This window comes from Vibrio sp. OPT46, assembly GCF_015163535.1.
In the GTDB taxonomy this organism is placed as follows: Bacteria; Pseudomonadota; Gammaproteobacteria; order Enterobacterales; family Vibrionaceae; genus Vibrio; species Vibrio alginolyticus.
In genome coordinates this window covers 38,515-88,851 of the sequence record NZ_JADDYG010000254.1, presented here as the reverse complement: position 1 = coordinate 88,851, position 50,337 = coordinate 38,515, and the positions used below count along the sequence as shown (strand labels likewise).

General features: G+C 42.1%; 61 protein-coding genes and 3 pseudogenes. 34 read left to right on the top strand and 30 right to left on the bottom strand.

Annotated features, from left to right (window positions below):
- Positions 1–1,462: 1,462 nt before the first annotated feature.
- Positions 1,463–1,708: a hypothetical protein gene (locus IQR33_RS12010; RefSeq protein WP_193837879.1), complete on the bottom strand. Its 246-nt coding sequence runs from the start codon at positions 1,706–1,708 to the stop codon at positions 1,463–1,465.
- Between the two features lie 127 nt (positions 1,709–1,835).
- On the opposite strand from IQR33_RS12010, the gene IQR33_RS12005 reads away from it, so the two are divergent.
- From IQR33_RS12005 to IQR33_RS11940, 14 genes are all read left to right on the top strand, one after another.
- A complete protein-coding gene (locus IQR33_RS12005) occupies positions 1,836–2,267 on the top strand; it encodes a hypothetical protein (RefSeq protein ID WP_017634071.1) in 432 nt (143 codons plus the stop codon).
- Entirely contained in the window at positions 2,242–2,544 is a 303-nt protein-coding gene (locus IQR33_RS12000; protein WP_017634072.1) for a helix-turn-helix domain-containing protein, read from the top strand. Before IQR33_RS12005 ends, IQR33_RS12000 begins: the two co-directional genes overlap by 26 nt.
- A 3-nt stretch (positions 2,545–2,547) precedes the next feature.
- Positions 2,548–3,039, top strand: coding sequence for a single-stranded DNA-binding protein (locus tag IQR33_RS11995; RefSeq protein ID WP_193837878.1), 492 nt, complete (start codon positions 2,548–2,550; stop codon positions 3,037–3,039).
- 3 nt (positions 3,040–3,042) lie between these two features.
- Positions 3,043–3,342: a hypothetical protein gene (locus IQR33_RS11990; protein ID WP_193837877.1), complete on the top strand. Its 300-nt coding sequence runs from the start codon at positions 3,043–3,045 to the stop codon at positions 3,340–3,342.
- An 89-nt stretch (positions 3,343–3,431) separates the two neighbouring features.
- Positions 3,432–3,812 (top strand): hypothetical protein, encoded by a 381-nt coding sequence (locus IQR33_RS11985; protein ID WP_017634075.1) that lies wholly within the window; start codon positions 3,432–3,434, stop codon positions 3,810–3,812.
- A gap of 2 nt (positions 3,813–3,814) precedes the next feature.
- Positions 3,815–4,543, top strand: coding sequence for a VRR-NUC domain-containing protein (locus IQR33_RS11980; protein ID WP_054579109.1), 729 nt, complete (start codon positions 3,815–3,817; stop codon positions 4,541–4,543).
- Positions 4,544–4,569: 26 nt separating this feature from the next.
- Positions 4,570–5,268: a hypothetical protein gene (locus tag IQR33_RS11975; RefSeq protein ID WP_017634077.1), complete on the top strand. Its 699-nt coding sequence runs from the start codon at positions 4,570–4,572 to the stop codon at positions 5,266–5,268.
- A gap of 119 nt (positions 5,269–5,387) precedes the next feature.
- Complete coding sequence (locus tag IQR33_RS11970) at positions 5,388–5,657, top strand: hypothetical protein (RefSeq protein WP_017634078.1); 270 nt, start codon at positions 5,388–5,390, stop codon at positions 5,655–5,657.
- Positions 5,636–5,959, top strand: a complete 324-nt coding sequence (locus IQR33_RS11965; protein ID WP_017634079.1) for an HU family DNA-binding protein — start codon at positions 5,636–5,638, stop codon at positions 5,957–5,959. The genes IQR33_RS11970 and IQR33_RS11965 overlap by 22 nt, the downstream gene beginning before the upstream one ends.
- Complete coding sequence (locus IQR33_RS11960; RefSeq protein WP_017634080.1) at positions 5,959–6,255, top strand: HU family DNA-binding protein; 297 nt, start codon at positions 5,959–5,961, stop codon at positions 6,253–6,255. Before IQR33_RS11965 ends, IQR33_RS11960 begins: the two co-directional genes overlap by 1 nt.
- Positions 6,248–6,490, top strand: coding sequence for a hypothetical protein (locus IQR33_RS11955; RefSeq protein WP_017634081.1), 243 nt, complete (start codon positions 6,248–6,250; stop codon positions 6,488–6,490). Before IQR33_RS11960 ends, IQR33_RS11955 begins: the two co-directional genes overlap by 8 nt.
- Positions 6,468–6,701, top strand: coding sequence for a hypothetical protein (locus IQR33_RS11950; protein WP_017634082.1), 234 nt, complete (start codon positions 6,468–6,470; stop codon positions 6,699–6,701). The genes IQR33_RS11955 and IQR33_RS11950 overlap by 23 nt, the downstream gene beginning before the upstream one ends.
- Positions 6,702–7,238: 537 nt before the next feature.
- A complete protein-coding gene (locus tag IQR33_RS11945) occupies positions 7,239–7,400 on the top strand; it encodes a hypothetical protein (protein WP_017634083.1) in 162 nt (53 codons plus the stop codon).
- Between the two features lie 57 nt (positions 7,401–7,457).
- A complete protein-coding gene (locus IQR33_RS11940; protein WP_170894064.1) occupies positions 7,458–7,622 on the top strand; it encodes a hypothetical protein in 165 nt (54 codons plus the stop codon).
- Between the two features lie 483 nt (positions 7,623–8,105).
- Here the strand turns inward: IQR33_RS11940 and IQR33_RS11935 are convergent, their stop codons facing one another.
- Both IQR33_RS11935 and IQR33_RS11930 read right to left on the bottom strand, forming a co-directional pair.
- Positions 8,106–8,582, bottom strand: coding sequence for a hypothetical protein (locus tag IQR33_RS11935; RefSeq protein ID WP_193837876.1), 477 nt, complete (start codon positions 8,580–8,582; stop codon positions 8,106–8,108).
- On the bottom strand, positions 8,579–8,974 hold the full coding sequence (locus tag IQR33_RS11930; protein ID WP_054579108.1) for a hypothetical protein: 396 nt from the start codon (positions 8,972–8,974) through the stop codon (positions 8,579–8,581). The genes IQR33_RS11935 and IQR33_RS11930 overlap by 4 nt, the downstream gene beginning before the upstream one ends.
- 307 nt (positions 8,975–9,281) lie before the next feature.
- On the opposite strand from IQR33_RS11930, the gene IQR33_RS11925 reads away from it, so the two are divergent.
- Positions 9,282–10,676, top strand: a complete 1,395-nt coding sequence (locus IQR33_RS11925) for a hypothetical protein (protein WP_017634086.1) — start codon at positions 9,282–9,284, stop codon at positions 10,674–10,676.
- Complete coding sequence (locus tag IQR33_RS11920) at positions 10,669–12,165, top strand: hypothetical protein (protein WP_017634087.1); 1,497 nt, start codon at positions 10,669–10,671, stop codon at positions 12,163–12,165. Before IQR33_RS11925 ends, IQR33_RS11920 begins: the two co-directional genes overlap by 8 nt.
- Positions 12,166–12,273: 108 nt before the next feature.
- Here IQR33_RS11920 and IQR33_RS11915 read toward each other — a convergent pair whose 3' ends face one another.
- On the bottom strand, positions 12,274–13,161 hold the full coding sequence (locus IQR33_RS11915; RefSeq protein ID WP_017634088.1) for a hypothetical protein: 888 nt from the start codon (positions 13,159–13,161) through the stop codon (positions 12,274–12,276).
- Between the two features lie 1,045 nt (positions 13,162–14,206).
- Here IQR33_RS11915 and IQR33_RS11910 point away from each other — a divergent pair.
- The 3 genes from IQR33_RS11910 (at position 14,207) to IQR33_RS11900 (ending at position 16,126) form a co-directional block, all read left to right on the top strand.
- Positions 14,207–14,665 carry a hypothetical protein gene (locus tag IQR33_RS11910; protein ID WP_193837875.1) on the top strand — a complete coding sequence of 153 codons (459 nt, stop codon included), beginning with the start codon at positions 14,207–14,209 and terminating at the stop codon, positions 14,663–14,665.
- The gene (locus IQR33_RS11905; protein ID WP_053307330.1) at positions 14,665–15,294 is read left to right on the top strand and encodes a tyrosine-type recombinase/integrase; all 630 of its coding nucleotides are present in this window, start codon (positions 14,665–14,667) and stop codon (positions 15,292–15,294) included. The genes IQR33_RS11910 and IQR33_RS11905 overlap by 1 nt, the downstream gene beginning before the upstream one ends.
- Positions 15,295–15,604: 310 nt before the next feature.
- The gene (locus IQR33_RS11900; protein ID WP_017634092.1) at positions 15,605–16,126 is read left to right on the top strand and encodes a hypothetical protein; all 522 of its coding nucleotides are present in this window, start codon (positions 15,605–15,607) and stop codon (positions 16,124–16,126) included.
- 234 nt (positions 16,127–16,360) lie between these two features.
- Here the strand turns inward: IQR33_RS11900 and IQR33_RS11895 are convergent, their stop codons facing one another.
- A complete protein-coding gene (locus IQR33_RS11895) occupies positions 16,361–17,743 on the bottom strand; it encodes an HlyD family type I secretion periplasmic adaptor subunit (protein ID WP_193837874.1) in 1,383 nt (460 codons plus the stop codon).
- Positions 17,744–18,207: 464 nt separating this feature from the next.
- On the opposite strand from IQR33_RS11895, the gene IQR33_RS11890 reads away from it, so the two are divergent.
- Positions 18,208–18,417, top strand: coding sequence for a cold-shock protein (locus tag IQR33_RS11890; RefSeq protein WP_017634094.1), 210 nt, complete (start codon positions 18,208–18,210; stop codon positions 18,415–18,417).
- 206 nt (positions 18,418–18,623) lie between these two features.
- Entirely contained in the window at positions 18,624–18,773 is a 150-nt protein-coding gene (locus IQR33_RS11885) for a hypothetical protein (RefSeq protein ID WP_165615990.1), read from the top strand.
- Positions 18,774–19,377: 604 nt separating this feature from the next.
- On the opposite strand, the gene IQR33_RS11880 is transcribed toward IQR33_RS11885, so the two are convergent.
- From IQR33_RS11880 to IQR33_RS11870, 3 genes and pseudogenes are all read right to left on the bottom strand, one after another.
- Positions 19,378–19,695, bottom strand: a complete 318-nt coding sequence (locus IQR33_RS11880; protein ID WP_053307329.1) for a DNA-binding protein — start codon at positions 19,693–19,695, stop codon at positions 19,378–19,380.
- A gap of 75 nt (positions 19,696–19,770) precedes the next feature.
- Positions 19,771–20,340 carry a helix-turn-helix transcriptional regulator gene (locus IQR33_RS11875; protein ID WP_017634097.1) on the bottom strand — a complete coding sequence of 190 codons (570 nt, stop codon included), beginning with the start codon at positions 20,338–20,340 and terminating at the stop codon, positions 19,771–19,773.
- 412 nt (positions 20,341–20,752) lie between these two features.
- Positions 20,753–20,967: pseudogene (locus IQR33_RS11870) on the bottom strand (Txe/YoeB family addiction module toxin).
- A 520-nt stretch (positions 20,968–21,487) separates the two neighbouring features.
- Between IQR33_RS11870 and IQR33_RS11865 the strand changes: the two are divergent.
- The gene (locus IQR33_RS11865) at positions 21,488–23,176 is read left to right on the top strand and encodes a hypothetical protein (RefSeq protein ID WP_193843712.1); all 1,689 of its coding nucleotides are present in this window, start codon (positions 21,488–21,490) and stop codon (positions 23,174–23,176) included.
- A 12-nt stretch (positions 23,177–23,188) separates the two neighbouring features.
- A complete protein-coding gene (locus IQR33_RS11860) occupies positions 23,189–24,754 on the top strand; it encodes a hypothetical protein (RefSeq protein WP_228010116.1) in 1,566 nt (521 codons plus the stop codon).
- 540 nt (positions 24,755–25,294) lie between these two features.
- Here the strand turns inward: IQR33_RS11860 and IQR33_RS11855 are convergent.
- Positions 25,295–25,552: a hypothetical protein gene (locus tag IQR33_RS11855; protein WP_193837872.1), complete on the bottom strand. Its 258-nt coding sequence runs from the start codon at positions 25,550–25,552 to the stop codon at positions 25,295–25,297.
- 482 nt (positions 25,553–26,034) lie between these two features.
- Between IQR33_RS11855 and IQR33_RS11850 the strand changes: the two genes are divergently transcribed.
- The 6 genes from IQR33_RS11850 to IQR33_RS11825 all read left to right on the top strand — a co-directional run bounded on the left by IQR33_RS11850 (position 26,035) and on the right by IQR33_RS11825 (position 30,325).
- Positions 26,035–26,400 carry a hypothetical protein gene (locus IQR33_RS11850; RefSeq protein WP_017634103.1) on the top strand — a complete coding sequence of 122 codons (366 nt, stop codon included), beginning with the start codon at positions 26,035–26,037 and terminating at the stop codon, positions 26,398–26,400.
- A 231-nt stretch (positions 26,401–26,631) separates the two neighbouring features.
- Positions 26,632–27,165, top strand: a complete 534-nt coding sequence (locus tag IQR33_RS11845; protein ID WP_017634104.1) for a PadR family transcriptional regulator — start codon at positions 26,632–26,634, stop codon at positions 27,163–27,165.
- 547 nt (positions 27,166–27,712) lie between these two features.
- The gene (locus IQR33_RS11840; RefSeq protein ID WP_193837871.1) at positions 27,713–28,345 is read left to right on the top strand and encodes a hypothetical protein; all 633 of its coding nucleotides are present in this window, start codon (positions 27,713–27,715) and stop codon (positions 28,343–28,345) included.
- Positions 28,338–28,661: a baseplate protein gene (locus tag IQR33_RS11835; protein ID WP_193837870.1), complete on the top strand. Its 324-nt coding sequence runs from the start codon at positions 28,338–28,340 to the stop codon at positions 28,659–28,661. Before IQR33_RS11840 ends, IQR33_RS11835 begins: the two co-directional genes overlap by 8 nt.
- A 3-nt stretch (positions 28,662–28,664) precedes the next feature.
- On the top strand, positions 28,665–29,816 hold the full coding sequence (locus IQR33_RS11830; RefSeq protein ID WP_193837869.1) for a phage tail protein: 1,152 nt from the start codon (positions 28,665–28,667) through the stop codon (positions 29,814–29,816).
- Positions 29,813–30,325: a hypothetical protein gene (locus IQR33_RS11825; protein WP_017634110.1), complete on the top strand. Its 513-nt coding sequence runs from the start codon at positions 29,813–29,815 to the stop codon at positions 30,323–30,325. Before IQR33_RS11830 ends, IQR33_RS11825 begins: the two co-directional genes overlap by 4 nt.
- 80 nt (positions 30,326–30,405) lie before the next feature.
- On the opposite strand, the gene IQR33_RS11820 is transcribed toward IQR33_RS11825, so the two are convergent.
- The gene (locus IQR33_RS11820) at positions 30,406–31,905 is read right to left on the bottom strand and encodes a putative bifunctional diguanylate cyclase/phosphodiesterase (RefSeq protein WP_193837868.1); all 1,500 of its coding nucleotides are present in this window, start codon (positions 31,903–31,905) and stop codon (positions 30,406–30,408) included.
- Positions 31,906–32,288: 383 nt separating this feature from the next.
- On the opposite strand from IQR33_RS11820, the gene IQR33_RS11815 reads away from it, so the two are divergent.
- Positions 32,289–33,878: a sensor domain-containing diguanylate cyclase gene (locus IQR33_RS11815; RefSeq protein WP_228010115.1), complete on the top strand. Its 1,590-nt coding sequence runs from the start codon at positions 32,289–32,291 to the stop codon at positions 33,876–33,878.
- Positions 33,879–34,338: 460 nt separating this feature from the next.
- On the opposite strand, the gene IQR33_RS11810 is transcribed toward IQR33_RS11815, so the two are convergent.
- The 5 genes from IQR33_RS11810 to IQR33_RS11790 all read right to left on the bottom strand — a co-directional run bounded on the left by IQR33_RS11810 (position 34,339) and on the right by IQR33_RS11790 (position 36,629).
- Positions 34,339–34,635 carry a YkgJ family cysteine cluster protein gene (locus IQR33_RS11810; protein ID WP_053307322.1) on the bottom strand — a complete coding sequence of 99 codons (297 nt, stop codon included), beginning with the start codon at positions 34,633–34,635 and terminating at the stop codon, positions 34,339–34,341.
- Between the two features lie 225 nt (positions 34,636–34,860).
- Entirely contained in the window at positions 34,861–35,313 is a 453-nt protein-coding gene (locus IQR33_RS11805) for a GIY-YIG nuclease family protein (protein WP_054579183.1), read from the bottom strand.
- Between the two features lie 114 nt (positions 35,314–35,427).
- On the bottom strand, positions 35,428–35,862 hold the full coding sequence (locus IQR33_RS11800; RefSeq protein WP_017634115.1) for a hypothetical protein: 435 nt from the start codon (positions 35,860–35,862) through the stop codon (positions 35,428–35,430).
- Positions 35,863–36,081: 219 nt separating this feature from the next.
- Complete coding sequence (locus IQR33_RS11795; protein ID WP_193837867.1) at positions 36,082–36,384, bottom strand: type II toxin-antitoxin system RelE/ParE family toxin; 303 nt, start codon at positions 36,382–36,384, stop codon at positions 36,082–36,084.
- Positions 36,372–36,629 carry a type II toxin-antitoxin system Phd/YefM family antitoxin gene (locus IQR33_RS11790; RefSeq protein ID WP_017634117.1) on the bottom strand — a complete coding sequence of 86 codons (258 nt, stop codon included), beginning with the start codon at positions 36,627–36,629 and terminating at the stop codon, positions 36,372–36,374. The genes IQR33_RS11795 and IQR33_RS11790 overlap by 13 nt, the downstream gene beginning before the upstream one ends.
- Before the next feature lie 245 nt (positions 36,630–36,874).
- On the opposite strand from IQR33_RS11790, the gene IQR33_RS11780 reads away from it, so the two are divergent.
- The gene (locus IQR33_RS11780) at positions 36,875–37,159 is read left to right on the top strand and encodes a type II toxin-antitoxin system RelB/DinJ family antitoxin (protein ID WP_193837866.1); all 285 of its coding nucleotides are present in this window, start codon (positions 36,875–36,877) and stop codon (positions 37,157–37,159) included.
- Positions 37,156–37,433, top strand: a pseudogene (locus IQR33_RS11775) (type II toxin-antitoxin system RelE/ParE family toxin). The gene IQR33_RS11780 and the pseudogene IQR33_RS11775 overlap by 4 nt, the downstream one beginning before the upstream one ends.
- A gap of 158 nt (positions 37,434–37,591) precedes the next feature.
- On the opposite strand, the gene IQR33_RS11770 reads toward IQR33_RS11775, so the two are convergent.
- The 5 genes from IQR33_RS11770 to IQR33_RS11745 form a co-directional block, all read right to left on the bottom strand.
- A complete protein-coding gene (locus IQR33_RS11770; protein WP_193837864.1) occupies positions 37,592–37,861 on the bottom strand; it encodes a Txe/YoeB family addiction module toxin in 270 nt (89 codons plus the stop codon).
- Positions 37,854–38,108 carry a type II toxin-antitoxin system Phd/YefM family antitoxin gene (locus IQR33_RS11765; RefSeq protein WP_053397282.1) on the bottom strand — a complete coding sequence of 85 codons (255 nt, stop codon included), beginning with the start codon at positions 38,106–38,108 and terminating at the stop codon, positions 37,854–37,856. Before IQR33_RS11765 ends, IQR33_RS11770 begins: the two co-directional genes overlap by 8 nt.
- Before the next feature lie 189 nt (positions 38,109–38,297).
- Positions 38,298–38,600, bottom strand: a complete 303-nt coding sequence (locus tag IQR33_RS11760; RefSeq protein WP_193837863.1) for a type II toxin-antitoxin system RelE/ParE family toxin — start codon at positions 38,598–38,600, stop codon at positions 38,298–38,300.
- Positions 38,588–38,845 carry a type II toxin-antitoxin system Phd/YefM family antitoxin gene (locus tag IQR33_RS11755; protein WP_193837862.1) on the bottom strand — a complete coding sequence of 86 codons (258 nt, stop codon included), beginning with the start codon at positions 38,843–38,845 and terminating at the stop codon, positions 38,588–38,590. The genes IQR33_RS11760 and IQR33_RS11755 overlap by 13 nt, the downstream gene beginning before the upstream one ends.
- 241 nt (positions 38,846–39,086) lie before the next feature.
- On the bottom strand, positions 39,087–39,773 hold the full coding sequence (locus IQR33_RS11745; protein ID WP_193837860.1) for a hypothetical protein: 687 nt from the start codon (positions 39,771–39,773) through the stop codon (positions 39,087–39,089).
- Positions 39,774–39,940: 167 nt separating this feature from the next.
- Between IQR33_RS11745 and IQR33_RS11740 the strand changes: the two are divergent.
- Positions 39,941–41,140: pseudogene (locus IQR33_RS11740) on the top strand (IS4 family transposase).
- A gap of 127 nt (positions 41,141–41,267) precedes the next feature.
- Here IQR33_RS11740 and IQR33_RS32870 read toward each other — a convergent pair.
- The 6 genes from IQR33_RS32870 to IQR33_RS11700 all read right to left on the bottom strand — a co-directional run bounded on the left by IQR33_RS32870 (position 41,268) and on the right by IQR33_RS11700 (position 46,190).
- Positions 41,268–42,128, bottom strand: coding sequence for a hypothetical protein (locus IQR33_RS32870; RefSeq protein ID WP_228010113.1), 861 nt, complete (start codon positions 42,126–42,128; stop codon positions 41,268–41,270).
- Between the two features lie 156 nt (positions 42,129–42,284).
- Positions 42,285–43,148, bottom strand: a complete 864-nt coding sequence (locus tag IQR33_RS11725; RefSeq protein ID WP_193837859.1) for a hypothetical protein — start codon at positions 43,146–43,148, stop codon at positions 42,285–42,287.
- Entirely contained in the window at positions 43,149–43,967 is an 819-nt protein-coding gene (locus IQR33_RS11720; protein ID WP_152815992.1) for a HipA family kinase, read from the bottom strand. It lies immediately after the preceding gene.
- A 242-nt stretch (positions 43,968–44,209) separates the two neighbouring features.
- Complete coding sequence (locus tag IQR33_RS11715) at positions 44,210–44,764, bottom strand: hypothetical protein (RefSeq protein WP_025769045.1); 555 nt, start codon at positions 44,762–44,764, stop codon at positions 44,210–44,212.
- Between the two features lie 133 nt (positions 44,765–44,897).
- A complete protein-coding gene (locus IQR33_RS11710) occupies positions 44,898–45,587 on the bottom strand; it encodes a hypothetical protein (protein ID WP_193837858.1) in 690 nt (229 codons plus the stop codon).
- A 195-nt stretch (positions 45,588–45,782) separates the two neighbouring features.
- A complete protein-coding gene (locus IQR33_RS11700; protein ID WP_193837857.1) occupies positions 45,783–46,190 on the bottom strand; it encodes a hypothetical protein in 408 nt (135 codons plus the stop codon).
- 338 nt (positions 46,191–46,528) lie between these two features.
- On the opposite strand from IQR33_RS11700, the gene IQR33_RS11690 reads away from it, so the two are divergent.
- The gene (locus IQR33_RS11690; RefSeq protein WP_193843711.1) at positions 46,529–47,485 is read left to right on the top strand and encodes an IS110 family transposase; all 957 of its coding nucleotides are present in this window, start codon (positions 46,529–46,531) and stop codon (positions 47,483–47,485) included.
- 22 nt (positions 47,486–47,507) lie between these two features.
- On the opposite strand, the gene IQR33_RS11685 is transcribed toward IQR33_RS11690, so the two are convergent.
- The 4 genes from IQR33_RS11685 to IQR33_RS11660 all read right to left on the bottom strand — a co-directional run.
- Positions 47,508–47,810: a hypothetical protein gene (locus IQR33_RS11685; RefSeq protein ID WP_193837999.1), complete on the bottom strand. Its 303-nt coding sequence runs from the start codon at positions 47,808–47,810 to the stop codon at positions 47,508–47,510.
- A gap of 154 nt (positions 47,811–47,964) precedes the next feature.
- The gene (locus IQR33_RS11675) at positions 47,965–48,954 is read right to left on the bottom strand and encodes a ParA family protein (protein WP_105068981.1); all 990 of its coding nucleotides are present in this window, start codon (positions 48,952–48,954) and stop codon (positions 47,965–47,967) included.
- A gap of 145 nt (positions 48,955–49,099) precedes the next feature.
- Positions 49,100–49,795 carry a DUF5677 domain-containing protein gene (locus IQR33_RS11665; protein ID WP_193838000.1) on the bottom strand — a complete coding sequence of 232 codons (696 nt, stop codon included), beginning with the start codon at positions 49,793–49,795 and terminating at the stop codon, positions 49,100–49,102.
- Positions 49,796–50,125: 330 nt separating this feature from the next.
- On the bottom strand, positions 50,126–50,337 hold a 212-nt coding region (locus tag IQR33_RS11660; RefSeq protein ID WP_193843710.1), incomplete at its 5' end, for a hypothetical protein.

Sequence of the window (50,337 nt, the reverse complement as noted above, 5' to 3'; positions counted from 1 at the left end):
TCTTTAAGCGAGTTAAACCGCATTAAAATCAATACGTTACGGTTCCTATAGATCTTATAGTTCTATAGTTTCCATAGATTGATATAGTTAAATATAGATCTTTATAGCGTATGTGGATAACTGGAAAATCAAAGATTTACACAGTTTCCCACATACACAACAAGTTTTTGTTGTTTAGATGACTTAATGATCCTAGCTATAGACAACGGCATGCTACAACGAATAGCGACCGCATTTGTGTGAGTTCTTGACAAAAACACGAATTGACAGGAAATATTAATTATTGGATAGTTGTAAGTGTGCTCTAGAAGCAACAATGTACTTCTAGAGCAGCAGCGTTGGTTAACCGAATAGTGCTTGCACTATAACGGCGACGAGATTGATTATCGCTATAATCAGTTCAATTAAATTTACCATTTGTTCCCCTGATAAGGCTCATGGTGAAAGACAACGCACAAGGGTTTTTGATGGTGGCCGCCATCGTTTACCCGCATACACGAAGTGAAGCTTTCTAGCTGCTTCGAGCTTGGTTGGTGATTACATAATTACCTCCTAATTAATTAAAGGTTGGGTTCTTCGAATCCAGCCTTTTTTTATATTCTTCACACAATCAAGGTTATTAGGGAACGTTTTGTTCCAAGTCTTGCAGTGCCGAGTATTCCAGACTTTTTGCTAATTTTGCAAACGCCCAAACGAGTTGGTTATCTCTTTCAGGTTAAGGCGTATGAAAACTCCCAAGTCCTTATGTCCCATTGTGATCAGATAATTCCCCTTTCATAAAGAAACGCTTTGAAAAATATTCATTTCTCTACATGAATCGGGATATGAGCAAGATTTTTATCCAATAATTCATGTTCATTTTCCCTTTCTGCTTGATGCTAACCTCAAAAGAAAGTTGCCGCTTCCAGCAGATGGGTTAGCGCATTCAATATATTGCTGTTAACTCATCTTATCCTGTTAAAAACAAAAATGCTTCCCCGTACAACTTAAGTGGTTAAGCTTCCTATCATTTTGGCTAGTTTTTGCCCACTAATTTCTAATTAGCCTAAGTGTTGGCAGTATTAAACTCAACTATTTGACGTCGATAAGATGCTAAACGATCTGGAGTCATGGTCACGTAAGGCATCTGTTTTTTACTATACCGTTATTTAATGATTACGGAACCTAACGGACGAGGTTTCTTGATGAACCAATTCAAACTAGCTTTCGCGATTGATGCTTTTTCAATCCTTCATCTATATTTGTAACGCGACAGTATTATTGTTTTGTTTGGTTAGTATTGTTTATTTTTGTTGCTATTTTGTGTTTTCTGTTATTCCGAATGGGAAATTATTTATCTATGATTTGTAACTTTATATATACATTAAATTTTTGAGTATTCGGATTAGATATTGGATAAAAAAAGCTTCTAGTTTCCCCGAAGCTTTCCATTACTCTTATCCCGATAGCTAAACGTATCCGTCTATGCGAGGTGGACTTCATCATCATCCACTTTGAAAAGAGAAGTGTTTAACTTGCTAAGTAGCTTGTCTACTGGGATTTCCCACATTTTACACAATTCATTTAGGTTGTTCTGACCGCTCTTAATTGCATTGGCCAAAGCGAAGCCTAAGACGCTGTTAGAGGTGTTGGTCATGTACTCCTTAACGTCTTCTTGGATTTGGTTGTGAACTTTTTTTCTGCTGTTCTCTGATACTTTCTGATTCATTATATTATTCCGTTTTCCTGTTTTCTGATATAAAAATACATCATTTCGGTTTTTGTGTTGGTGATTTTTGAATTGTTTTTTAATCGGGTTTATACTGAATTAAAAATTTACTTGTTCGGAATTGTTGATGGGTGAAATAATTTCTGAAATTAAGCGATCTCAACTGGAACAACGGCAAAGAGAGCGAGACAAAAGCTCACCATCAATCCTGGATACATTCGAGGGCATAGAGCCTACGGACGAACGCGAAGCTCTGGCGAACCGGTTACAAGATGCCGATGTGACATTGGACGACAAACCGGATCGCTGCCCGACTTGCAATGGCACAGGTTACACCAAGTCGTTATTTAGCAAGTGGGAGTGCTGTAGCTGTTTTGGGACTGGTTACGACCTTTCCGATCCGGTTGCCGTTATCAAGTGGCAAAAGCTCTGCCTCGATTGGTCAAAGAATCGGTTATATGAATATCGCGTTGCATTGATTAAGGGGACTACAACCGAGGAAGAACGACTAGCAAGTGAAGTGGAGAGCTTCTATGAAAATGCGAGACGCAAAGACTAAACAGGCCGCTCGAATCCAATCGCTTGAGTATAGACAGCAACGTGCAGCGCGAATCAAGCGAGCGAGACGGCATGCAGATTTAACCATACTCGAAATGAGCAGGTTAATCGGGTTATCACCAGACACTTATCGAAAAATCGAGAATGGCGAAGTGAACCCAAGGGTGCAAAACCTAGAACTGATAGCTGTCTACACAAGTACAGACGTGGGTTATTTGTTCTTTGGTGATGCGATTTCTAACAGAGACGAAGCGGTAAAGAGAGATACCGGAGAATAACGAATGGCTTCAAGAGGCATTAACAAGGTCATTCTGGTTGGTAACTTGGGGTCAGATCCCGAAATCCGATACCTGCCAAATGGCGGCGCAGTAGCGAATATCACGATCGCTACATCCGAAACTTGGCGCGATAAAGCGACAGGGGAGAACCGAGAAAAAAACGAGTGGCATCGAGTGGTGTTGTTCGGCAAGTTGGCCGAAGTAGCGGGGGAGTTCCTACGCAAAGGGTCACAAGTTTACATCGAGGGTCAATTGCAGACTCGCAAATGGAAAGACAAGCAAGGCCAAGACCGTTACAGCACAGAGGTAGTAGTTCAAGGCTTTAATGGCGTGATGCAAATGCTTGGCAATAACCGAGCTGGTGGCCAGCAACAACAAGGCGGTTGGGATCAATCTCAACAGCAATACAGCGAGCCACCAATGGATTTTGACGATGAAATACCGTTCCAGAACGAGTTTCGTCATTACAAGATGCTGAGTTACGTGGCGGCTTGAACGGTGAGTAAGCAAAATTTAGCGTTAGCAACTCAAGACGACTTACTGATTGCATTGCGTCGAATGACCACTAAAGCGCTTATGGAAATGCGCGAGGCGGCAGGCGAAACGGATTTTACGGACACACCAAGTGCTTTTTATTTCAGTAACCGTGCAATCGCGGCAGAAGTAAACGGGTGTTCGGGTCATGTGGCCGAACTAATCCAAGACAGCTACCTCGACTACGTTCACAAAGGTAGCGAAATACTGGTTTGGCTGGATGACTTAGAAGAACGCCTAGAGCGCTTTGCTAACCAAGAATAAAACACTTTAACCCTATTCCCTTATCCCAATTTTTGAGTAGTGGAGAAATTGCCCGATGAGCGATGTTTTTACTGTAGAGCTTCCTTGGTGTGCCAGCTATCCAAGATGACTCAACCTATTGGGACGTGCTTGGAACGTTATGGAAAGCGCAAGGCTCGCACCAACATCAAGGTGTGTGGTCGTCCCTGTTTACGTGCCCGAGACGCAACAAGCACAAGGTTATGAAGTCGTCAGAGCGCAAGGCGTTCGCCAAGCTACCCAAGGTGATCACTGCCTACCGCGCTATCAATGACGAATCCGAAATCGAAACTGCACTTTGTTGGACGCTATCTGAGGACATTGCTAAGCGTGTTTTCTCTCAAGGAGGCCGCCGCAAGGTGGTATCTAAGCAATTCACCAAGGACGAGGTGTTTGCCTACTTCAACCGCCGTAAGGAGCAAGAGATTTTAGTTGTACAAGGGCTTATCTAGTTATGGCCAGAGCACCACGATTCGATCACTCTTTTCTCGCAAACCAAGTTGCTAAGCGCAAGAAGTGGAAAAGCAAAGGCGTGAAAGCTGGCCACGGCGGCGACTTCAATATCGATGCAGCACTTAACGAGATTAACCGTTCTGTTAATCACATCATCAATCCGGTATCGATAAACGTCCCAAATACTGCGCTGGTGGACAAGTCAGAGCTACCAGCCTGGCTTATCCGTATTCTTGAGAAAGACATTGACGTTGCGCGCGCTGCGACACAGAAGAAAGTGGAACTGGATTCACCACACAAAACGCGCCTTGCACAAGGGATTAAGCGCCCGAAAGAGTTTAACGACACGAAGCTGGCCGAACACTGGTTACAGGTGCGTTTGTTCTACACGTTAGAGACGCAGTACAAGGACATTTACCCGCTGGTTTTCTCAATCCCTAATGGTGGCTACCGAACACCTAAAGCGGCTTCGATGATGAGCTATGAGGGACAAAAGAAAGGTGTGCCAGATATATTTTTTCCTATCCCGAGAGGGGTGTATCACGGGTTCTTTTTGGAGGTGAAAACGGAAGAAGGTCGCCCAAGTAAGGAACAGCAGGAAAAGATAAAAATGTTCCAAAATCTAGGGTATTACGTGGTTGTGGCCAAGGGGTTTGATGAGTGCATTTGTCAAATTAATAGCTATCTCCAATTGCCAACATTTGATAACAAAACTAGACTAGCCGCATAAGTATATAAAAAGGGCTTAGTTATCTCATGTTAGCGAGTGAATACCACAGCATTGGCCAAAAGCCAGTTGATTTAGACGTGTTAGAAGCAACAAAGGTAGTCCGTAACTTCCTATGCGATTACCTTTACTATGACAAGTTGTTGCTAAGCTATGCTCCCGCAGGGGAATTTGGTAGCGCTCAAGCGTATCGTTGGCTTACTGGTGGTCATATTTGTGACTACGATGCTACTGGCGACACAATTGCACCAAGAGAGAAGATCAACTATCGAGTCATTAGAATGCTATTCGATGCTGGTCTAATCAAAGTAAAAACCAACATCCGAACGCCACATACTCGCTGCGTTATCTTTGAATGGGTTCGAGACATTAAGAAATATCGTCGTGAAATCCTCCGTACTAAAATCTTTGGCGAGAATGTTTACCTCACTAGCGCAATGATTGATGCTACAGCGGCGCAATATGGTCTGACCGTGACGTTTGTCGGTGCGAGAGGTGTCTTTGAGATATTGGATGGTAATGGCAACTCAATCCCGAACGGCCAAGCCAAGAACACCTACATATTCATGAATAGTGTTGGTGAGCCAGTAGGCCGACTACGTGATATGTCCTATTGGGAATGGGAACAATACTTATACGACACAGCGACACGCGCCAAGCTGCGCAAAACGCCTCTCAAAGTTCGTGATGGCATGCGCAGCCACTTTTCGGAGTTCAAACGAGCTTAACGCCAATCCTTGATCATCTTTCCACAAATGCCGCCTATATGGGCGGTATTTTTTTGTATTAAAAACAGAAATTGTGTTCGGAATGTTTACGGTGTGTTCGGAATGGTTATAATCGTCTAATGGCAGGACGTAAACCCAAGAAAAACGCCTTAACCCCTCAGCAGCGCTGGAATCGTCATCTTGCCAAGATGGCTAGGTTTGACATTAAACGTCAATACTACCGCGCCAGCGCGACACAACGAGAGCAAATTAGGCGACTCCAAATAGAACTTGGCTGTAGCAGTCGAGAAGAACTGGTTCTTTACGCCATCAATCTTCTAGGCCAACAGCACGGAATTTATCTGAAAGATATTCAAGAGGACTTAGCGTGTCTAAACAAAAAGCCGTAGGTAAGCACGAACTGATCTCAGCAATGAAAAAAGAAACGGGCGCATTACGTGAAGAATGCGAGCTGGTTTTTGATGCCTTTATCGAAGAAATCTCAACTCAAACCATGATTGAGGGCAATGCTGTATTGCTTAGTGGTTTCGGTACGTTCGCACCTCGCCTTAAGAAAGCGCGAGCTGGCCGTAATCCAAAAACGGGAGCACCAGCGATTGTAGCTGCGCGAGACAAGCTGACTTTTAGTGCATCGGATGTATTCCGCGATGAGCTGGCAAGCAAGGTAAACGAGATCAAGGGGGCACATTAATGAGTACACGCTTAAACCGAACTGACATTGAAAGAAACATTTCTAAACGCCTTGGCTTAAAGCTTACTGGTGATGATGCAGAGCTGGTGGGCGATTGTCTGGATGCAATGATCAATCACATTCTGGTTGAGATTGCGAAAGGCCGTGAGGTGCAAATTCGAGGCTTTGGCCGTTTCCGTCACATAGAGCGTGAACGCACAACCATTAATCCGGCGACGAAAGAGCGCTTAGGTGTCAAAACCGAGCACAGCGTATTGTTCTCTGCTTACAAGGACATGGTACGCGTCCATGAATGATAGTAAGGCAATTGGGCTACGTGTCTTTATCGGCTCCGTTCGGCTACTGGCTATAACCATTGTGTTAGCGCTGGTGGCTGTTGTCGGTATTGGCACATACAGCTTTTATGGATTGGTGGTCTATCCAAAGATAGAGCGAGTGAAGATTGATTTGGACGCAGAGCGCATAGAGCGCATTACTGTAGCGGCCAAGAGTGGGGAGAAGTCAGAGAATGGCGCACCTAGTCAAAAGTAAGACCGTCGAGGGCGCAAAGAACAAATGGGCGACTCGTTGGGACTATTTCTTTGATGCTCAATTCCTCTTTCGACGTGATACCGGAAAACAGTTTGTTTTAGACGTGGCCGCCGAGCCACAAACCGCCAAGGCGAACCGCTTCTACGTGGCTCCTGACTGGATTAACGAACAGCCGAGCTTAAGCCAAAACACAAGGCAGCTCAGCTCCTAAACCCTGTTTGTGTTGGGTTCGATGGCCTACAAGGTGAATGGGAAGATGGCTGGTGGTGCAATCCTCCGTTCGACCTTAAGTTTGAGTTTCTGGAAAAGGCGCTAGAACAAGCCAGAAAAGGCCGTGACGGCATGATGTTGTTACCACATGAAGAACTCACAACGTGGTGGCTGGACTTGGTTGAGGGCTACGCCTCTTAACGCGCTGTGGTACTTCTTTCTGATAAAGATTGGCTACTATAAAACACTCAAGAAAGCCACCAGAAAAAAGCGACAGAAACAATCTTTAAATGGGTAAAAATCACAAAATGAAATGCAAACTAATATTGTGATATGTTCGGAATAAGTTTAGTATTATTCCCGTAGGACAGTGACGGATACGACTTCCTATACGGTGCGCTTGTCTAATAAGGTTGTGCAAGCGTTGTAGGGTAAAACCTACAGGCTCCCAAAGAGGGCAAAGGGTTGATCTTCGAAAGAGGGTTAGCCCTTTGTTCTATCTATCCCCTACCAAAGAGCGCCTATATGAGCAGGCACTATGAGAAAAGTCCACGAACTATTCTGGCATCGCAAACACGACCGCATCCTTAAGCGAGAGCTGGCCAAGGATAAGCTGTACACCAAAGAGCTGGATAACTCCTTACGCAAGATGATTCACGAAATAAACAATCACCTTAAGCAAACTGAAAGCGTCAGCTAGATTGAGTGGAGTAAAGAGCATAGTATTAACAAAGCGATGCACTACAAAAGGTGAAGCATGCGTACTCAAGCACAAAAGAAAGGTAAAACAGTTCCCAAGGCGACTAAGAACAAAAAGAAACGCTCATTGTTTACAGAGGCAGAGCTATTGAATGGTTTAAATGCCCACACGGCACATAGTGATGAGCTAGCCAGTGTTTCTAGTAAAGAGCTAGGCGAGTAGCTAGGTAAAAAATACTTGAAACTAGCATTCCGAACGGATAAATTTATGTATACGCGAGTTAAATAGTTGCCATTGTGACGACCGTGTTTTCCTTTAAAAATCTTAGACAACTGTGCTCAAGCGCCTTTGGTTATTCCATTGGCGCTTTTTTCTTGATTTTTCGAGGTAAGTATCAATATAATTGCCTTGTTTTCGTGTGAAGCGTACAGCTTCGGCGAGTGATTCAAAGAAGGTTTGCAAAAGAGCTGGTAGAAATACTGGCTCTTTTTATGTGTCGTGTTTCAACCTATTGAAGAGGCATTTTTAGTGTTCTATATTTACCTCGCTCGCAAGAAAATGGACGTGGATACTCCAAAATATAGATGGCCAATTGATTGGTTATTGAATTACCTGTTATTGACAACTCCTCAAAATCAAAAGGCCACGGTAAAATGTGGCCTTTTCTTATGTTAAAAACATCATTTTTAAAAAGTCTATTCGGAATTATAAAGGCCGTAAAAAACCAACTAAAATACACGCTACCGAGAAAATGAATACGCATGTGATTCGCTGGTGGCTCCCCGAAGCGAATAGATTCAAACAGTACCTATCAAATGGGGTAAAAATCGGCACTGGTTGGCGGTTTAACACATCCCCAAGCCAATGCGACACACAACCGCATCCAAATCCACACAGAATCGCACCTAGAATCGTGCTGGTGGCTTCTAACGCCTCAATGGGTATTAATGTGCCCCCTATCGCTAAATGATAGCCATAAACCGTTGCAGCGAGCCATATCGAAAGGATGTGGGTGTAAGTTCGGTGCGGGATTCTGTCAAATTCAAGCCAGTCCGGTGCGCTCGAACCGCTTAAGCAACCAAGAAATGCCAGGATTGAATGCAGTGGTGTTGTGTCTGCCATTAAGGCGAGAGGAACGGGCGCAAAGCACAGTGCGCCCCAAGCGTGTCCAGTTCGGCTCATTCAGCTTCGCATCGAGCGCAATACGCATAGACGATGGCACTCATCGCTATGGTTCGATTGCGGTAGTTGGTGGCCAATTTCTCAAACGTCTCTGCAACTTCGGGGTCAATCCAAGGACTGATTTGGCGTGCCCCTACTAGGTCGCCCTCGATTACTTCGGGGTGCTTTTCTGGTAGTTGGTTTGGATCAGTGTTGTTGATGGCCAACTGATACAGCTCGGTCAGGGTAATTCCGTTCTGTTCGCATTGTTCGCATGCTTTTGCGTGAGCAAGGCGTGAAATTCGCACTTGAAGTAGCGTTAATCCCTTTTCCCGTTGGCGGGTTCTAAACATGGCTTGTCGTGCTTTGGTTTTGGCTTTGTGTCTGAATTTGATGCGCTCGGGTGCTTTCAAGGGGGTATTCCTTTCGTCACGTAGCGCGTTGTCTTGGGTATGGGGGAAGGTGGCTAGTGAGATAACGCAGCCAATTACTATATCGTGCCGCAGAATCAATTGTACATGAGTAGCGTTACTCACTAGCTGGCCATGATTATATGCAGAAAATCGTTACTGTAAATACTATTTAGTGTCGCGTTATCAAATTTTGTCTTTAAAACATTATTGACAATTAAATTATTTTTTAACTGGCCTAGTTCGTGTTGTTGTCACCTGTTTGAACTCTGTATTATTCCGAACGTAACAAAATGAATGGGGTTTAACCGTGTCCGGCAAGATTGACTATCAGGCTCACCAACAGCAGTTTTGGGAGCAGTTAGAGAAGCAGCCGACTTTGACGCTGGCCGAGTATTGCGAAGCCAACGGATTGAAGTACGGCACCGCTAAGCGATATATAAAACGGCCAGCCAAAACGGGCGGCAAGTTCCAACCGTCCGTTATGCCAAAAATCAAAGCGAAAAAGACCAGTCAGGGCAATGACTGGCATTCCCTTTTGAAAGAATTTCTCGTGCGTGGCGCTCAAAACCCAACGCTCACGATGGCCGCTTTTGCGAAAGATAAAGGGGTGAATGGTGCGACATTGCGCCGCCAGTTTAATTCCATGCGATCGCTGCCCGAGTTTGATCGATTATTTGATCTTTACGATGAGCAATTAGCGAAATTTCAAGAAGCGAAAAACGACAAGAAGAAAAAAAGAGCTGATAAATCAAAGTCCAAAGAAGCGGGGGCAACTGCGCAAGCGCAAAGTGCGCAAGGCGATCGCGCGAAAACAGGGGGTATTGGATCACTGCGCAAGCCGCGATCAGTTGAGGGACTTTCGCAGTATTCCAGTGCTCAAGTGGGTCGCCCTGTTGTGCATGGTGGTTATGCCCGTAGTGCGGGTATTACTGGCGAAATCATGGATATTCTCATGGATACCGATCCGCTTTCGGTTTGCAACGAACTGATTATTGCCCGTTCGCAGTATTACCGAATGAATGAGACGTTAGCTAAACGCCTTAAAGAGATCGATGAAATGGAAGAAAGCGGAGACATTCCGCTCGATGACGAAAACCAGCCAGTAGACATAAACGCCATGCGTGACCGTCTCATCTTTGGCTATGGCACCAGATTGCGTGAACTGGAATTGAGTATTTCCACGATGGCCAAACAAGAGGCCAAGCGCTACATCGATTTGCGTAAACAGGAATACGCTGAATTGATGATGCCACACTTACTGCCAGCGGAAGAAACCAGCCTAGTAATAGAAATGCTTTCTCTGCGCACTAAGAACAACTGGACAGCCTTAGAGACGTGTCAGCAAATCGAGAAGTTAGGCGCACGTCCACCAGCAACGCTATTGCATGAAGCTAAGGTAGAACTAGCGAACCTAGAGCCAGAAGTAGACGACACTGGTATCAGTGAGCAAGAGCTGGATGAGCTGTTTGATGACTACACGTTAGAGCAGATTGAGCAGCAAGATAACTGGCTACCTGCGCGCAAAGAAGAAGTAAACCGACGAATCAAAGAAGCCGAAGACCTAGAGAACGGCGTAGAACCTACCCTATCCCCATCCCAAATACAAAACGAAGCCGCTAAAGAGCAAGCCTATGATGACCTCGATAACGAGGGAGTGTCGGGGTTTGACGATGTAGACAGCTTCGAGGTACTTGGTGGCTAGAAGAATAAAGAGCGTAACACAAGATCCCCGTTACCCTGCCCTAGTTAAGCGGTATCGCTATGACTGGAAACGCCTCGCTGTTGAGCTAGTCGGTAAGAAGCCGAGCTGGCAGCAGCGCAAAATCATTGATAGTGCTCAGCGTATTGGTGCGCGAACGACTGTCAGCTCTGGCCACGGTACAGGCAAGTCAGACATGACCAGTATCATGATCATTGCTTTCATGCTCTGCTTCCCCAATGCGCGTGTTGTGCTAGTGGCGAACAACGCGAGACAGGTACAAATCGGTGTATGGAAGTACCTAAAATCCAACTGGAACACGCTCTTACAAAAGCATGGTTGGTTGCAGCAATACTTCACCATTACCGAGACAGCCTTTTTTGAAAACTCAGCAAAAGGTATCTGGCAAACCAGTGCTAAATCGTGCCGTATTGGTAACGAGGAAGCGCTAGCGGGTGAACACGCTAAACACTTGTTTGTTATTGTCGATGAGGCGTCAGGCGTCTCTGACAAGGCTTTTGGTGTGTTAGCGGGGGCATTGACCGAGAAAGATAACCGAATGCTGTTATTGAGCCAGCCAACGCGCCCTAGCGGCTATTTCTACGATACGCATCACCGATTAGCCGAGCCTAGTGGTCGATGGCGAGCCATCAGGCTTAACTCCGAGGAATCTCCGTTCGTAACCGTGGAATTTATCCTCGATAAGCGATTGGAGTATGGCGGTCGAGAGGCACCGGAATACCTGATTAAAGTACGTGGGGAGTTCCCAAGTTCCATTGCTGGCATGCTGCTTAGTCGGGATGCGCTGGACAAAAGCGCAAGGCTCAACCTCGATATGCCCGATGGTTGGGGTTGGGCTGCGCTGGTGGACGTTGGTAATGGTCGTGACCGCTCGATACTCAATATCTGCAAGGTTTGGGGTCAACGCATGGAGCGCATCGTTAAGAGCGTGAAATTGCTTGAACAACCAAGCACGGTCGATCCGGTTCGGTTCGCTGACATTATCCATGCAGAGTGTAGTGAGGACTTGTACCCAAACATCACGATAGCAGTGGATAGTGACGGTGTAGGTTATGACACGGCGACTTGCTTAGAGCGCTACGGACGGCGCGTACAGCGCATTCGTTGGGGTAAGAAGATGCACTCCACCAGCGATAAGCAGCGTTTCTTTAACCAGCGTGCTTATGCCAATGTTATGGCTCGGGATGCGATAAACCAAGGCCGCATGCAGATAGATAAGAACGTCAAGACGGCAGAACAAGGCAGTAAAATACCTTGTGCAATCAACGAGTCAGGCCAATGGGTAATGATGCCAAAACCGATGATGAAAGAGAAAATGAACATCCCATCACCTGACCGTTGGGATACATACTGTTTTTCTCAATTGGTAGATTATGTGCCGCACGAAATGGAAGTAACAGAGAGCATGCTAGAGTCTCGCAGTTCAGTAGAACAATGGGTACTGGAAGCGCTTGAATCGGACGATGCTTAATTCCGTTGGTGCCAACATATAAAAGTAATATGAAAAGGTGGCGATACCGTTAAATATCGCCACCAAATCACCAATCAAAGCGGAACAACAATAATTTAGCTTAAAACCTTAGTTCACTAATCCATCGAACTGCGAACGTGCTTTGCTTTCGTTCTTGCTTCTAAGCTCTTTTCTGGCTTCACGAATAGCGTCAACTTCGCTTTCTATATACATATTAGCGTTAGGGTACAGTACCGACTTAAAAGCATTCGCTTCATCGAATATCGAACGTCCCTCAGTGGTGTTGTTCGTGATTAGCACATCGTGATCTTTACAAGAGCGATGCCTAATTAGAACAAGGCCACCAGCGTTAACGTGAACCTTTTTAGCTACGCGAGAAATGCCACCATTGTTGCCATCATAGGTATGGATGATAGCTACAATGTCATTGTGTTCTTGACCGCGCTTTCTAAACTCAACGTCTGCATTGTCTTTGAAGTATTTCAATTCATTCAATGCAGTGTTTTTATTGTTAGTGAGCTGTTCTTTCTCATCTTCTGGAAGATCGTAGGAGAGTTTACGGTCGAGGTCGCGTAGGTATGCTTCAAGTCTTTTGGCTAGACGTGCGCCAGTGACTTTCTGGCTGCTAGCTGCTTTATTAATTGTGATGTTAACGCGACGGACGTTCTCAATTACGGTCGTCTCTTTAAATGAGTTAGATGAGCTGTTGAAGTATTGAGGTGCGCGCTCTAAAAGCTCTTTATTGGCTGATTTCGCGGCCTCAATATACTCAAGTAAACGAGTGGTTGGATTACCACGTTTTACTACAGCTACGATGCGATCATTGAATAGTCCACTATCTTCCTTGCCATCTATTTGTTCGGAAAAAGTCGCGCGGTGCTTCAAGGCACGTTTTAGGCGCGCATCTGCCGTTTGTTTATTTGCAAGTAATTGATTAAGTGTTTCTATATCAATAGCTTTTAAATCTTTAATTTCAGTATTTTTTTTATTAATCATGGTGAACGGTTGCTCCAAATTACATTGGAGGATAAAGGTTACACTCCATCCATGAGCGTATGCGAGTAACGAAAAACCCTACCTTTATCCTTGATGCGTAGCATACCGTTTTTGTGTTCGGAATTAAATAAAAAACGAACAGAAGAACGTTATAAGTGTTGCTTTTTAAGCGGAGAAGTGATCTCGAACGAAGTTTAATACGTCATCACGATTAATGGATGAATTGCATAGTGCGTTCGGATGCGATTGGATAAGATGCATCATGCAAATGTCGGTCGCGTCATCAAGGAACGAGCTGCTAAATACATCTAGGGACAGGTCACATTTATCTAGTATTTCGAGTGGAATTAATTGATTCAACGTGCAGTGCATATCTATATCTCTTAAGCCAATTGACTGGATAGCCAATACGTATATAGCTCTGATTTGGAAAGAGTTTAGGGGATTCTCGCCAACCGAGCTGATGTTCGCGGAGTATTATGAGACTGTGATCTTTGATTGTCTAGATATGCAAAATAATGCAAACATATCGTTACTAGCAGTTAGGTTTTGAGAACGTGACCTATACCGCATAATAATTGAGGATATGCATATTTGTTCGTGTTGCGTGACGGTGTAACACCGTCATTATATTACCACAGGCGGGTAATTGTCGTGGCGAGTTTCAAAAAAACCTATTTTAGTTTCAGTTCTAGACAGAACTGAAACTAACTTATCCAATGTTTTGTCGCTGGTCATCGACGCAAAAAGACATAAAATCCAATAAAAACAACAACTTATTAAATGTCTAAGATTGCTTTCTAATCCTGGCATTTTGTGTGAATGAACCTAAATATTCCATAGGAATATTGATAAAAAATGACTTCTTGCTGGTGGTGTTTTGAGCACTATTGCGTTATTTGTCAAAAGTTGATTAGTCGGTCACTTCTGGAACCCTTCGTGCTTTTAATGTAAGTATTCCGAACATAGTTGAAAAAGATATTCCTTTGGAATATATTGTATTCCAAGCAAACACTGGCATTTTGCCAAAAAAGGATCAGCAAAAATGTTTAAAAAAAATGAATTGGTGTCGCTTTCGGATGAGTGGGCGAGTAAACGCAGTGCCATCCAAGAGCGCCACCACGACCTTATTCTTATCTCTTTGGATGAGCTAATTAATGAATGTGGAGGCCAAGAACAAGCCGCCGCCGTCATTCGCAATTTCTACGGTTTCCCTTGTGTGCAAGGCACGATCAGCAAGGCTCGAAAAGGTAATAATGCGCTAAAGATTCGCTCTCAACTTCGCTTTGCCATAAACACAATTAAAGAAGCTCAAAGCATCCAAGCACAAACCAAGATGATCAACCACTTTGGCCGCTTACCTATTCACCACGACTTCGTGCGTGTCGATGGCGAACTAGGCTTATTCTTGGGATTTAGCTTGTTATCTCGAACCCTACAAATTCAAGTGTTCGTTGGTGGCGAGTTTAAAACGGTTAATGCTAATCACGTGGAGTTGATCTAATGGCTGCTTTCCCTGCGCGTGACTTAGACGAGTTGGAAAAAATAATCCGTTTAATGGATGACATTAACCCACTTATCTCTATGATGATTGAAATGGAGGTTCGTACAGGTTTACGTTATTGCGACATTTCGAAGCTAAAATTCAGCGATGTGATGATAAATGGCGTGATCCGGTCTTCATTTAACATTGTTCAATCAAAAGGTTTTAAAGGCCGTATGGCCCGAGGTAAGAGCGAAAAAGCCGCTAAAGAGGCCGCTCGAATCACCATTCACGTTAATGCCGAACTGGAAGAACTAATTAAACGTATCTACTTACACAATGGCCATAATGAGTTGATGTTTCAATCTAATCACCACTTGGCCAAAAAGGGCAATGCGATCAGCATCCAGTATATCAACCGAGCGTATAAGCGCATAGCAATGGAGTTGAGATTGCCATATCAGCTATCAACACACTCGATGCGAAAAATGTACGCCATGCTCCTGCTTGAAAAGAAAGCCTCTTTGAAAGTGATTAAGGACGCGCTTGGTCACTCTAGTGTTGCCGTGACTGACCACTACTTAAGAACGTTCCACGACGAAGCGAAAGAGTACACAACAGGCATTTCATTAAAACCAAAGGCAGAATAGAGGGAGGGGAAATTATGTGTAAGGCTCTAATGAACGCGAACTTACGAGTAAACGAATTTAAGCTTCGACAACAGGAACTTTCCCGAACCTCAATTCCGAATGACCTTAAACCAAAGGTAAGAGAATTAATGAAAAAAGGGTTCAGCAAAAAGGCAATCAAGCTGGTGCTTGGTTGCAGTTATGACGACCTAAAGACTATCAATCTGTCGCATTAATTAGGAATATAAGAAAACATAGTTACACTGTAACGTTATCCATTTGGCCAAGAAAGGGCAACAATGGCCAGCCAAATCCAACCGAAAGGAATTACATGTTTTGTTTATTTGAGGGTTATAGAGTGTCAGAGTGTCGTAACGCTTATGCTTATTTCGTATCTAACACAGGCTATCGATTCATCACCAAGAAAAAGACCTGTTATGCCGTTAGTGTGCCTAAGCCGGAAGGGGGCTATATTCGTCGCTCTGTCGGGTTTGTTCGCATTGGTGAAAAGAAAGGTCTACGCAAGGCAACCAAAATACGCAACCAAATCGGCAAGGAACTATGGGGGCGTTGTTGGGATCGCGTTCGTAAGCAATTCAACTTGCTGGCGCGCTTGCCGAAAAGTCTTGAACCACGGTTAACTACCATCGATGGTAAGCAATACTACGTAGCGCGGTACACCAAGTACGATGAGAACAACCAGAAGCATGAGCATTCCATTAAGGTAAGTGTGAACGCTTATGGGAAATTGGCGGCATGGACGATTGCTAAGAGAAAGTTACTCAAGGCTCACAGCGATGTAATGGACGTATTATTACACATTGAAAAAGTTAGTAGTGTACGGTTAAAGTAATATTCTATTCATTTAGAATAATTCCGAACACTAGTTCCTAATATACTAATATTCATTAGTTAGTGACAATGCGATGAGGGGGCCCATAGAGACATATATGAAAGTACGTATTCTCGGTCAAATGTTTGCGGCTACTGTAATTGTGCAACTTAGGCTTTATAGGTCCAATTTCATAAGAAGTTAAACATCTTCAATGGTAACGGGTATCACGATTTGTGAAAACAGTGTAAGTTATTAATCTGTTGTGTTTTTTGTATTTAGAATTGGCCCCATTAAGTATTCTAAAATGGTCCTCTTTCCGGTTATTATGTCAACTGATGTTGTCATTCCTGGAATGATTGGTAGATCTTTATCACCGAGATTAGTTTTATCAGTACGTATACGTACTACATAAAAGTCGTTACCTTCTTCATCCTGGATTGTGTCTGCACTAATGTGTTCTAACTCCCCTTTTAAACCACCGTACTTACTAAAATCATAAGCGGTAAGCTTGACAATAACAGGTAGCTCAGGACGTAAAAATGCAATATCTTTTGGTGCTATTTTTGCCTCTATCAGTAGAGCGTCTTCGGTTGGCACAATTTCAACGATATCCATACCTGGTTGAATAACTCCACCAACTGTATTTATGCTCAACGTTTTAATTTTTCCCGTTACTGGTGAGTAAACCACGGTTCTATTGACTTTATCTTCTAAGTTAACTGTAGACTTTACCAAAGAAGATAGTTGATCTTGGGTGCTATTAAGTTTTTCTTGTTGTTCAGATCGGAATTGTAGCGCGACCTCTATTCGTTTAAGCATGAACTCTTGAATTAATGACTCTAATACGGGAATTTTAAGCTTGCTAGATGTCATTTCACGCCTGCTATCATTGGCTTGTCGTTGTAATTTAAGTAATTCAATGCGTGGAACTATACCTTCGTCAGCTAGAGGTTTGGTAATATCCAATTCCTTTTTTGCATATTGATAACTCCTACGTAAGTTTTCTACTCGTGCTTTTATTTCAATCAAATCCTGTTGTTTCTGTATGACTTGCTGATCAATCACTGATATCTGGTTGCGTATATTATTTAAGTTTTCGAGATACTCTGCTTTTTGACGTAGGATTAGTTCAGGTTGAGTTTCTTCTAAAAATGATGGGAACATTAGCTGGTCATAGTTTAGTGTGACATTTTGTCGCCAATCTTTAATGTCAAAGTCATTGTTAACTTGAACGCTATTTATCGAGGCTGTCAATTGTAATACAGATGCACTCAAGTTAGCGACTTGTTGTTCATGCTCACGAAAATCTGAACGAAAGAGCGTGTCATCGATGAGAATTAATGGTTGACCTTTTTCGACTAATTGACCTTCTTTTACTAAAATTTCTTTAATTAACCCGCCTTCCAAGTTTTGTATAACTTGAACCTGTGAGGAAGGAATGACTTTCCCTAAACCGACAATGACTTTATCTATCTCAGAAAAAGATGCCCAACCAACCATCACAATTGAAAGACTCACCATTATCCAGAGCAACAAACGAGCACTCCTAGGACTTGTCAGGAGTAAGGCTGCGACCTTGTCATTAACAAACTCTAACTCATCATCGTTAAGTTTGTTGTAGTTCTTTTGTTTCATGTTTGCGCTCATTTATAATAATTTAGTTTTAGTATACCAACTTTAACACCTTGAAGACTGAAACGACCTAATATGAAAAAATCAGTACGATAGACCGAGTACAGAAAACGGCCTTTTAACTCATATAGGTTGCTCTATGATTATAGTAGGATGATAAGGAACAATGCTCCTCTTGGGTGTCAAAATGTTGCTTAAAGCATTCTATAGCGGCTCATATGGCGCGCTTTCGGGGTCTGTAACGTGCATTATTAGTATAAAAATAGAAAATAAAGCTATCTTTAATTTTTGAAACGTGTATAGTTGATTTTGCTCTGACGAAGAGTTGTTTGAAGATAAAAAATATAAAGTAAGTTTTCCAGTGTCATCCCTAGCAAGTTTTTCTCTGTATCTCCCTTAATTCTATATCCTTAAAATAATACTTATGTTCAGTGCACCTTAATTTTAATTTATATAAGGGGCATAATATGTCTAATCAAGTAATTGGTACAGTAAAGTGGTTTAATGAAGCTAAAGGCTTCGGTTTCATTTCTCAAAATAACGGCGACGACCTATTCGTTCACTTCCGCAACATCGTTGGGGATGGATTTAAAAAACTTATTGAAGGCGACAAGGTTTCTTTTACCGTAGGTAAAGGTCCTAAAGGGCTTCAAGCAGAAAATGTAACGACGTTGTAATAGTCTTACAAAACTTAGCTTCCTTATCGCTTGTAATCCAGTGGTAAGGAAGTAGTAGCTCTGATCAATAGTTGTTTCAGATAAAAAAGTATAAAGTCAGTTTTCCCAGCGTCATCCTTAATAAGTTTCTCTGTAAGCTCCCTTCATTCTATATCATAAAATAACGCATGTTCAGTACACCCTAATCATTAAGTAAGGGGCATTGTATGTCTAATAAAATCATTGATTTAATAAATGTATCTAATAATAAAAAAATCAGTAAAAAGAAAAAATCAAATAGTCAAAAATCAAAACTTGACCTACTTCAAAGAATAACAAGTGGCCAAAGTGGTGTGGTTTTGGAGGTTTTATTTTGAAGAATAATGGTAGAAAGAAAATTTGGTTTAAATTAAGAAATAAAAATAAAATTTTTGAAAGCCAAACTCATAATTAATTTTTCTTAACGTATTTTATCTTATCAATAGTAACTATTGACTCTGGAGTGGTACGTTAACGAACATCGCCAGTTTTTGAGCCATTTGCTCATCAACAAGACCATTCTAATAGCTCAATCCAAACACCATTGAAAGGCGAAATAGCTCGGTGAAGTAGTCTGCTACCTCACTACATTAACCAAATGTCAGGTAACGGATTAAGCTTTACCCGTAGTGCCTTGTGGACACCGGTAAAGAACACAGTAAAACGTTGATAACTGACTCATTATCCGACTAATCCTAATCTTCTTGAGCAGTTTGTTCCATTTCTTGGACGAGACTGAACTTGTCCATTACTTTCTCTAAACGCTCTGTCGAAAACCTTGCTCAGATCATCAATCTTGTCGCGCCGTTTTTTCTTGTAGGCGATGTCGCAGCCGGTAATTGGCGGGTTAGTTTCTGTTCTGTAAGAAGTGAAACTAAATTGACTAGATTCCTGACGGGGCACTATTTCAGTAATTCGGCCCAACCGAACTACTGGAATAAGTTATTTAATGTTGATACCTAATCGAACTGATATGCCTAGAACGTTGGCCAGCCCGATAAGTGACGATAAAGAAGGGTTGTCGCGCGGGTGTAAGGTGTTGTCCATACCCTTAACTTGTGAAACAACTGCTAAGGCATCGGCGATTATCGCTGGTTCACCAGTGCTTGCTGCTTCATCAATATAGGCTTGGATAGTCTGTTGATCGGTTAAGTAATCGGATGGGTTAAACTCTTTGATCGCATTAGATGGCTTGCAAAGCGAGTCTGCATTCATGTTGTCTTGAAACTTAGCCACTATTGAAAAATCATAGTCTTTCAATTATTGATCCTCCTTTTAAGCAATTACGATACGCATAAAGAAGCTACCAGCTATACGCTGATGGCAGCTGAGACTTTATGACTTTATGGGAATTATTAGGTTAGTTTGGATATTGATGAATAGGTTTGCGTACTTATCGCTATTCTTCATCAATCTGGTCTCTAGATGATGGTTAATTACATCCATCAGACGAGCGCGTTCTACTAGCTCCATTGCTACCTTGTTTTTTTTGTATAGCCAATCTGCTATGTCGCTAAGTCTCCAAAGAGGATCTTTCTTTGAAGCCTTTCGTACTGGCACAGGGAAGCCACCGCCGCCAAATGTACCCTTTTTGTATTTTGCTAGTGTGCTCTTCTTAACCCCGGTGAACTCCGCAGCTTCGCCCAAACTCACAAGGTCGCCCTCAATCGAGATAACTTGTAAATCGTAGCCCTCGACCGATTCTACGTCCTTAATTGCTTGTGTAACCGCTTGAACGAACGTTCCTGCCTCTCGTTCAAATTCGATATACAGCATTTCATCAACAGACATTACCACAGCGTCAGAACAAGCGCCCTCGTATAGTTTGCGTGACACATCAAGTAGATCGTTGTCGTTCGTGATATTGATGTTGCCGATGTTTAAGGTGAACTCATAAATGCTCATTGAACTCTCTCTGCACTCCATTTATGTGTACAATTGTGCCTATACTATACTATCAATTTGGCACAAAAAAGCCACTGTGCTGGTGGCTTAATGGTTAACTGTTCTCTCTCTTCTCAACGCAGCGATAAACGGCCATAGTAATTTCCCAACCGTTTGTAATCGTACTTTCATTGACGTAATCCTTGTCTTACTTGGCGCAATGCGTGGTAAATTCGCTTAGCATGGCCTTGTAATTGGTCATTGACGAATCATAGTTAACCTGTACATAGTCCTCATTTGCAATATCGATGTTATAAGATTGTCCCTAAACAGCGACACAACCAAACAGTAACGACGGTAGTAGACAAGCAATTTTCCGCATTTCTTTTGGTACCTATTATTTTGATGTTTCTATTTTTGATGTTTAGATTGCCTAATAATGATAGCGGCATGAAATAATGGTTATCGCCTGATTATCCACGGCATAGACCAACCTGTTCGTATCATCAATACGGCGCGACCAAAATCCTGACAGGTTCTCCTTTAGTGACTCAGGCTTCCCTATCCCCTCAAAAGGGAACGTTTAACGTCATTAATCAACCTATTGATGCGCTTTAGGGTGTTTTTGTCTTGCTTTTGCCAGTGCAAACCACATCAGTCCAAGTAAAGCGCTTAGGTCACTTCGTAAGATCAACATTAGGTGGCGAACGTCATGAATGTCTCGAGCCAATTTTCAGTATTTTTCGTATTCTTGGACCTGGCCAGAAGCAACACCATCATCGCTTCCAAATGTGATTTTAAACGTCACGTAATACTGTGAGAGAGTAATAAAGATTCATACTACACAGTGGCAGCGATCACATAGGTATGCTGCTATTTCTAAAATGTTTATGCCCAAGGTGTGCTGACGGGATGTGTAACACAGAAATGCCTCGAAATGAGCTAGAGTAGGGTTGAACTTTGTTGTAATCATCGTAATTTTGATTACCTTTCCTTATCTAACTATGTGGGCAAATCCACTATACATTGCTCATATTACGCGCCACGTGGGATCGTGATGCGCTTAACATGTTTTATAGAAAAGTTCTTGTTTAACAGACTGTTAACCATATTTCTAGGCCTATTCTGATATGTTGGTACTTTCTCAGTCTTCTAGGAATAATAGAAAATGTCAGTCGATGTAAATGGATTTATTAAGTCTCAGCTCAAACAAGCTGTTCTTCATAAGCGCCTTGCTATCGCCCCTTTCACCGATGAAAAGCTTGAAAAGAAGTTGGATAATGCCATTGCTAGCTACAAGCTAGATCTCGATCCTAATCTGGTCGTAGCGTTGTTCGACATGACTGTGTTCAACAATGGGAAAGATGGCTTTCTTGTTACGGGTGAATCTTTGTATGTGAAAGGGCCATTTGAAGCGGCTCAGTGTATCAAGTTCGAGTCAATGCACTCTGCCGAATATGTACAGAAAACCGTAACGAAAAAAGATAAAACCAAAGAAATCGGGTACTTACTCATCACTTATGGGGATGATGAGGAGCTCATGATCGACTGGAGTGATCTAAAAGGGCACTACCAGGGACTTGCTGATTTTCTTACGCAGTTAATCTCGGAGTTTGAGGACTTTGAAGAGCAAGAGCAGGTCGTGCTGTTATCAGATATGAGGGAAACGGTTAAGGCCGCATACTGTAAAGTCGCTATCAATCTCGCCTTTGCTAATGACAATGAGATTGATGCGAAGGAAACCGCAGAGATTTTGTCCTTGATTACTCGTGTTGAGCTCAACCCTGAGAAGCGCTTAGATGTTCGTTCGTACATGTTGGATCATCAAAACACCATCAGCGCTGATGAGCTATTGAGCACTATCAAAGCAGAGATCTCCGACACGCAATATGAAGCGCTTTGCCTGACGTTGATGAAAGACCTCATTGGTATATTTGCCTTCGGAGGACAAGGAACTGTTGACGAAGCAAAAAACAGCCCTCACCTTCAAGAGCTAAAAACGAAGCTCGGGATATCTGACGAAAAACTCGATGTTATGGTCGAAGCCGTCAAAAATGACCAGCTAATTTTAGGTGATCACATCGACGACAGTATGCTTGAGCAGAAAACGAAGCAGTTAGCTCAAAGCGTTGCCGCTGTTGGTGCTCCGATTGCTGCTGTATATATGTCGGGGTCGGTTATGGGTTTGTCGGCTGCAGGTTTAACCTCCGGCTTGTCAGCTCTTGGCGTTGGTGGTGTTCTCGGTTTTTCAAGCATGGTAACGGGCATTGGTGCTGCGGTTTTGATTGGCGTGGGTGCCTATCACGGCATGAAGAAACTTACGGGTGCAGACAAACTGGACAAGCACAAACATCGCGCTTTTTTGCTTACCAAAGCCGTTCAACACACTCAAAAGACCATTTCAGTTTTAATGGAAGACATCAATTTTGTTACTGAGAAAATGAATGAGCTAATCAGTAAGTCACTGAATCAGAATGAGGTAATCCACAAGTTAGCAGCGAAGCAGCAGCAGCTAACCATGCTTATCAAGTCGGGTAAGCACCTTGAGAACAAGAGCAATGAATATCAAGCCAGTGAACTTCGGTCAAAATGTCCCATCGAGCTAGATAAAGCTAGTTTTCTCGAGCTTACATCAGAGCCATCAAAGAAAAAGCTTCAAGAGCCCGTGCTGTCTCATTACGAGTGTGAAGAGGGAGCTGAAGAGGGTGTTCTGACGCTTAAGCAAGGAATTTCAGTGAAGGCACTAGAGCAATTAGCACAGATATTTGAAGCTATTGGCTACTTCGATATGAGCAATATGCTCGGTGCAAAATCTAAGGCCTTGGGTAAAGCTGCTTTAGGCAAGCTGCGTAGCTAACAGGAGCCTAATGTGCCGAAAGATAAGGATATTCTCGAGCAGAACATAAAGACGCTAACTGCAGCAAACCATCAGTTATCTAACGCTCAAGCGCATCTTGTTGATATGCGCTCATCGTTGGAACTGGTTGATGACTTGCTCTGTGAGGGTGATGATTTGCTGAGTGGATTGATTGATAACGCGGACGAGCTCTTAAGTTGGTGTGGCACAGAACCAAGCGAGGGGCTTGATACCAACCATGTTGATATGGATGCATTTCTTGTTGGGATAGAAGTGGAGTTGACAGCGAGCATTGGGACACTGCAAACCCCAGATTTTGTTGAAGTTGATAGCTGTACTTCTGAAGAAGAATATATGAGGCAACTCGATGCCTATATAGAGAGAAACCTGATACAGGTAGACTATCAAGGGTTGCGATGTGTGATGTCTCAGCAGCAGTTAGCAGAGGCGCAACGCGAGTTTCGAGACTCGTTTTTCTCAAAGCCTGCGCAATGCGACTCCATGGACTACATGATAGCGGGGACTTGCGGGGCTATTGCGGGTTTAGTCGATGTGTTATTCGTTGGTACTCCCACTACAGGCCCACTTACCAAAGTTGCCGATAACGTTGCTGAGGGTGCAGTTGAGAAGTTTGCTTCAATGCTTGGTTGGCAGGGGCCAAGAGGTGATGCCAACAGAACGAGTAGTGCAATAGGATTCTTAGAGCGCAAGTTTAAAGTTAACTACGATCAAGCAACTACCAATGGAGAGAGAAACGGCACTGGTGGCAAGGTTAAGAACCTGTCCACTAAGAACCATCATCTAAAAAGCCTCAGTCATAGCCCCGATATTGTCGGGCTGTTTTTTTCAATTCTGAATCAGTTCACGAATACCTCCTCATTTGTTAGTGAAGGCCAGATAATCACTATCGAAACGGAAGAGTTTGAGCTGGTAGGGCATAACTTTGTTGCAAAGATATTCGCCGGTGTTGCTAATTGGTTTGGGCACATCATGTCAGACGTTTCTGGCTCTTCTGGTATAGATCGTAAGCAAGCTGACTATGGGCGAGGCTCGGGTGTGCCGGTGCCTTTCTACAACCTCACGCAGTTAATGAACTTCGGTGCTTTTGAAGTGAAAACAGGCAACGTTAAGAAAGGCAAAGAGGTTATCAACAAGCAAACCCTAGCAATTGTGTTTAGCAAGGTGTTTGAGCAGGGATACGATCTTAGACACGGTGCTGCAATGGCTATACCAGTGCTTATCTCCGAGTTACTCACTCGGTTAAGCTGGGCTGTCAATCAACATGTGTTGCATAATAAGCCTTGGAAGGAGTGTATACCAAAGGGCTCAACCCCTGAACTTCGCCGCATGTTGTTGGTAAGCCATGGAACACTTTGTACCATTGACGCAGCAGATGCCGCATTGCGCTCAGGCGGCTTAATTGTGGAGTTCTTTTTGAGGACCAACCTAGTAGCTTGGATCCGATTTGGGCATTTGGCCTTAAAAGAGCTTCAGATAGTCCTGTTTGATGCTCAAGATAATGATGCGATTGATAAAGCCATTGAAGAAGATTGTAAGCGGCTGCTTCTCGGAGCCTAAGTGCGAATTGGGTTCAACTCTATGAACACTATTACTAGATTTGGCTTCGAAGCATGCTTGCGTCAACAGCTTGTTCTGATTTTGGATACAGCCCGAGAGTTGTTTGATCAATGCTACTGGGAGTTTGGCCAGTTAACCTGAGGCATTTGAAATGCCTCAGGTTATCAGTTAAATGCTAATTTAGCGAAAGCTGTAGCTTATTTTGTCCAAAAGTGATTTACAATCGTTCTTCGTATCTAGCTTTGTGAAATAACATCTAAACAAGGTGCTTTGCTTTCATCCACTTAAATCGCGCCATAACTGCTTGATAGCGAACAGGCCACTCCATAGCCACTTGGAGATTGAGGGCGTAGAAAGTGCGTAAATCTCTAGGGGTGATAAGCTCAAACAAAGTCATATTTATTTAACTTGATCTCCTTTTGATATTTCTATCACCGTTGGCGTTCATCTTTAAGACAACGTCGTGTATCCTGGCAAACTACGAATTAATTCGGAAATTTGCCTTAATAAATTCGTCCAATGGGTAGATCGTCAGCATCGTTAAAACTGTTCTGCATACTGCTTTGTCATCTTCAAAAGGTGGCTGATATTGCGTAGCTGTTGGTCGCGAGTTGCTTGCGTTTGATCATCATCCAAAACCAATGACTGATTGGTGACATCACAATCAATGCCCTCTTTCTCGATCAAGTAAACCGTATCAGCTAGATAAGTTAAAAATTGATATTGGGAATCAATATCTGTGTAGCTTTCTTTGGCTTTGTAAGTAATCTCATCAAATAAGCACAGAGTGAACCCCAAAACTTAACACTGCTACTTGCTGTCGCTTTCATCTCACAAATATGACCAACACGTAGCTTGATGTCAGTGAAAAATCGCTTTATCTGGTGGGCGTATGTGCCTCTCTGCATTAGCACTATACCAGGGTTAATTAATGGGTTTTACCGAAAAATTCATGAATTAAATTCATTTCTTAAACGGCTCCGATTGAGCGTAATCTAATCCCACCCCAGGATTATGGTAATCCTTTTTATTCCGAACATGAAAATTTATATCAATGTATATTTTTTTGATATTAAGGGCTAAATTAGTTATTGCATATATTATTTTTGATATGGTAGTCTCACCAACCCATTCCGAACACACTTAATTCTTTGTAGAAAATGACCGTAAAAACGTTCAATGCCAGCAAAGGCACTATTGTCCTGTCTAACCACGGAGCAACGGTGTCGATGGCCATTAACCGCGCCGCTGTCGCGGTAGCGAACGTGTGTGTGAGTTAGGTGTTAGGGAGTGTAGATGAGGAGAAAGCCTTTATTGAGGACGCAGACGAAAAAGCGATACGAAATGAAATGCCTCGCTTTTCCATGTGTGCAGATGTGGTTAGACAACTAGACAAGGCACTGACCAATGGCAATTCCAAAAACCAATTGAGCCTAATCATAGAGCTAATGGAAGCGCTACCACTAGATGGAACGGTCTACGAAATGGCACAACAAGTAGAGCTTATCCCGCACGATGAAATCTACATTGGATTTTTCGAGACTACCATCATTGACCGCATGCAAGGGCTAGGAATTATCACGTTATTAGGGGGCATGATGATGAGCGCCAAGCCGTCAAACTCAATGAGCGTGATGATTTTCTAGCAAGTTGGTCGGCGGGAGTTAATGAGGCTCGCAATGGCTCAGATCTGCATTATGCAGACTACAACAACAAATATGCGTTTACTGCCGGATACGAGCATTGGCATAACCGCAACAAAAAGGCGTTAAAGGGAAGACTTACGCATTACTCAACAAGTAGAGAGTATTTATGTCATGGATTTATTGACGAGGATACGGGTGAAATTTGGCATCAATAACAAAAGGTAACTAACTATGAATTTGGGTAATCTACTTCTAGCAATTCTTGAGCAGAGAACACAAACAGGCTATGACCTAACAAACCGAACAATGCCTGAATCAGGCGCATGGCAAGCCAGCCACCAGCAAGTGTACCGCGAACTCGGTCGCATGACGGAAAAGGGGTTAGTGTCTCACGAAATTGAAGCGCAAGACGGTAAACCAGATCGCAAAAAATACAGCATAACTCAAGGCGGCGAACGTGTTCTGAACCTTTTACGCAACGAATCTACATGCGATATCCTGTCTATCATTCGTAGTCCGGCATCAGTGATGCTGGAAATCGGCAGCGAGACTTACTTCAAGTCGTACATTGAAAAACTCAATCAAGAAATCACTCAACTCAAAGAGAAGTTGAACGCGCACCAGAAAGAGAAAGGTGTGTTCTGTGACAACTTCACACTGCATGTAGAACGCGACATTGATGTGCGCAAAGCAGAGCTTAAGTTTGCCGAACGTTCACTATCTATGATCACTTCCTCAAACATTGCTACGGAGAATGCTGCGTGAAACCTCGCAAAGCCGTTTATCTTTTAGTTGACTCGCCAGCGCTTAAACGAGCCAAAGAGTGTTTAACTCGAAATCAGCCTTGGGACTACGAGGGTAAGCTCATGAAGATCGTCAGCTTGGGGTAACGGATGCGTAACGATGAAGGCAAGCCATGCCATCGGGTTTTGATTGAGAGTTACTTTTGATAGGTACAAAAAAACCGCGAATAAACGCGGTTTTTTTGCGGCTGGCCTTAGCAAACAGTTCGAATCAGCAAATTCGAGTTACCAGCCTTTTCATGTTCCACCAGCAAATGTGAAACAAGAGCAAGCAAATAGTAGGTGTTTTTAATGGCTTTGACAATAGCAGAGAAACTTCAAAGACAACGAGAGAAGCAAAAACAATCAATGGAACGTCGCATGCGTATGTATTACCCTTGTGTTATTATCACCACAATATTCCGAGCATTAATTAATATAAATACTATTAATAGGGCTAAAAAGCTTGGTTGATGGTGTTAAAATGACCAAGACTCCTCATCTTAAAAAGCGCACTTAGAGGTCACAACATGGCACGAATGCGCATAGCTGTACTTACTCTATCATCTGGCCAGCCACGGCTTATGCTTGCTGGTGTGAATGATGGTCAACTCCATATCATCGAATGCCAGCAATTAGAGCGTTCATTGATGAGTCTTAAGCTGACTTTGCCCGAGAAGTTAGAAAAGCTCAAAAAAAACGGTTTTATTGTGCTGGTGGACGAGGTTACTCCCTACTTTTCGAAGTATGGGCGCGCCGTTCGCTTGTTCGAACTGGACGCAAAAGGCAGACCGATCATTGTGTCGGCAGTGGAAGCCTATAACTATCTCACATCCCTAAATGCTATCACCTACCCTCCTAACGCTGGTGGTCGCTTCGAAGTGTCGCCGTCCATCGTAGAAGAAGTGCGGGGAACGGATGGTAAACCCACGTACAACATTGACTGGTCAGAACTACGTCCTGATACCTACGCGCTCATGTTTGTGGTCTATGCAGCTACACAAGACAGTATTGGCGACACGGTAACACTTAAGAGCTTGTTTGGCTTGTTACGCAAGCCTAAGAAAGAGCCAGAAATGGCCTCGCGCGCAATGGGATTATTCAAGGCCAAAACGGGGCTAATCGCAGACGGTAATTATCGAATGGGAGGTGCTAATGAGTAAGTTATCCCGCCTCTCAGCAGAGAACATCGAGGACGACATTCTACGGGCGCATTTCTTTGCGAAAGTCATGGAATACGTCAACCGTTCGGGCAATACCGATCTGTTTGAGTACACCATTCGACTTGATGAAACCTACCGTGCCGATCTGGCCTCTTATCGTGCCTATGGCACGGTTGAGCTTGATTGGCTAGTGAGTCTGGTTTGTGACGTAGATGACCCAATGAATCCGCTACCCGTTGGCCAAACTATCAAGCTGCCACCAGCAGCGTGGGTACGCCGCTCTATGCGTCAATTCATGGACGAAATGGGGCTGTAACCTATGCCGAAGAAGTTTGTAGCGGAAAAACGGGATAACGGCTCATTTGCCAGCCTTGGCCTCAATGAAAAGCAGTTCAACCAGCTATTCAACAAAATTGAACAGGCGCAAAAGAGGAACCGCCGCAATGCTAAGCGAACACTGACCGCCTCAACGTTAGCCAAGCCAACTAATACAGCATTAAAGGCGCTAGGCGAAAAGGCTAAAGGGCAACGGTTTACCAAAGAAGACCTAATCAAGTTCGACAAGGCTCGCCGGCGACACAAAAAGGTCTATGACAGCAAGACAGCGGGTATTACCTATGCCTTTTTGGTGAAGAACTCGCGTCAAATGGACGTAGACCGTGCTAACAACCGTGTCGATGACGGTACGGGCATTCACAAGGCCACGTTGATCGGTATTAAGAACAATGTCGCGCTTATTCGTGTCCGAGCCTCAAGCGTGTCTAGGCATGAAGAACACCGAGTAAAGGTGCGTTTTGAGCAGTGGGATGAACTACTACACGAATCGCCTAATGGGGATTACAACCAAGCGGTGCAACTGGCGTGTGCTGGCCGTATTTCCTTTGATTGCGACTGCGGACGTCACCAGTATTGGTATCGATACTTGGCCACTATGGGTAACTACTGTATAGCACCGCCTAAAGAGTTTGCATTCCCGAAAATCCGAAACCCTGAATTGTCTGGTGTGGCATGTAAACACGTCCTTAAGGCAACAACCATGCTGCAATCACTGGCATGGCAACGCATCTTGGCCAACCAAATGAAACAGCAAGCGCGCCGTGTTGGTTTTGGCTCAGATAACAAAACGTACTTGCTCAACGAGAAAGAGAAGAAAGCCGCCGCTCGCAACCGTAAAACAATGGTGGATAAAGCCGCAGCTACGCGCGAACACGCGAAATATCTACGTGCTCAGAACGCAATGGAAAAACAGATCGCCAAACAGAAACGGGAAAGCGAAACTATTAAGCGCCAAGCGCGCAAACTGCGTCAGGAGTCCAACGAGAAGAAAGGTTATATCGATATGATTAAGGTCGGCTTCCAGAACTTCCATGACGGCTACAAGCTGCAAGGAAAGACTAAGAGTGAAGCTCTGACCAACTTCGCAAAAATGATGAACGTAACACCAAGCAGATTAGAGAGAATCATCAAATGAGTGACGCAGTTAAACCTGTAGTAAGAAAGGCTCGATACCAAGGCCATGTGCCCTTTAACCGTGTTTTAAGGGATGATTGGATTAAGGCCATCAAACTATCACCTGATCACTTTGAAGCGTCCCTGTATCGTCCTATTGAGCCAGAACTGGAACCAACGGATGATAATTACCAAAGCGAGTCAGTGCTAGAGCTAGAAACCAACCAAGACACGCTTACTTATCGTGAGCCAGAGCTGGTGGCTTTATTAGCTTGTCCAGATGAGCAAGAGAACTTTTTCATGATGGACGATGGCGACGAAAACCTTGGCGAGTCCTTAGAGCCGCTAATGCTGCGTATTGCTTCGCACCATGTTCCTGTTGGTAGTGTACTGGAATGGGATGAAGAAAACGCCGAGGGATTACGAACCGTGTGGTGGTACGTACATAAAGCCGTTGGCTATGGCACAGCGAATGTGGGCGTGATTTATATCTGCATACCAATGCGTGATTTTAACAAATTACTTAAGTAGAAAATTCACCACATAATGCAGCACCATCTTTAATGGCTAGGGTGCTCCCTGCGAAAGAGCAGAGAGGGGAATACAACATCTTAATACATAACATTTGCGATGTTATTTAATTTTCTATCCAATAAAGCAATGGGGATTGGACGACTTAAATAGAATCCTTGAACTAGCTCACAATCTAACTCTTCTAGAACACACAACTGTTCAAGGGTCTCTACCCCTTCAGCAACGACTTGAATACCAAATCCCTTTGCGATGTTGACTATGCCGGAAGTGATCGCTCTTGAGCGATAATCAATAGCGATGTTTTTAATGAAGCTTCGATCTATTTTTATTTCATCGACATCCAACTTATTGAATATTGCAAATGAGGTATAGCCAACACCGAAGTCATCAATAGAGAACCTCACACCAGATTTCTTGAGTTCTCTGACTAGACTTGCGCATTGTTCTACATCGTTTAACGTTGCTGTCTCTGTTATTTCAAAGCAGAGGTATTGTGCAAAGTCAAGGTCTTTTTTTAAGTAATTTTCGATACGATGCATATCTTCAATGCTATTTAGCTCAGTAGCAGAAAGGTTCACTGATACCTCTTGAATGGCTCGTCCTAGAAGCTGCGTTTCTCTAAGTTGCTTTGATGCTTGCTTGAGGACTAGTTCTGTTAGAGCACTGCAGAGATTGTTCTCTTCTGCCAGTGTGATAAATACTGCAGGAGATATATCTCCATATTCGGGGTGTTTCCATCGAGAGAGCACTTCAACTCCAGCGACTCTCTTATCTTTAAGGCAATACTTTGGTTGAAATACAATCTGTATTTGGCCTTCTCGTATTGCGTTACGTAAGTCTGAAGTCATCTGTTGTCTCTGGAGCTCATGTTTAGCGAGCTCTTTGTCGTGGTAGCGGATAGTGTTTTTCGTAATCTTTGCTTGAGCAAGTGCATATTTAGCTGACGACATGAGCTGTTTCACACTTTCCCCATCAAATGGATAAATCGCAGCACCGATGGAGCATGTCAAATCAATACCATGACGTTTTGAGTTCTGCTTAAACTGCCTTTGAATAAGTGCTAAGTGCATATCAACTTGACTTTCGCTTTCCATGCGAATCAAACAAGCAAATCCATCAGAATGCACCCTTGAAGAGAAAAGTGGAGAAACGGTAGAAGAGTTAATCGATTGTGCGATATCTTTTAGAAACAGATTGCTCTTTACAAAACCGATTCGGTCGGAAACGGGCTTAAAATTGTCTATATCGAGAAGAAATAAAACATAATGTTCATCCTTTTTTGTATTACGAAACTTTTGTTCCAAATAGCGAAAAAAGACATAGGGGCTATGCAAACCGGTTACATAATCAATGTCATTGGCCTGTTCAATATACCTATTGTTCTTCTTTATCAGTCCCCACAGCAAAAGAGACGTGAACACAACAAATAGTATTCCCTTTAATGACTGAACCAAAGTATATACTTGTTGGTTGTTAGATAGGAGCTCTACCGCTTTGTCTGAGAACAATACCCACATTGACGCGAATGCAAAGTAGGACAAAACGAGCTTAGCGGAGCTGAGAAAGTTTTTTTTCATATAAACCACAAAATACTCGTGTACTGCCCAAGGTTAAGAGCATACTTAAATAAGTAAACTATCACCACATTGCATATCAAGCTAGCAATATATCAATTAGATTTTCAAAACAACATATTAAACACATGCTTTTACGGATTAAGTTGACGTTTCGTCGTAACAAGAACCTCTAATTGCCCCCATCCTAATATTGTTCAGGTCTAGAGCTTAGTTGCTGTATGTTTACCATCTATGTTGCTTATATGAGTTTCAAGAAATATATAAGCTAATAAGGAAGTTGCATATCAAACATGGCTGAACTGTCAAATCTGTTCAAACTGGATTTAATCGATTTACAGTTACGAGTAGAATCACTTTTAATAGACCAATGGATGACTTAATTTATGGAATACCTGGGTGAATCAAAGCGGCTGAGAGATAAGTTAAATTTAAGACAACTGATACTATTTTTAAGCATCTTTAGTATGATGGTCACCCTTCTAAACGCTTTTTACTCCATATATCATGTTCAACGTGAACTAACTGTCACTAACACCATTGAATCCAATCGTGTTTATGCTGAAAAAATGGCCAGAATGACGGACACTTTCATTGAATCAGCACTATCACAATTGGAGTACAGCGCACTTATGCTTAGAAGCAAGGTGCGAGATACAGATGAGTTGCAACAAGAAGTGGATCGGTTGAGGCTCCAAACCAATGCCTTTAACTCTGTAGTCATCGTCAATGCGAAGGGAATTATTGTTGCCGTTTCACCTGAAGCAATACAAGTGAAAGGTGTCCAATTAACAAGTGAAAGTTCGCTACAATCATTGAAAGCTAAGTCTCCAATCGTGACTGATCCCTTCGTATCTCCTGCAGGTAATTATCTGATAAGTATTTCCCACCCTATTTTCTCCGAACAAAAAGAGTATTTAGGATATGTCAGTGGCTCTATTTATCTCGATAAGAAGAACATGTTAATGAGCATACTTGGGCAACATAGCTATAGAGATGGGTCATACCTCTACGTTGTGGATAAGAATCAGACATTGATCTATCACCCTGATCGGCAAAGAGTGGGAGAAGTCATTGTTAATAATGACGCGATAAATGATGTTATTCAGGGAAATAAAGGTGGTAAAGCCATCATTAACTCCAAGGGTATTGATATGCTTACTGGGTACGCACCAGTTAATGCTTCAGGTTGGGGGATAGTTGCACAGAAATCAGAAGGCTTAACTTTTTCTGTACTTAACGACCAAATGTGGGATGTGCTTGTAGAAACTTTTCCAATTGGAGCCATCACGCTTTTAGTTATTTGGATATCTGCGGCTTTTATCTCAAAACCGTTGTGGCAGCTAGCTAATGTAGTCAAAAGCTTTGAAAACCGTACTTCTGCTATACGAGACTTAAATGAAGTTAAACCTTGGTATTTTGAAGCTTCACATCTAAAGTGTTCATTTCTCAGCGCATTCAACATTGTATCCAACACCATTGACCAACTGCATATCGATACTTTAACGGATTCAATGACTGGGCTGTTAAACCGTCGAGGTTTAGATAAAGCCATTGATAACTTGCGTATACAAAACACTCCATTTTCTGTGCTCGCTCTGGATGTTGACTATTTCAAAAAAGTCAATGATACCTTTGGCCATGATGCCGGTGATGCCTTACTTGTCAGTGTGGCAAATATTATCAAGGCTCAGGCGAGAGAGATGGATATTGTCTGCCGCTCTGGCGGAGAGGAGTTTATGGTCTTTTTAGTTAAAACTGACATACGTCAAGCTGAATACGTTGCTGAGAGAATCCGAAAAGCCATTGATTCAAACGAGTTTGATACTGTAGGTCACGTGACTATTTCTATCGGCATGTCTCAATGGTTTGCAGAAAGAGAACCGATCAACGCTATTCTTAAAGGTGCTGATGATGCGCTTTACCAGGCAAAACATAACGGTAGAAATAGAACTGAGGTGCATAAGGTCAACTGACTCGATCAATTTAATGTGTCATTTACTTTAGGTTCGTTGTAACTTAAGTCAGACTTAGCGAACATATAAAGTTCACAACTTCAAGATACCTTTACTCTTAAAATTCAAGTGTATTAGGTTGAGCTGTCTCATAAGAATTTTTTTGTCAAGTCAAGCAAGCGAAACTTGTTACCAAGCTTCGTCTATCTCGTAATCCAGCATGTAAGTAGTCTCGATGTAAAAAACATAATCTTTTACAGGTTAGCTCATTTCTCGTTCCTCAAGTTGCGAGTAGTAAGAAATGCTATCTGCTTCTAAAGCTTTATTTTACTGGATTGAGCTCGAACCCAATTTTAAGAGTAAGTAACGTAATATTGCAGCACCTTAATTATAAACATCAAACGCATATGAAATTGCCGCGTGTGCCGAATCATTCTTGAGCGATTGATTTTACGAACAAAACAAACCTTAGCAATATCATTTACATGAACTTATCTCGCTCATCCAAACATTCATCTGAAGCCATTTCAAACTCGCGACATATCCAAGGACGATTTTCATAAATTTTGCACATTAAACTGTCTCTATCTAAAGCAGCACACCAACCATCACTTAGACGCAGCATTGACTCACTACCATACTGATCACGTTTTATATACTGTTCTGGTACTCCCGTATCAGAAATGATCATTACCTCCAGTCGGCAACAGCATGCTTTACAGTTAGAGCAAGATATTTTTGAGGGATAAGTCGGTGTAGAAAAGGTGGGTATGTTCATAAGTAGCTACATTTTGGTTAATTACACATAATACCGTAATTTAGTACAAACTACTTACTTCTGATGTTCGCTATCTTGTGGATCATAATGCCCTGTTAAGGTATCAACGACGCTAATACCTTAGTTAAACAATTGTGCCATAAACACTAAACTGGCTTGGGGTGAAAGCGCCAAGCGTTACGAAGCCATCTCGAACAGTTTGTTAGCAGATTTATCAAAGCGATCCTATTTATTGTTTCCACCTTGCTTACCAAAAGCAGGCTTCAAATCATATGATATTGCATCTTCAATGAGCTGAAGGATCTCTATTGGAACATCATATTCAAGAATTCGAACCTCATAATTACCATCGAACCATTTATACATGTGTAATGAGTACGTTTTGTCAGGACAATAAATCAGATGTTGTCTTAACCTTTTTCGTAAACCAGTAGTTGAGGAACCGACATATAGAACATGTGATGGGGTATTTACTTTGCTACATGCTTTAAGCTTTTTCCGCTTAAAATCTACGAATGATTCAAACGTACTATCTGCGCATCCGCCAACCTCTTTGATGATATAAATCCCTTTATCAAGGTCTGGAATTTCATTAAAGCTAGAAACCCTAAAATCAGATTTAGGTTTGGCTGCTTTAGCTGTTTCACAGGTTCTAATTAATCTATCCAAGTATTCCATTACTGTCGTTTCTATCCTATTCTGCTAACGCCCTGTTGAGATGATGAGGTGCACGTACACCACCTTAAACACTAATTGCAACGCCACGCGTTGCGAATTTCTCTTAAATAGTTGTTATGTGCGTACTGTTTGTAGCAATTGCTCTGATAGTTCAGAAAATTGTTCAATTAACCAAGTTGAGCCATCATTCATATTGCACTCAAACTCATCTATAAGTGTTAACTCTCGGGAATTTAGGTCTTGCTTAGCTACATTTTCAATTGGGTAATGCTCTATATCCCAGCCCCTTTTTTGAGCATTAGCTAACACAAGGTGAACGTATCTGTATTTCAAGTTACCTTGTGATTGAAGAGAGCCATCTCTTTTTAACACCGGTCGTCGAGACTTTCCTTCGAGAATCTTTACCACGTTAGATTTGTACTCATTCAGTCTCGCTTTATTCGAAGCTTTACCAATATAACGAAACTCCTTTTGTTCAGCAGAGATCTTAATGAAATACAGATATGGTTGAGTGAGATCGATTTGCTTAGGATTTGTCCAATTAAACATTAAATCAGTCCTTGATAGTTTATTGTTGCCGACACCAAGATTAACAGACATGCTCATCTAAAGTTTGAGACTTTCGCCAAAACACATAGCGCCTTGTTAAGGTGTGAGGCACGCAATACCTAAGCTTCCCATACCACCTTAACCACTGAAACAAACGCATAGTTAAAATGCCATGCGTTGCGAATCCCTCTTGAGCAGTTAGCCGCTCATTCCCAAAGGTTATTGCTTGCTCAATAGGAACTTACGTAAGTTTCTCTCAGCACGCATAACAAACAGAATAAATACTTTATCGCCGTCTTGTTTATAGAAAATACGGCATGGATTAACTACAACTTCACGATAACTTAGATGTGCTAGTTCAGGCGGAATGCGACCCGATTCAGGGAAAGCCTCTAAGCGCTCGACTTTAGAAAAGATCGCTTGAACCAATTGTTTTGCAGCTACGATATTTTCAAGTGCGATATATTCAGCGATATCATTGAGGTCAGATAACGCTGGCTCAGTCCAGATTATTTCAGCCATTTTGACATTTTGTCCTTGGCGTCATCGTGACTCACCACTTTACCGTCAGCTAATGCACGTTCACCTCGTGCAATCCCCTCCAGAATCGCCAAGCGATTTTGCATAAACTCGTAATCATCAACATCAACCAGATATGCCGATGGCTTACCATGTTCAGTAATTAACACTGGTTCTTTGGTGTCGTGGAGATCGGCGAGGATTTTAGTTGCTTGACGTTTAAGTGATGTAACTAGTTCTACTTTCATGAGAGCGGCTCCAAAGGAATACTAAAGTGATACTATTCTATCACTTTTAGTATAGCAAGCTCCATGACGGCTAACGCCGCGTTAAGTAGTGAGCAACGTAATACCGAAGCTTCCGCAAGCCACCTTAATTACTAAACTCAACGCATAGTGAAAATGCCACGCGTTGCGAATCCCTCTTGAACAGTTAGTTGCCCATCGTAAAGGCTAGCGCTAACATTTGTACACACACCAAAAAGGAATACATCATGGACACTAGAATTCAATTTCGTGTTGATGAAGAAACAAAACGCCTAGCTCAACAAATGGCTGAGAGCCAAGGTCGCACACTAAGTGATGCTTGCCGTGAACTTACTGAGCAACTCGCTGAACGACAAAGAAAAACATTATCTCACGATGTGTGGCTAACTGAACAAGTAAACCTAGTATTTGAGAAGTTTGACTCAGGAAAATCCGTTTTTGTTGAGCACCAAAATGCTCAATCTCGAATGGAAGAACGCAAAGCCAGAATTCGTAATCGAGGTAAGCAGTGATTTTATGGGAAGAGAGTCACTTAATGATCGTGAAAAGATCTTTGAGTTTATCTATGACTTTAACCCTGATGCGGCAGAAAAAACTGACAACCCCATTGAAGCAAAGGTAGAAAACTTGCTAGAGCAGTCTCTTATGGGTGTACAGCGAGACGGTGTTCGTGGACGATTACTTATAATTCCTGAGATTTCGATGATCGTCTCCTATTGGATCGAAGGCGACATTATCCGAATCATGCGCGTACTCCACCAGAAACAAAAATTTCCTATGGATTGATTGCTTCCTCTGAGGAACTAACACCCTGTTAAGGTTTGAGCAACGCAATACCGATGCCAAAGAAACCACCTTAATCACAAAACCAACGCATAGCAAAAATGCAAAGCGTGCCGAATCACTCTTAAATGTTTGTTAGATGCCAGATAGCTAAACCTGATTTAGTAGTGGTAACGACACGAAATTATCGTTATCGCTTGATCATCGACTGCGTAAACAAGCCTATTAGTGTCATCAATACGGCGAGACCAAAAACCAGATAAGTTCTCTTTTAACGGCTCTGGTTTGCCGATGCCCTCTAATGGAGAGCGTTTAACATCATTGATGAGTTTATTGATGCGCTTGAGTGTTTTCTTGTCTTGAGTTTGCCAATACAGGTAGTCATCCCAAGCGTCATCAGTCCACGACAGTAAACGTTGACTACTACTCATCAATTAACTCTCGTGCTGTTGTTTTACCGGCACGGTACTGTGCAATCGAACGATTTAGGTGTTCAGCGTTTTGAGGAGAGCGTAGTAAGTGAACTGTCTCCATAAGGCTATTGTAGTAGTCTAAAGACATAACCACTGCATCTTCAGAATCACGGCGTGTAATAACTGTTGTATCAGCATCATTAACTACACCGTCTAAAACAGCTTTGAGACTATTTCTAGCTTCAGTAAAAGATACGATTCTCATAAGAACCTCCACATGTACGTTTAATGGAACAAGTATAGTCTTCACCACTCTACTTGTACAGTAAATTGAACATGAGATATTGATAAGGAAACTAACGCCGCATTAAGGTGTGAGCGACGCTTGGCTATACTTGAGAGAAGCGAAACTGCAATCACTCTTAAATGCTTGTTAGCCGCTCATTCCCAAAGGCTATTGCTTACCCAACAAGAACTTACGCAAATCTCTCTCTGCACGCATAACAAACAGAATAAACACTTTTTCACCGTCTTGTTTATAGAAAACACGACATGGATTAACGACAACTTCACGATAACTTAAATGTTCTATCTCGGGTGGAATACGACCTGACTCTGGGAAAGTTTGTAGGCGTTCGACTTTGGGGAAGATCGTCTGTACTAACTGCTTTGCAGCTACGATATTTTCAAGTGCGATGTATTCAGCGATATCATTGAGGTCAGATAACGCTGGTTCAGTCCAGATTACTTCAGCCATTTTGACATTATGTCCTTGGCTTCATCATGACTTACAGCTTTACCATCAGCTAGTGCACGCTCACCTCGTGCAATACCCTCAAGAATAGCTAAACGATTTTGCATAAATTCGTAGTCATCAACATCAACTAGATACGCAGATGGCTTACCATGCTCAGTAATTAACACTGGTTCTTTGGTGTCGTGGAGATCGGCGAGGATCTTAGTTGCTTGACGTTTGAGCGATGTAACTAGTTCTACTTTCATGAGAGCGGCTCCAAAGGAATACTAAAGTGATACTATTCTATCACTTTGAGCATAGCAAGCTCCATGACGGCTAACGCCTTGTTAAGGTGTGAGGCACGCAATGCCGAAACCTACGCATACCACATTAATCACTAAACCCAACGCATAGTAAAAATGCCACGCGTGCCGAATCACTCTTGAACAATTGTTATGTAACGGTATCGATGCACTTGCTACATAAAACAAGATGGCTTAAGCAACTCTATAAATTTGACTGCTCACATAAATACCAATTATCAGGCCAGTCCCAAAATTGTTTATCGTAAATCGAAACCTTGATTTTATTATTTACAAATCGCTCAACATTCCCACTTAGTTGTAGCTCTACATGGCAAACCGTCGCACCAACTTTCTTTACATCCTCACGTGTTTCTTCACTTAGCTTTTTCTTGTATGCAAATAAATTTTGGTAAACCTTTAACTCGTCGAGGTTTTTCTTACTTTGAATCTCGAATAACTGTTTTTTTGAATAAATACCCTCCGTGTTTGCAAGGGAAAGTAGATTTTTTCTATAGCGACTCTCATTCACACCAATATATACCGCATCATAACTTTCATCTGAATCTAATGAGTTTTGTACTACAACATAAAACAGAGCAAGGTTACTCTTTGAGGAAGTACAAAGTATTTTTAGCTTCCCAGCACTTAAGTTAGTTGTATAGTTCACTAATCCATCAGCATTGGCACAAATAGACCTGTAGTCTTCGAGCACTTTAAAAGGACCATCATAACTCCCGTAGCCAAATGGAATCACCTCATATATTTCTGGGGAAAGATGGCTATTTACAACATTTGAGACATCAACATCCTTCTCCATCTCATAACCCAATTTAACTGTCTGACAGCCTATCAAGAGTAATGTTAACACCAGAGAAATATACATCTTCATACAATATCCTTTTTATCAAAACTCCACAGTTACATAACGCCCTGTTCTTACGAATCCCCTCATAATTTCTATATAAAACAATGAGTAGACGCACATCGCTCATTCTGATCTAATGAATTTCGCCAAAAACACACCTGATTAAATGGATTTAATAGGGAGCCCTAACGATGCGCGACATTCAAATTCTACAGCAAACGATTGAGAATCAATGCCCTGAAATTCACAAAAAACGACTTAGATCTCTGATACTTGCAACCAAAGCGGTTCTGGATGGCTCTGATCTAACACTCACTAAAATTGGAAGAGCTCTCGACACTGATACCACCGTGAAACATGCCATCAAACGTATCGACCGACTACTTGGTAATCGCAATCTACACCGTGAAAAAGAGTCCATATATAAATGACATGCCTCCTTTATTACCCGTGCTAATCCTTTTCCCGTGGTCCTGGTTGATTGGTCTGATGTTCGAGAGCAACTGCGCTATATGACATTACGCGCTTCGGTATCTGTTAAAGGACGCGCCGTCACGCTTTATGAGCAGGCATTTGAGTACAAAAACTATAACTCACCGAAGAGCCATCAACACTTTCTCGATAAGCTTCAGTCTTTGCTCCCAGAAGGTTGCACACCTATCATTGTCTCCGACGCAGGCTTTAGAAATACTTGGTTTCGGCAAGTCGCCAACAAAGGTTGGTTCTGGCTTGGACGTGTACGTGGCGAAGTCTCGATTAAATATGGTGAACACTCTTGGCAATGGAATAAAGCGTTTTACCCTCAAGCAACACATAAGCCGCAGTTTTTAGGGGAAAGCCAACTGGCTAAACGCTCACCGCTTAAGTGCTTTGCTTACTTATACAAGAGTCATCCCAAAGGCAGAAAAGCCCATCGACACAGCCGAACGTGCCAAAAACACTCGGCAGGAAAAGTGTTCCACAAAGGAGCAAAGGAGCCTTGGCTTCTGGTCACGAACATCCCCAATCATGTACTTAACAGCATTAGAGTAACCCGTTTGTACGCCAAAAGAATGCAAATTGAAGAGTCATTCCGAGATCTAAAAAGCCCAGCCTACGGGTTGGCGCTCCGTCATAATCGAACACGTTGCACCAAACGCATTGATATCTTATTGCTTATGGCATTGATGGCCGAAATCATCATGTGGTGGAATGGCTTAATCGCCATGCAGGCCAATTGGCATTACGACTTCCAAGCCAACACCATCAAGCATCGTCGGGTGCTCTCAATTCCTAGGCTTGGTAAGGAAGTACGTTGTCATCGGAGGTACCGAATACAAGAGTCCCAATATCACTGGGCAATGGTGGAATATCAGCGCCTAACGCATACCTGTGGGTTGGGAGAATTATGAGGGGATCCGCCAGCGCCCTGTTAAGGTGTGAGCAACGCAATACCAAAGCCACCGCATAGCTACTTAAACACTAAAAGCAACGCATAGCAAAAATGCCAAGCGTTGCGAATCACTCTTAAGCAGATTGTTAGATGGATTTAGCTCGATATTCAATTTCCAATATTGCTTTAGTTAAAGCTGCGATACTTATGGCCTCTACCATAGTCAATGTCGGTGTAGCCAAACTACCATGTCCCGCAGTTGGTAAAGTATTTCTGACTTTATATATATCTAATACTGCATCCATTAATGGCTGTGGTAATTGTGAGCACTTTTTAAACTGACTAAAAAAGCCACCTAGTGTTTGATTGGCGACTTTAGGGTTATTAGTAATGTCTTTTGCCATAGTCTCTAGAATATTGGCAGCTGCATGAACTGCTCCTGCAGGATCCTGGTTATCTAAACATCGATCCATTCGACTAACTAATTGAACTATATTAGGGTGAAGATGATTTAAATAACTTTGCCCTAACTCCTCGTTGTAATACTTGACCCGCTCGTAAACCTCACAATCTAGATAGAACTTTGCACTAACTGACATCCAAGAATATCGCCAATCGTCAGCTAATTTATCTCTATTGGCACATCGTTCACCCACAGCCTGATCAATTTCATCAACGTATTTGCACATATAATCAGCATAATAACCAAGGTACTTAAAGGAAACTTCAGGACAGAAATTACTTACAGAGCTCAAGCTACCATTTTGATTTTTACGAATTGATGGCACTTCCTCAGCGCATAACGCTGAAAAACTGGTATTTGCCCACATCTGATCTAATTCATCACTTTTGTTTTTTGTCAGCCCTGCAATCATATTGATTTGGGATAGCAAGAAAACACTTTCGTAATACCTAGGGCAAGTATGTGAATTTGCATAAGGGCATGATTTTAAAGAGCTTCGCTTACTGCTCTCCTCTTGCCACCAATCTTTATTTGGAATAATCATTTTATTGTACTCACAAATGTCACTAATCCAATCTAACGCCCTGTTAAGGTGTGAGCAACGCAATACCGAAGCTACCGCATACCACCTTAAACACTAAACGCAACGCATAGCAAAAATGCCACGCGTTGCGAATCACTCTTAAACAGTTTGTTATGTTTATGCTACGTTAGCCCAAGAACATATTTCGTCCGCCAAGCCACTAACAGAGGTGTGTCCACCAACGGAAATACCTTGCTTATTCATATGCCAATCAAATTTATCAAGAGTATTTTCAATTGAAACTATTTGTTCTTTGTTTAACTTTTCTACTTCATCGCCAGGCATCAATATAAAGACGGATGCTTTATTTCCCTTGCCTAACTTAACCGCCGATTCAACATCTCTAGCCGCTTTCAGTAGATTAAGTTCAATTCTTTGAACGTTAGAATAGACTGTCGAAGCGAGCCCTCCAACAAGGTTTTTGTTATCTCGAAACGGTACGAAAAGTTCATGTGACCCCAAGTCATCCTCAATGAAAATTGAACTATCAGCAGGTACAAACTCTTCAAATTGTAATGCAGCTTTTATTTTTAACTCATCAACCAAGCAGGTATACAGTTTATCTGTGTTAACGGAGTTAAAACGCTTTGTATTACCGGGAACACGGATTTTTTTCTGCAAAGGAACAGTCTGTTCAAACAGACTGGTTAAAACCTCATCAACAGAGAAACCTTGAGCATAACCAGAGTTATCGTATGCAATTTGTGGGATCGGTGATGACTTTTTATTTTGACGTAAACTTTCACCGACTATTGAAGTCACCAACTCTGCATGATAAATACCACGTTCACCATACAGGCACTTTACTCTTTCGAAATAGCTCAACAGCCTGCTATGGACTCGCCCATTTTCGACAAATCCAACACCAATATTAAGTTTCTCGCCAGTAGCTAAGTCAGGTGTCCACCTGATATTAAACCACTCACCTTTTACTAGGCTTTTCTCAGTATTTTGTCCTAATAGCTTTTCAAGATTGTTCATTTAAGCCACCAGTAGCCCCGTTTTATCCTTAATCCTCGATACGCTAAGATGCGCACGAGCTTCAAGGAAATGCTGAAGGTGTGATGAGCAATCTTCATCGAGTAGTGCATCACACCATTTAATTAATTCTTGGTGAGCTTTTCTAAAAGCCTCTGGGTGCTCTTTACTCGACTCAATTAAGGATGCAGATAAAGGCAGTGGGTAGTTGTTATCTTGGTACAATCCGTCAAGTAGCTTATTCTCATACACACTTTCCACCACTAAATGCTCTTTAGTCCACTTTTCCGAAACAGGCACATTGCCATGATCAATGACGTAAAAGTCATTGTATCCTTTGACTGTTATATTTCCTGTGTTCCTATCTTGATTTGCAACCCAATCATCGAACGCAAGCATATTAGGGAATGACTTCCACTTTTTTAACTGCTCTAAGCATTGATTAAACGCCAACATATTTTCCATCTTCAGATATGTATTGGGAGTCGTCCCAGACTCTTCGCTAGCCCATCCCCAATAGTAGTCACCAGAACATTCAAAGTCACCTTTGAAATTATTTTCTATCACTTCTTTAGGGATTTGTATGACGGCGACTTTCTTAGGTTGCGGTATACCAGAGGCGTGCGCCACTAGGTAACCAGTAATTTCGTTGATTAAGCCACGAGGATGACATTTGGGATAAACTTTTACATAGAAACGACCAGCTTTGTTATCTATCCACTTAACACTAGCCAGGTGTGTTGCTGCCATTCGACCATCAGACGTATGCTCCAGAGGAGCTATATATTTATCAAACGATAAAATCTGTACGATATCGCTCATTTTATTTTCCTTTTTTATACTTATATAGCTGCCTGAGCCATACAAACTAGCCGGATTCTAACACTTACCTATTTGGTTGCATATTGTTTCGTATTAGATGATTGAGGTAGACCTGACAATAAACATAACGCCCTGTTAAGGGGTGAGCAACGCAATACCGAAGCCGCCGCATACCACCCTAATCACTTAAACCAACGCATAGTGAAAATGCCACGCGTTGCGAATCACTCTTAAACAGTTTGTTAGGCTTTTAACTGTTCTCGCGCAATACTTGGATCTACTATTGTCAAGTCGAGTTCATTTTGGGCTTTATCTCGCATATCTTGAGCCATATATATTTTTGTATCGTAGGTCACATATAGCCCTCTGTGATTCAAGTAATGATGTTTGAGTGAGTCATAGTCACCTATCCAATTTGATAGATTCTTGCCCGTTTGCCTTGGATTAAGTGTTTTGGGGTCTGGCCCAAACACACCGATAAACTTATCTTCTAACAAAGATGTATGAATACTTCCCAAACCCTCTCTAGGTGTTTCATCATGAACTGAACCCAATAACGAAGCGTTTAGTCTAAATTCAGCCTGGTCTAATACTACTCCATATTCATCCATCAGCTTTCGAATATTGCTCTTTTGCTCGTTGTCCATTTTTGTAGTGTCAAAACTGAAAACTCGAGAAGAGCTATAAATCTGTATTTTATTTTTTTTACAGTGTTCTAGTAACTGGAAAATTTCTTCTTCATCTTTTCCATCAATAAGTCTTACCCACACACATGTATCAACAGTAATGGAATTCATTAATCCTCCAGAAGCCTAACGCCCAATTAAGGTGTGAACCACGCTACCACACAACTCAGTTTGGACGCCGTAAACACTGGACTAAACCCAAACCAAAAATGCTAAGCGTGGTGAATCACTCTTAAATTGTTTGTTATATCTTGTCGCTAATGAACCCTTCTGACTTATACACTTCCACAAATAATTTGTACTTGTTGATTAGCATCGTGGCATGATCACTTAGGCTTGATTGCAATTCTCTGTAACGGGCTTCTGAAGGTCCATTTCTCCAGTCAAATGGAGGGACAACCATCAAAGGCTTACGTTGCGGATGGTCGACTGACAAAAACGAAATACAGATTTCATTAAAGCTATACACAGCATTTAGGAACTCTTCCTTGGCTGCTTCCACTTTTGGATTGTAAATCTTGTACTTTGGTCCATTGAAGTCTTCTGCTCTATCAAGAGATCTAGCAAATTCATATGGCATACCGGAGATGTATGAAAGATCTACATGGTGTAACGTATCTTCGTAAGGCAGCAGTTCAACGATTTTTTCTATAATACGAAGATCATGTGACTTTTTTGCTTGTTCTTCCTCATGCTCAGATGAGTTAATGCTGCCAATCGTTACATTCATATCTCCACCAGATTGAAACCCATTCCCTGAGCCAACATTCAAAGTCTGATCATGATTCTTACTGTTATCAATTTTATTAACTTGATTATTGAACTTGAGATTAATAACTTTCGACCCACCCCAAAAAAGCCCAATAATACCAACAAAGGTTCCTATATATGTTGCCGCATCTGCTCCGACATTCTCATTGAGCCAATCTATCATTTTGTTTCCTATAAGCTAATTGGGGAATTTAGCTATTTTAATACAGCTATCGGACTGTAGAAAGATATAACGCCCTGCTAAGGGGTGAGCAACGCAATACCTAAGCCACCGCAAACCACCTTAATCACTAAATTCAACGCATAGTAAAAATGCCACGCGTTGCGAATCCCTCTTGAGCAGTTTGTTAGCTGTGTTTTACAACACGAGCTTTGCTCCCAACATACCAAGAGCTGCGATAGCTACCATCGTAAACCAAAGGTAAATCATAAAAGATAGGTATAACGAAAATAAACCTCTCACAGCTTTATCTAAGTTTGCACCTTCAACGTGCTGTAAGAAGTACGCTAGTTCTGCTGTAGGTATTGACCCAGCAAAGCTCTTAAATTTGAACTTTACCATCATCAAGCCCATTGAGACTGGAAGACTAGATACTAATAAAATGATTCCCACCGAAATCCAGACATTCTCAGGGGATTCATTACCTAAAACTACTGCTGCCCCGATCAACACTAAAAGCATTCCCAGAAAGCCCTTAAAAGATGACAACAATGAGTCTCTTGTTTTTATATACAGCCAGAATAGCGGCTTATCGAATTTTCTCATTTTTTCCTCAAACAGCTAACGCCGCGTTAAGGTGTGAGTAACGCAATACCGAAGTTTCGGCATTGCGCCTTAAACACTGAAGTTACCGCAAAGCAAAAATGCCACGCGTTACGAATCACTCTTAAACGCTTGTATGGATAATAAGTACTCCAATCGGGTAAGGTGAGACCCAGGCTTTAGCTGCAACTAAAGTTCTTCTATCTGGTAGTTCGATTGAACGATGGCTCCTCAATTGAGAGACCGGTAACAAGTACGAACGCCAGATAGAACTCCAAGCACCACACTCGAATAGTCTTCTGGGTCTCGAGCCCTCATTTGCAAGCAAGAGTTAGCTTATTATGAATACAAACACACTTCAAAACATTAATGTCGGCGTTGATACTGGTAAGTCACAATTAGACATCTACATCCGACCACTCGATATTTACTTCACTGTCCCGAACACCGAAAAAGGCATCAGCGATGCCATAAAAACCATTAAGAAACACAAACCTCAACGTGTCGTCATCGAAGCTACAGGTCGATTAGAAATGCCTTTTATACACGCCTGTGACAAAGCCAAATTACCTTATGTTATTGCCAACCCACTACGTATTAAAAGGTTTGCTGGTGCCATTGGTCAACGAGCTAAGAACGACCGTTTAGATGCCGCTCTCATCGCACATTATGCCGAACGTGTTCAGCCAGAACTGACCAAACTAAAAAGCGAAAACATACGTCTTATGAGTGACTTAGTCACAAGGCGTAACCAGCTACTCACCATGCAAACCATGGAAAGAAACCGACTACAAATATTACCTAAGAATATCTCGTCTACGATTACCCCTATCCTTACCGCCCTGAAAAATCAGATTGAAAAAGTAGAAGCAAAGATAGCGAAACTGATTGAGAGTTGTCCTGAGTATCAAGCCAAAAATACTATTCTCCAAAGCATGCCTGGTGTTGGTAAAGTCCTTGCGGCATCCCTAATTAGTAATGTACCCGAGTTGGGCTTTATCACTAACAAACAAGCTTCTTCTCTCATTGGTGTCGCACCGATAACAAGAGAAAGTGGCCGCTTTAAAGGTAAGCGGCTGATACAAGGAGGGCGGACTCAAGTTAGGACCGTTATGTACATGGCGATGATGTCGGCTATCCAATGCAACCCTGTTTTCAGAGCAACTTATGAACGACTACTTACGGCAGGAAAACCGAAAAAAGTTGCCATTGTTGCCTGCATGAGAAAGATGGTTGTTATCTTAAATTCAATGCTAAGAGATGGTGTTATGTGGGATACAGATAGCCTCAAAAATTAACTATTGACGCCATAGTCTCTTGTTATACGTTTATATTTCTGATGATCTTATTGCAAGCACTAACAACGTCGGAACGATAGAACTTAATCGTTTCAACCAGGTCTTTATCGGCTTTTGCAAGAAACTCCTCTGAGCAATTCAACCGAACATGATTAAGTGGTAAATGATCCGTTTCCGATGCTATGAGAGCAAATACGTGGTAATTAGTGTCCCAACATTGCCCATACATTTCGTTTCCAATACGCGATAATGCAATTACGTTTTCTAAATAATTTTCATCTGTTTCGAGTAGGTTCATTGCAAGTTGAATCGCTTCTTCCGACATTTACTTACCTCTGATTTCCCAAAAACGTATAACGCCCTGTTAAGGTGTGAGCAACGCAATACCGAAGTCACCGCATACCACCTTAAACACTAAACGCAACGCATAGTAAAAATGCCACGCGTTGCGAATCACTCTTAAACAGTTTGTTATACGGTTATAGCACGCTAAGAAGCTTTTGAACTATCGGATCGAAATGACTAGCAGAATCTCTTGCTCTCGTTATATGGGCTCCATTTAGACCATCACGTGATGTACAGTCAAATACTGGTTTTTTAGCATCCAACGAATAAGGGATTAAGCTATGAAGGTTAGGAATTTGTCCAATATTCCAGTTCCCATCACCCCAGTCATGTACTTGTCCCAAAGGAGCTAAAACGTCGATTATGTTTTGCTGTACAGCTGTCTGAACTTGATCACCAAAGATTGCCCAACCTCTGGTCATTCCGTTGGTATTCTGACGAATATTGTGTTGTTGCATCACATACCCCAGGAATGTCGGCTTGCCTTGAGGTAAGTCAATGGTACCTGCGGCAGCACTATTGCACTGATCCCACTCTCTACGCCAAACCTCTAATTTAGCCCCCAAGTTTTTCGTACCTCGAATCGAAAATAAGTCTGGAGACATTGGAGCTATAAAGTAGTCACTCGCAGCCAAAACAGACCTATTAAGCGCGCCTAGATTAGGACCCAAATCGAGCATCACAACATCCGCCTCGACCTGTTCTGCTGCCCATTTAATATATCGGTATATCGCTGATTGAATACGTAAAGCTGGAGCGCTGCCACCTTTCGCACTACTCCAAGAGTCACCAAGGGAATCTTCGTAGTTACTAAGCAATACATCACCGGGAACGATATATAAATTAGGATAATTTTCACTTAACAAAGATGGTCTTCTTTGTCTAATATCACCCAAACCCTCATAAACTCGTTCAATTGCATTCCAGATACTATTGCCTCGGTCAGATCTCCAACTTCTCTCAAGTTCGGTGTCTGACAAAGAGTAAGCTGACAAGTTACATTGACTATCTAGATCAACTACTAAAACTTTTTTACCAGCCCTCTCTAGCAAGTGAGCAATATGGTACATGTAAGTAGTTTTACCTACTCCACCTTTGTTATTAAAAATACTTATTATTTTCATCTTTTCCTCAATAATTAACCTAACCGTATAACGCCCTGTTAAGGTGTGAGCAATGCAATACCGATGCCGCCGCATACTACCTTAAACACTAAACGCAACGCATAGTAAAAATGCCACGCGTTGCGAATCACTCTTAAACAGTTTGTTAGGTAAATTTTTTCACTGACTCTGGAACTGTTAATTTTTCACAGATTTCATGCAACAAAGACCATAGATAAAGCTGCCCACAAATTACTAAAATATTATGGTATTCAAAACTATCCATACTTGATCTGCTATTTATAAACAAAGATGAAGGATGTATTAACTTAGAAGTCAATTTGAACACGCTATCGTAGTCATCAACCAATTGAACAGCTTCCGTCATCGCTTTGATTTGTTGTGGCTGCTTTACTACTGGAAGCTCATACTTTTCATATAAACCATCTAACCTTTTCAGCTCATCTTCAAGGTGTTTGTATTCCTCAGAGGTCTCGTTACCGATAGATTGAAAAGCTTGTACTAACGCTTTCTGATCCATAAGAGCTTCCGACACCCATCGATTTAAGTTTTTGTCACTTTGCATAATAAATCTAGCTCTAGCAAGGTTCTCCAATACCGAACGAACACCTAAAGCCAAAAGTTGGATATCTTTATAAGCCCCATTAGCTATATATTTAATGTAACTTTCGTTAGACAATAGCAAGTTTTTCAACATTTCATTTTCGAGAGTAAGGTCTAAATTACACGAACCTTGAGTCCAAGCGATAACTCTTTTGTAATTCTTCCCTATTTTTTCGATGTTTTTTACTACGTCTTTTTCAGTTTTTATTTCAACTCTGTCTCTAATACGTTCTACCACAAGTCCGCTCCTACTTATATTATTTACCTAACGCTTTCTATACGGGTTTTAGCTGTCTTTCATACTCCTATCATGCAATCTTTCCAATTACAGTTCAATTGTTAATCAATAGGTTAATGAGAGGCGCTGGGTATTAGATTGCAAAATAACGGATAGCTATATAGGTAAGGAAAACTCTTATCTAAATGAAGTTAATTAGCTCTAGTGTTAACCAACAATAGAGCATAAATGTTTTGGAAAAGGCAGCGTATCGACATGAACGCTGCCTTTTTGGTGTGATATTCTAATCGTTATGAGTCCTTATTACTTAGTAACGAAACTTTATTCTACTCACACCATTGGTAACTCAAGAAACTCTGCAAGCTCTTGGGCCATCTTGCTATCAATCAAGTCGTTCCAGTAAGTCAGCTCGTTATATTCCATAGAAAAGCGATGCAGTTCGCCAAAATGACTCCTTACCTCAAAGTTAACCATAGCTTCCTCTGGAATGGTGATCGTGCCATTGCCGTACAGGTTAAATAGCCAAGCTTGCGTCATAGAGT

What these genes read in the sequence shown, in the direction of transcription:
- IQR33_RS12010 (WP_193837879.1), bottom strand. Translation starts at nt 1,708, where the DNA reads ATGAATCAGAAAGTATCAGAGAACAGCAGAAAAAAAGTTCACAACCAA.
- IQR33_RS12005 (WP_017634071.1), top strand. Translation starts at nt 1,836, where the DNA reads ATGGGTGAAATAATTTCTGAAATTAAGCGATCTCAACTGGAACAACGG.
- IQR33_RS12000 (WP_017634072.1), top strand. Translation starts at nt 2,242, where the DNA reads ATGAAAATGCGAGACGCAAAGACTAAACAGGCCGCTCGAATCCAATCG.
- IQR33_RS11995 (WP_193837878.1), top strand. Translation starts at nt 2,548, where the DNA reads ATGGCTTCAAGAGGCATTAACAAGGTCATTCTGGTTGGTAACTTGGGG.
- IQR33_RS11980 (WP_054579109.1), top strand. Translation starts at nt 3,815, where the DNA reads ATGGCCAGAGCACCACGATTCGATCACTCTTTTCTCGCAAACCAAGTT.
- IQR33_RS11975 (WP_017634077.1), top strand. Translation starts at nt 4,570, where the DNA reads ATGTTAGCGAGTGAATACCACAGCATTGGCCAAAAGCCAGTTGATTTA.
- IQR33_RS11970 (WP_017634078.1), top strand. Translation starts at nt 5,388, where the DNA reads ATGGCAGGACGTAAACCCAAGAAAAACGCCTTAACCCCTCAGCAGCGC.
- IQR33_RS11960 (WP_017634080.1), top strand. Translation starts at nt 5,959, where the DNA reads ATGAGTACACGCTTAAACCGAACTGACATTGAAAGAAACATTTCTAAA.
- IQR33_RS11955 (WP_017634081.1), top strand. Translation starts at nt 6,248, where the DNA reads ATGAATGATAGTAAGGCAATTGGGCTACGTGTCTTTATCGGCTCCGTT.
- IQR33_RS11950 (WP_017634082.1), top strand. Translation starts at nt 6,468, where the DNA reads ATGGCGCACCTAGTCAAAAGTAAGACCGTCGAGGGCGCAAAGAACAAA.
- IQR33_RS11945 (WP_017634083.1), top strand. Translation starts at nt 7,239, where the DNA reads ATGAGAAAAGTCCACGAACTATTCTGGCATCGCAAACACGACCGCATC.
- IQR33_RS11940 (WP_170894064.1), top strand. Translation starts at nt 7,458, where the DNA reads ATGCGTACTCAAGCACAAAAGAAAGGTAAAACAGTTCCCAAGGCGACT.
- IQR33_RS11935 (WP_193837876.1), bottom strand. Translation starts at nt 8,582, where the DNA reads ATGAGCCGAACTGGACACGCTTGGGGCGCACTGTGCTTTGCGCCCGTT.
- IQR33_RS11915 (WP_017634088.1), bottom strand. Translation starts at nt 13,161, where the DNA reads ATGATTAATAAAAAAAATACTGAAATTAAAGATTTAAAAGCTATTGAT.
- IQR33_RS11910 (WP_193837875.1), top strand. Translation starts at nt 14,207, where the DNA reads ATGTTTAAAAAAAATGAATTGGTGTCGCTTTCGGATGAGTGGGCGAGT.
- IQR33_RS11905 (WP_053307330.1), top strand. Translation starts at nt 14,665, where the DNA reads ATGGCTGCTTTCCCTGCGCGTGACTTAGACGAGTTGGAAAAAATAATC.
- IQR33_RS11900 (WP_017634092.1), top strand. Translation starts at nt 15,605, where the DNA reads ATGTTTTGTTTATTTGAGGGTTATAGAGTGTCAGAGTGTCGTAACGCT.
- IQR33_RS11895 (WP_193837874.1), bottom strand. Translation starts at nt 17,743, where the DNA reads ATGAAACAAAAGAACTACAACAAACTTAACGATGATGAGTTAGAGTTT.
- IQR33_RS11890 (WP_017634094.1), top strand. Translation starts at nt 18,208, where the DNA reads ATGTCTAATCAAGTAATTGGTACAGTAAAGTGGTTTAATGAAGCTAAA.
- IQR33_RS11885 (WP_165615990.1), top strand. Translation starts at nt 18,624, where the DNA reads ATGTCTAATAAAATCATTGATTTAATAAATGTATCTAATAATAAAAAA.
- IQR33_RS11875 (WP_017634097.1), bottom strand. Translation starts at nt 20,340, where the DNA reads ATGAGCATTTATGAGTTCACCTTAAACATCGGCAACATCAATATCACG.
- IQR33_RS11865 (WP_193843712.1), top strand. Translation starts at nt 21,488, where the DNA reads ATGTCAGTCGATGTAAATGGATTTATTAAGTCTCAGCTCAAACAAGCT.
- IQR33_RS11845 (WP_017634104.1), top strand. Translation starts at nt 26,632, where the DNA reads ATGAATTTGGGTAATCTACTTCTAGCAATTCTTGAGCAGAGAACACAA.
- IQR33_RS11840 (WP_193837871.1), top strand. Translation starts at nt 27,713, where the DNA reads ATGGCACGAATGCGCATAGCTGTACTTACTCTATCATCTGGCCAGCCA.
- IQR33_RS11835 (WP_193837870.1), top strand. Translation starts at nt 28,338, where the DNA reads ATGAGTAAGTTATCCCGCCTCTCAGCAGAGAACATCGAGGACGACATT.
- IQR33_RS11830 (WP_193837869.1), top strand. Translation starts at nt 28,665, where the DNA reads ATGCCGAAGAAGTTTGTAGCGGAAAAACGGGATAACGGCTCATTTGCC.
- IQR33_RS11825 (WP_017634110.1), top strand. Translation starts at nt 29,813, where the DNA reads ATGAGTGACGCAGTTAAACCTGTAGTAAGAAAGGCTCGATACCAAGGC.
- IQR33_RS11820 (WP_193837868.1), bottom strand. Translation starts at nt 31,905, where the DNA reads ATGAAAAAAAACTTTCTCAGCTCCGCTAAGCTCGTTTTGTCCTACTTT.
- IQR33_RS11815 (WP_228010115.1), top strand. Translation starts at nt 32,289, where the DNA reads ATGGAATACCTGGGTGAATCAAAGCGGCTGAGAGATAAGTTAAATTTA.
- IQR33_RS11810 (WP_053307322.1), bottom strand. Translation starts at nt 34,635, where the DNA reads ATGAACATACCCACCTTTTCTACACCGACTTATCCCTCAAAAATATCT.
- IQR33_RS11805 (WP_054579183.1), bottom strand. Translation starts at nt 35,313, where the DNA reads ATGGAATACTTGGATAGATTAATTAGAACCTGTGAAACAGCTAAAGCA.
- IQR33_RS11800 (WP_017634115.1), bottom strand. Translation starts at nt 35,862, where the DNA reads ATGTTTAATTGGACAAATCCTAAGCAAATCGATCTCACTCAACCATAT.
- IQR33_RS11795 (WP_193837867.1), bottom strand. Translation starts at nt 36,384, where the DNA reads ATGGCTGAAATAATCTGGACTGAGCCAGCGTTATCTGACCTCAATGAT.
- IQR33_RS11790 (WP_017634117.1), bottom strand. Translation starts at nt 36,629, where the DNA reads ATGAAAGTAGAACTAGTTACATCACTTAAACGTCAAGCAACTAAAATC.
- IQR33_RS11780 (WP_193837866.1), top strand. Translation starts at nt 36,875, where the DNA reads ATGGACACTAGAATTCAATTTCGTGTTGATGAAGAAACAAAACGCCTA.
- IQR33_RS11770 (WP_193837864.1), bottom strand. Translation starts at nt 37,861, where the DNA reads ATGAGTAGTAGTCAACGTTTACTGTCGTGGACTGATGACGCTTGGGAT.
- IQR33_RS11765 (WP_053397282.1), bottom strand. Translation starts at nt 38,108, where the DNA reads ATGAGAATCGTATCTTTTACTGAAGCTAGAAATAGTCTCAAAGCTGTT.
- IQR33_RS11760 (WP_193837863.1), bottom strand. Translation starts at nt 38,600, where the DNA reads ATGGCTGAAGTAATCTGGACTGAACCAGCGTTATCTGACCTCAATGAT.
- IQR33_RS11755 (WP_193837862.1), bottom strand. Translation starts at nt 38,845, where the DNA reads ATGAAAGTAGAACTAGTTACATCGCTCAAACGTCAAGCAACTAAGATC.
- IQR33_RS11745 (WP_193837860.1), bottom strand. Translation starts at nt 39,773, where the DNA reads ATGAAGATGTATATTTCTCTGGTGTTAACATTACTCTTGATAGGCTGT.
- IQR33_RS32870 (WP_228010113.1), bottom strand. Translation starts at nt 42,128, where the DNA reads ATGATTATTCCAAATAAAGATTGGTGGCAAGAGGAGAGCAGTAAGCGA.
- IQR33_RS11725 (WP_193837859.1), bottom strand. Translation starts at nt 43,148, where the DNA reads ATGAACAATCTTGAAAAGCTATTAGGACAAAATACTGAGAAAAGCCTA.
- IQR33_RS11720 (WP_152815992.1), bottom strand. Translation starts at nt 43,967, where the DNA reads ATGAGCGATATCGTACAGATTTTATCGTTTGATAAATATATAGCTCCT.
- IQR33_RS11715 (WP_025769045.1), bottom strand. Translation starts at nt 44,764, where the DNA reads ATGAATTCCATTACTGTTGATACATGTGTGTGGGTAAGACTTATTGAT.
- IQR33_RS11710 (WP_193837858.1), bottom strand. Translation starts at nt 45,587, where the DNA reads ATGATAGATTGGCTCAATGAGAATGTCGGAGCAGATGCGGCAACATAT.
- IQR33_RS11700 (WP_193837857.1), bottom strand. Translation starts at nt 46,190, where the DNA reads ATGAGAAAATTCGATAAGCCGCTATTCTGGCTGTATATAAAAACAAGA.
- IQR33_RS11690 (WP_193843711.1), top strand. Translation starts at nt 46,529, where the DNA reads ATGAATACAAACACACTTCAAAACATTAATGTCGGCGTTGATACTGGT.
- IQR33_RS11685 (WP_193837999.1), bottom strand. Translation starts at nt 47,810, where the DNA reads ATGTCGGAAGAAGCGATTCAACTTGCAATGAACCTACTCGAAACAGAT.
- IQR33_RS11675 (WP_105068981.1), bottom strand. Translation starts at nt 48,954, where the DNA reads ATGAAAATAATAAGTATTTTTAATAACAAAGGTGGAGTAGGTAAAACT.